Raw genomic sequence first — 56,893 nt, forward strand, 5'->3', positions numbered from 1 at the left:
AAAAACTGGCCAAAGTCGCTACAGACACGGCGGCGCTCCCACGCGTCGGTGTGCCACCGGCGCAAACACATTACAGCCCGCTCCTCGACCTCTGGAAGCTCGGCCAGATAGCCTACGGGGGCTCCACCTCTGTGGGGGTTGGCTTGGCTCATTTTGTCAAAATCAGCTTACCCGCACGCGTGATGCGCAGCGTGTAAATCTGTCCCTCATGTTCGATATGTGCCAGCGAGCCATCCTTCATCAACTCACTCGCTGAGTGCTTGGGGATGGCTTGCCTCACTTGCCCTGCTGTCGGATTTGGGTTTTCAAAGCTCATTGCGTCACTTCCGCCGCATCGTCATCTCGCAGCAACCACTCAAGAGAAAATCCGCAAGTGTCGGACGTGCCCGACTGTAAAAGGTTCAAGACCTCCAAATCGACACTCTCGTCTCGGTCTGCCGACGTGGTTTCATAGCTTTCAATGTTCATCATAGCGTGTCGCCTCACTCAATTTTGCGTCTGGCTTCCCCAAACGCGAATCTGTGGGGTGGCTGCAAATCCTTTTCTGAGTATTTTAGTAGGTTATGTCAACCTGATCTTTTTAGTCAGCTTTATGCTTTCAAACATCGAAACAGCTACCGCCCTTTAATTTTGATGGAATAGCCCCGCCGCGCACCAGAAGGAGGGCGCGGAAAAGGCTGCGCCTTGCGCACCACAGCCAAAGCAGCCTGATCCAAAGCAGCCGAGCCCGAAGAACGGGCGATACCGGCAGAAGCCAATCCGCCATTTGCCGCAATCGTGAACTGGACAACAGCAGCCCCCTTTGCCGAAGTTCGCGGACGCGGCACACGGGAAATACGCCGCATGACCTGTCCCGGGTAGTTCGATACAGCTGCGTTGCCCTGTGCCTTGCTTGTCGCCGCCTTGCTCGCCTGCTGGGTCTGCGCTTTCTTCTGGGTTCCGGTTTGTGTGCCGGCTTTTGCATTCTGCTTGGCGTTCCCACGGGGCTTGGCAACTTTCTTCGCTGGCGTTCCGGGCGCAGGCTCGACCTTTTTCTTTTTCTCAACAGCTCGCTTCGGCTCGGGCCGCTTTGTTGGCAGCTTCGGCCTGACAGAAGCATTCGGCACACTCGAGTTATCGGGCAAAGCGGCCACAACCATGTTTGCTTCGACAGGTCGGGAGAGGGTCTTCACGGGAGCGGGCGCATCCGCAGTTTCCAAGGGCTTTCCAGCCGTCTTTGCCGTTGCTTCCGATGGCGCCACAAGGCTCGCCTCAAGCGGCTTGACGGGTTCTGCGCTCGTTGGCTGCAAGGCAGGCTCGATCGTTTGCACAGGTTGCAGCGTTCCTGCCGTCAAATCCGCGAAACTTGATCCCATCGAGGACTCCGCCACATGCGCTCCCCCTTCAACCAAGCTCTCAGGCTCTGGTGAAATCAGCGTCATAGCCGCCAGATGCAACCCGAATGATGCCATCAGAACGGACGTAAAGACCAAAGGTGAACGCTCAATCATTGCAAAGCCCTTTCGGTTGAAATCATGATCTTGCCCGCTCCCGCCGCGCGCAACTCGGATGAAATGCGCAGCAAATCGGCAGCCGGCAAAGCGCGGTCCGGCATCAAGCGCACAACATCGTCTGGCTGCCTGTCGGGCTGCTCAAGAAAAGCCACAGCCGATGGCAACACATTACCGCGGTGGCGAAGTTGCCCCTCTCTGCCGATCACCAGCGCATCAGGCGGCTCGCGCCCTTCCAGCGCGGCGGTTTCAACAAGCGCAAGGTCACCATCGACAGGAGGCGCAAGCGTGCCCGCCACCATGAAGAATACCAACATCAGAAACACGATGTTTATAAGCGCAATTGTCGGCTCCTTGCGGCTGCGGGCTGGGCTTCGCTTCATGACGGAGCCAGAATGTGGAAGGAGAGTTTCGGATGGGCCCGCAAGACCACCAGCACATCTGTCAAACGCTGCGAAGACACTTCACCGGAAAGGCTGAGAAGCAACTTGCTGTCCCCCTCCTCCAGTTGAGAAAGTCGTTCGGACAAAACCTTAATATCCAACTCTGCTGTGTTCAGACGAAGCGCGTCAGGCGTCACCTGTAAAAACAGCGCTCGCTCTCCCGCCCCCGAACCCGCACCTTGTGCGCCTGAACTCGCCAGCTCGACTTCGGAAAACTTCGAGAATGTCGAAGACAGCATGAAAAAGAGCAGCAAGAGAAAGATGACATCAATCAACGATGTCATAGAAAGTGCACGGCGGCGGAATCCGGTCCTAAGCGCCATATGCGACACGCTGCTCGCCAGCGCTCTCAGGCGCTTGCGATGCCCCCGTCGGTGTCAGGATCACCGCAAGCCCACGTTCGGCCAACACCCGCTCCGCTAGCATCCGGCTCTCGAACCACGACAAGACAACAGAGGTCGGCATAGCAACCGCCAGCCCGACAGCTGTGGTCAACAGCGCAACCCAGATACCGCCCGCAAGCAATGAAGGATCCACCTGACTGCCTGCGGCTTGCAACGATCTAAACGCTTCAATCATGCCCAAAACTGTCCCGAACAAACCCAGGAGCGGGGCCAGTTGCGCAACAGAATCAAGAAGCCGGAAGCCGCGCTCAAGTTGCGCAAACCGCGTCTCCGCCTCGGCCTCGATGCGCGCACGCAAATCGGTTGCCGTGCGATGCTCCATCGCCATGCGAAAGGCGGGTGCAAGATAGCTCGTGCTGGCACTTAACTGCGCCGCGGCTTCTGTACGGTCATTCCGGTCCCAGGCTGAAATGGCACGCTGCAAGGCCTTGTGTCGCCCGACACCCGCACGCTGAAACTGCCAGAGCTTATAAAAAAAGACACTCGCCGTCAGGATCGAAACCGCGATCAGCAGAGCAACAACCGGCCCCCCAAGGTCAAGCACCTGCTCAACAGATTGCTTTAGGGATTGAATGAAGCTCATCCCGCCAACTCCGTTTCCGTGCGCGTGCTCAGCTTGAGAGACGCCCCGCAAAGCGGGCTGTCTGCTCCGGCAATTTTGCAACTGCTCGCACCATTGATCAAAATCTGACCCAGATTTTCACACGCCAAACCGTCCACCTGAAACTGGCGCACCCGAGGCCTTCCCGCAGGAAGAGCCCCGAAGTCAAAAAGCGTCAAGCGGTCCACCTGCCCGGATTTATCAAACAGCACCGTTTCGAAAACCGCCGCCTCAATATCCTGCTCATGATCGTTGCCCACCAGAAAGGACAGAAGACATCCGCTCTCTGTCTTCACTTCCGCGTTCAATTCAACAGCGAGTGTCGGCACAGTCTCTTCAGCCAAGGCTTGCGAACAAACCAATGACAGAGCAACGATAATGTATTTCGATATGCGCATCATAAAGCCTTTAGAATGTGCGGGAGAGTGTAAGTTTGAGGTTTCGGCCCGGTGCCAGACGGGTCGACAAATGCGGGGTGTATTCGCGGTCAAACACGTTCTCGATACCAAAGCGGATTTGCGTATCTTTCAACACACCGCTCTGCGGAACGTAGGTCGCACGCAGGTTATGAACTCCAAAGCCAGGCACAGTCGCGGCAGCAGTGTTCACCGCCTTGTTCCCGACAACTTCCCAGCTCAGGTCCAGCTCTTCGCCAAACTTCTGACCGACCGTGAAACGCAAACTGTCGGCAGGAGAGTTACGCCAATCTGTCGTGGCAATCCCCGTTGCGTATTCCTTCCCGCTCGCGATGTTTGCGTTCAGGTCCATGTAGAACCCGCTTTCCATCGCATAGGAAACTTCAATCTCAACCCCTTCGGTTTCAACTTTGTCCAGCGCGGGTGCGGGCGGTCGAACACCCGGGACCAAATAGCTCGTCACGTCATACAACCGTGTCTGATAGACTGTCCCCTTGATCGCAAAGACATCTCCGCTTCGGAACAAGTCGGAACGATCAAACGCCGCGCCAACCTCGAATGTGCGGGATTTCTCCGACTGGGTAATGGCTGATGCCGTGGCGAGATCGTCGATAATCGGAAGGCCTTCTGTATAGGCCGCGCTGCCGAAAACAGACAAACCGTTCTGGAAAGCATAACGCACCGACAGCCCGCCCATAAGCGCACTTTTTTCGTATGTTCCATCATTAGGCGCGGTCGAGCCTGTGATTTTCGAGCTCTCGTAGCGCAGACCCGGCGTAATGGTCCAGGCATCTCCGATCCGCATGTCATCAACAGCAAAGAACGCGACGCGCTTGTCCACACCGCCCGCAGCTGTGCTGGCATCCAGCCGCTCACGGCGGATCAGCTCAAGGCCAGTGCGCAACTCATGACTCACAACGCCCGTGCTGAACTGGCTGGTGTTTTTCAGCGCAAGTTTGGTTGTCTGATAACGGTGGTCCGCCCCTACCAGCCCGAGCAAAGCGGCCCCTGAAGGCGTGCCCTCGAGAGGAGAGCTTCCCGGGACATAGCTTTGGTCGATCTGCTGGTCGGCATGTGACAACACAACATCCAGATCAATCAGGTCATTGCCAGCCGGATTGAAATTATACCGCACAGCGGATGTGGTCGATTCTGTATCACGGTCGACGTTGCCGAATGAATCAGCCGTTGTCGTAAAGCTGTCAAACGGGACATCGCGGTCGCTTGAAGTGGTTTTGGCGTAGCTGAAGGTAACCGATTGATCGCGGCTTTGCCCGAAGGTGTACTTCGCCTTGAAGAGGCCCGAGGGCAAGGTGAAGGCACTGTTGCCAATGGCCGCACCGCTGCCGTCTTCCTGATTATCCTGATCCCGCCACGTATAATTCAGCAGGAATTCCATATCTTGTGTCGGTTGCCACGCCAGCGTGCTTGAAGATGTCAGCCCATCGCCGTTGCTGCCAAACTCCAGTGTCTGGCCAAGCACGAAGCCGATCTCACCGCCCGTCAAATCCGAAGCATCCTTTGTTTCAAGCTGGACAACGCCACCAACGATACCCGAACCGAACTCGTAGCTGCCCACAGTGCCGCGGATCACATTTACGGATTTGTAGAGGAACGGATCGGTAAAGAGCTGGTTGCCGATACGATAAAGCCTTTCCGCTCCAACGCTGGCCCCGTCGATCTGCACAGCGACTTTTCTATCATTGCCATAGGTGCTGTTCGCCCCATATCCGCGGATATTAATGCCGGATCCCTGTGGCGTGGACCCGTTCACAAGGCTGACCCCGGGAACAGAATCAATCAACTCTGCAACCGTGCCGGCCTGACGGTCGTTGATCTCTTCCTGATCAACAGTCGTGACAGGAACCGCTGTGTCCGTCTGCACCTGCCTTTTGCTCTCGCCCAAAACGAGAGTTCCAAGAAAGCCGCCTTCAGCCTCTTGAGAGCGCAGCGCGCCGGTTCCGAGTGTCAAAATGATAAGGCTCGTTGTTCCGAGCAATAGAGCACGTGTTCCAGCAGTGGTGGTGGGCATTGAGAATCCTCGCAAGCATGTCAGGGGGCCGGTTGCTTGCGAATGGCTGGCGGAGGCATGAATTAATTTGCACCGGTGTTTCCAGTGCTCTTGCGGCTTTTAGGAAAGCCTACTAAAAGTGTCAACAATAAAGGTTGAGTGATTTACTAACCTTTGCCAGCCGGTGTCAGTCGTACGCCTTGCCAGCCAACCCCCCAATTCAACAACAAGGCCAAGGTGCAACATGACCCAAACTGATTCCCTGACTCCCGACAGCATCCGCGCATTCCGCGAAGATCACGCGAATATGCGAGAAAGGGATCTGGCCGATAAGCTCGGTATCAGTGAGGCCGGGCTTGTTGCAGCCTATTGTGGCGAGAGCGCCACCCGCATTGATGCCCACCCCGACAAGATCATGGGGGCGGCCCAAACCCTTGGCGAAGTCATGGCACTGACGCGGAACCCCTCATGCGTGAACGAGAAAGTGGGCGTCTATGACAACTATCACCCGGGTCCTCACGCCGCGATGATTCTGACCGACGATATCGACCTGCGTATCTTCCCGAGCCATTGGCAGCACGCCTATATGGTCGAGAAAGAAACTGACGCAGGCACGCGCCGCAGCCTTCAGGTTTTTGATGCCGCAGGCGATGCCGTCCACAAGATATTCCTGCGCGAAGGCTCCGACCTTGCCGCTTGGGACCGTGCGAAAACAGACCTGAGACTTGACGATCAGGCACAGTCGCTGAGCGTCAGCGCGCGCAAGCCCGACGAACCCGCCAAGGCCGACACCTCCAAGCTCGACATCCTGCGAAAGGAATGGGCGCGCCTGACAGACACACACCAGTTCCTCCGCCTCACGTCAAAGCTCAAAATGAACCGCCTCGGGGCCTATCGCATCGCGGGTGAGCCCTTCGTGCGCGCGCTCGCGCCCACGGCCGTTGACCAGATGCTCCGGCAAGTCGCGGCAAGTGAACTGGAAATTATGGTGTTCACAGGCAATCGCGGCTGCATCCAGATTCACTCCGGCCCGATAGAGACACTCAAATCCATGGGCCCTTGGCAAAACGTGCTGGACCCGCGCTTCAACCTTCATCTGCGCCTCGATCACATCGCAGAAGTCTGGGCCGTCGAAAAGCCGACACAACGCGGACCAGCCGTCTCGATCGAAGCCTTCAATGCCGAGGGCGGGCTTATTCTACAAGTCTTTGGCTTGGGCAAAGAGGGCCGCGATAGCCGCCCTGCTTGGGGTAAACTGGTGGCAGGCCTTGAAGGCCTCAACACAGAGGTGAACGCATGATCCGCGCTGCCTCTCTTGCCGCTTTCCTCATTTCTGCCCTGCCCGCAACGGCACAGGAAAAGACAAAAGGCATTGTTGCCGTAGGTGGCTCCGTAACCGAGATCATCTACGCACTTGGCGCAGGTGACCGCGTGATCGCCCGCGACACAACCTCCAGTTTCCCCCCCGAGGTCGAGGCATTACCAGACATTGGCTACATGCGCGCCCTGTCACCCGAAGGTGTTCTATCCGTCAACCCCGAGATCATTATCGCAGAAAGCGGGGCAGGCCCGACAGAGACCATCACTGTGCTGGAAGGGGCGAACATCCCCTTCATCACAGTGCCCGACGAATACTCGGCATCGGGCGTCAGCGCCAAAATCATCGCCGTCGGAGAGGCCATAGGCGAAGAGGCAAACGCCAAGGCGCTTGCCGATGACCTAAAGCGCGAACTCGACGAGATAACACGCTCAACAAACGAAATGGCCGGCGACAACAAGAAACGGGTGCTCTTCATCCTCAGCACACAAGGCGGGCGCATCATGGCCTCAGGAACCGAAACCGCAGCGGCCGCGATGATAGAAATGGCAGGCGCTGAAAACGCGGTAAGCGCCTTTGACGGCTACAAACCCTTAACAGATGAGGCCGTTATCGCCGCCGCGCCCGATGCAATCCTGATGATGGACCGCGGAGGAGATCATGACAGCTCGATTGAGGAGTTGCTGCAAATGCCTGTCATTGCCTCGACACCTGCTGCCAAAAACCGCGCCGTGATCCGCATGAACGGCCTCTATCTGCTGGGTTTCGGCCCACGCACGGCCAAGGCCGTTGTCGATCTGAACCAAGCGCTCTACGGCGGCTGATCCTGTGGCAATGATTGCAGATACCACCGTGCCGCAAGATCGTCGCCGCACCGCACGGCGCGCGCACGTCTGGCTGACAGCCTTGCTGGTCCTCATCAGCATCGCAAGCCTTGCCATCGGCGCTTCCGGCACGTCCCTTTGGGGCGCCTTGCAAAAGCTCGTGTCAGGCCAACCGCTCAGCCAGACAGAACAGGTCGTCTTGTGGGATATTCGTATGCCACGGATGATCCTCGGTATCTGCGTCGGTGCATCTTTGGCCGTTTCGGGCGCGGTGATGCAGGGGCTTTTCCGCAACCCTCTGGCCGACCCCGGAATCGTGGGGGTAAGCGCTGGTGCAAGCCTCGGTGCAATCACCGCAATCGTTCTCAGCGGGCTTCTTCCTTTGGCCGCCATGGCATGGCTCGGCTTCTGGCTTGTGCCACTCGCGGCCTTTCTCGGCGGCTGGGGGTCAACCATTCTGCTTTACCGCGTCTCGACACGGCGGGGGCGCACCTCCGTCGCGACAATGCTTCTGGCGGGCATAGCGTTGGGGGCACTGGCAGGGGCGCTGTCTGGTATCCTTGTCTACATGGCCGATGATGCGCAACTGCGTGATCTCACCTTTTGGGGATTGGGCTCACTGGCCGGCGCCACATGGGCCAAAGTTCTCGTCGCAGGCCCCGTTATTGTCCTCTCAATTCTGGTCGCAGCCTCGCTCGGCCACGGCCTCAACGGGCTGGCATTTGGCGAGGCAACGGCATCCCATATGGGCATTCCCGTTCAACGCATCAAAAACGCGGCGATTCTGGCAGTCGCTGCCGCCACTGGCGCTGCTGTCGCAGTGTCTGGCGGCATCGGTTTTATAGGGATCGTCGTGCCGCACCTGTTACGCCTGTCAACGGGACCAGATCATCAACCCCTGTTGCTCAATGCAGCCCTGCTCGGCGCAAGCCTGCTGCTCATCGCCGATGTCATCAGCAGAGTCATCATTGCACCGGCCGAACTGCCCATCGGTATTGTCACAGCCGTTCTCGGCGCGCCGGTTTTCCTGTGGATTTTGCTGCGCCGCCGCGGATTGGTCGACCTATGACACTGACAACACGCAACATACACGCCCGTATCGGCAAAAAAGAAATACTGCATGGCATTGATTTCACCGCCCGCGCGGGAGAAATCACCGCCATTGTCGGCCCCAACGGATCGGGCAAATCAACCCTGCTCAAAGCCATCACTGATGAAGTGGATTTCACAGGCGAGGTTATTCTGAACGGCCGGAACACCGCCAAAATGAAACCGTGGGAGCTTGCCGCCATGCGTGGCGTTCTGCCCCAATCCACAACGCTGGCCTTCCCCTTCACCGTGATCGAGGTGGTTCGCATGGGGCTAATGGCAGGGGCTTCCGGCGAACGCGCCGATATTCCCTCCCGCGCTTTGGCCGCCGTGGGCCTCGACGGTTACAGCGGACGTTTCTATCAAGAGCTGTCCGGTGGCGAGCAGCAGCGCGCCCAGCTGGCGCGCGTTCTCTGTCAGGTCTGGCACCCCGTCGTTGATGGTGCCCCGCGCTGGCTGCTCCTGGACGAGCCTGTTGCCAGCCTCGACATCGGCCATCAGCTTCTGGTGATGCGGTTGATGAAAGACTACGCCTCGCGTGGTGGCGGCGTGGTCGCAGTCATGCACGACCTGAACCTGTCGGCAATGTTTGCCGATCAAATGGCCATAATCATGAGCGGCACGCTTCTGACATCCGGCCCACCCGATACAGTCATCCAGAATGACATCCTGTCAAAGGCATATGGCTGCTCCCTAACAGTCAACACAGCGCCTGAAGAGGGCCAAAGCTTCCTTCTCCCGCACCTTGCCATGCACAACTAGGCTCTCCCGCAGCGGGGAGAGGCGCAAAAGCATCAGCTGTTTTGCACAATGTCAGAGCGGGCATAACCCTGCGCATAGAGCAGCGCGGTAAGATCACCATGCGCAATATCAAGCTCGACAATTTCCCGCACGATAGGCTTGCCCATGTAGCTGGCGGGCAGGCCGCAAGCTTGCAGCATTTCGATATCGTTCGCTCCATCGCCGATGCAACATGCCATCTGCGGGTCAATACCCAACTCCGCGCAACAGCTCAGCAGAACCTCTTTCTTGGTTGCCCCGGTGCCAACGGGGTCGTGCAACTCGCCTGTCATAACACCCCCCTGCATGACAGGGTGGTTTGCATAAACCATGTCAAACCCGCATATCCGCGCGACCTCATCGGCAAATATGCCAAACCCGCCTGTCGCAAGCACGGTCGTCGCCCCCGTAGCGCGCATGGTTTGCACAAGGCTGCGCGCGCCAGGCGCGATGCGAATGCGGCGGCTCAAGGCTTCCAGTTCTGCCTGCGTGGTTCCTGCAAAAAGCCGCGTTCGGTGTCTTAAAGACTGCTCGAAATCCAGCTCGCCTGCCATCGTGCGTGCGGTAATCTCTGCGACAGCCTCGCCAATCCCGCGGTCGCGAGCCATAAGATCAAGCATTTCGTCCAGAATTATGGTCGCTTCCATATCGGCCACCAACAATTTGCACTTCACAGGTTCAGCGCGGCTTATCCGCAGGTCAAACCCGTAGCGCTCGGCAATAGCCCTTACCTGCGGGCCGCTCGTCGCCGCATCAAAGCCAACGGCTCGCACAGCCCAAGCTTGCTCCGCACTTAGCGTTTTCATCACCTCGGCCTTCACGCCCGCTTGCTCAAGCGCGCCCAGAAAGCCGCTCAACCCCTTGCCGCCAAGACCCTCCGCCCCGATGATGACAAAAAACGAAATCATGCTTAATATTCCTTGCTTACAAACAGCCCACACGCGGCAGCGCCCGCTCCATTGCGGACATCTCAGAAAGAGACAGTGAGCATGATTTGCACAGCTTGTCAGGCGCTTTTAAACTGTCGCCTCATATTCGCGCTCTGGCCGCGGGCATCGCTCAAAAGCGGGGCAAGCGCGCCTCAAAAGCCACACCACGCACCCGTTTCCATATTTACTTCCCCTGAGGGATTGCTACCTTCCAATGATCTCTGCGTTTGCATTGCCGCCTCGTAGTGTCTGAAGACGGAAGCGTGGCACCATCCCCGTTACCTGATTGGGGAAGGGTCTCAGGCGGCTATTTTTGAAACCTAAAGGAAAAAACGATGCGCAATTTTTTGAAATTTGGAACAATCACCGCTGCTGCCCTAACTGCCGCAGGTATGGCCTCGGCCGCAACACTGGAAGACGTGCGCGCCGCAGGTGAGCTGGCTTGCGGAGTAAGCGAAGGCGTCCCCGGGTTCTCCAACCCGAACTCCGATGGTGACTGGGTCGGCCTTGATGCCGATATCTGCCGCGCCGTTGCTGCCGCCGTCTTGGGCGATGCAAACGCCGTGCGCTTCGTGCCGCTCGCCTCCAAGCAAAAGGTTCTCGCCGTTTCCAGCGGTCAGGTTGATCTGACATCGCGCACAACCACATGGACCATGAAACGCGACTCCGCCGAAGGCGTCGATTTCACAGCCGTTGTCTATTACGATGGGCAGGGTTTCATGGTCAGTTCCGAAGCGGGCATCAAAAGCGCCAAGGAAATGGACGGCGCAACCGTCTGCGTGACAACAGGCACAACGACCGAGCTCAACCTTGCCGACTTTGGCCGCGCCAATGGCCTTTCCCTTGAACCCGTCGTGTTTGAAGGCAAGCGCGAAGCGGTTGACGCCTATGCATCCGGCCGTTGCGATGCCCTGACAACCGACCTCAGCCAGCTCGCCGCCTTCCGCAGCAGCTTCGCCGACCCGAGCGCCCATAAAATCCTCCCCGAGGTGATTTCCAAAGAGCCGCTGGCCCCGCTGGTGGCCCACGGTGACAACCAGTGGAAAGACATCGTCACATGGGTGATTTACGGCCTGATCTCGGCAGAAGAGCTTGGCGTAACCCAAGCCAATGTCGCCGAAATGGCAGCAAGCTCGCAAGACCCCAACATCCAGCGTATGGTGGGTGCATCAGGTGACACTGGCGGCTTTATCGGGCTGGAAAGCTCATGGATGGCCGATGCGATCACGGCTGTGGGCAACTACGGCGAAATCTACGAGCGCAACCTCACAGCAACACTCGGGCTTGAGCGAGGCCTGAACGAGCTTTGGACCAAAGGCGGCATTCTTTACGCAATGCCCATCCGTTAAAGCGCGGTCCATCGCTTCAAAACAAGGCGGCTGGCATCCCTGCCAGCCGCACCGATACGCTTCACACGGAACCAGCAATGCCCTCAGCCAAAAGAACAGCAAAAACGGGTCTCTCCTTGCAGACCCTTTGGTCTTTCCTGTCTCAGGGGGCCGTTCTCGCCCTTGTGATGGGCATTGTTTACATCCTGTTTTCCAACACTCAGGAAAACCTCGCCTTGCGCGGCATCGAAAGCGGATTTGACTTTCTGGGCAAAGAAGCAGGCCTGCCGATCGGCGACAGCCTGATAGATTATGACCCGACCCGCGGCTACGGCTACGCCTTTCTTGTCGGAATACTGAACACTCTGTTCGTGTCCTTCCTCGCCATCATCTTTTCTACAATCCTCGGTGTATTCGTCGGAATCGCGCGGGTCTCGCACAACTGGCTTCTGGCAAAAATCGCTGCAATTTACGTTGAAACCCTGCGCAACCTGCCGCTGCTCCTCACCCTCTTTTTTGTCTACTCGGTCGTTCTGGCCGCCCTGCCACATCCGCGCGAGGCTATCGAGCTCATGGAAGGCGTCTACCTCTCCAAACGCGGCTTCTACCTGCCCCGCCCTCTGGCCGAGGCGGGCTTTACCGCCTTCCTCATCGCCGCCGCCGTTGCCCTCATTCTGGGCTTTGCTTTCTGGCGCTGGGCCATCTCCTACAAGCTGCGCACAGGTCGCTCCATGCCGGGTTTCTGGGGCGGGCTGGCCATCTTCGCCGCCCTCACAGGTCTGGCCTTTCTTGTCACTGGCCGCCCGCTCGGCAGCGAACTTCCCGTCTACGCGGGCTTCAATTTCAAAGGCGGCCTCGCCATGAAACCCGAGTTCGCCTCGCTGCTCATCGGTCTGGTGCTCTATACCGCCGCCTACATCGGCGAAAATGTCCGCAGCGGCATCCAGTCTGTCGAAGCAGGCCAGATCGAGGCCGCCAATGCGCTCGGCGTATCAAGCGGCGTGGTCACGCGCATGGTGCTGCTCCCGCAAGCCCTGCGCGTGACCATCCCCGCCACAACAAATGACTACGCCAGCCTCGTCAAGAACAGCTCCCTCGCGGTGGCCATCGGTTACCCGGATATGGTTTCCATCGGCGGGACCATTATTGGCCAGAACGGCCAGGCCGTTGAAATCATCGCCATGTGGATGGCTGTTTATCTGACAATCAATCTCATCATTTCGGTGGGCATGAATTTCCTGAACGCCCGCGTTCAGCTTGCCGAAAGGTGACCCGATGACAGACGAAGCCAGAGTTTTCCAACCCGCAAAAGCGCGGCCCGCCCCTTCTAGCAAGCTGGGTGCCGTGGCATGGCTGCGCGAAAACCTGTTTGGCGGCTGGAAAGATACCGTCGTTACACTGATCCTCCTCGCGTTGCTTGCCGCCACCGTGCCCAACCTCGTCGACTGGCTCTTCCTGCGTGCGACGTATGTGGGCGATGCCGATGTATGCCGTGCAAACGGCGGCGCGTGCTGGCCCTTCATCATCGACAAGTTCAATGTCCTCATGCTCGGCGTCTACCCGCAAGAGCTTGGCTGGCGTCCCGGCCTCGCCGCAATCGCCCTGCTTGTCCTTGCGGGCCTCACCTATACCAACCGCCTGCGCGGTATCTATCTGATCGTCGCATGGGCCGTCCTGCCGTTCTTCGCCCTCGTCATGATCGGCGGCGCATTCGGTATGCAGGAGGTCGATCAATCGCTCTGGGGCGGCCTCATGCTCAGTATCATGCTGGCGCTCGTCGGTGTGATCGTCTCGATCCCGCTTGGCGTGCTGCTCGCGCTTGGCCGCTACTATGGCTCGCCCGTGGTCATATCCCTCTGCGTGGCCTTCATCGAGCTTCTGCGCGGCGTGCCGCTGATCACCATCCTCTTCATGGCTTCCGTGATGATGCCGCTGTTCTTGCCGCCCGATCTTGTCATCAACAACCTGCTGCGCATCCAGATCGCAATGATCATGTTCTCCTCCGCCTATATGGCCGAGGTGGTGCGCGGCGGTCTTCAGGCCATTCCTGCAGGCCAGACCGAAGCCTCCCTCGCACTCGGCGTTACCCGCACACGCACCATCGCCTTTGTCATCGTCCCGCAAGCGTTGCGCCATGTCTTGCCGCCCCTCGTCGGGCGCTGCATTGCGCTATTCAAAGACACCTCGCTGGTCATCATCGTGGGGCTTCTCGATTTCCTCGGGATGATCAAAAACGCCGCCCTCGATACAAACTGGCTCGGCTTTCAGGCCGAGGCCTATGTCTTCGCCGCCTTCGTCTACTGGATCATCTGCTACAGCCTCAGCCTCTACGGACGCGAGCTGGAGCGCCGCGGCCCTGCCGCGCAAAAACGATAACACCGACTTTCTGGAGCCCGTCATGTCCGCAAAAATCCAAAGCCAGCTTGCCGCCGAAAAAACCGTCATCGAGATGCGCGACGTCAACAAATGGTATGGCGATTTCCATGTATTGAAAGACATAAACCTGACAGTCGCCGAAGGCGAACGCATCGTCATTTGCGGCCCGTCAGGCTCGGGCAAGTCCACGCTGATCCGCTGCATCAACCATCTGGAAGAGCATCAGGAAGGCACAATCACTGTCAACGGAACCCTGCTCGACAAAAACAGCAAGAACATCACCCAGATCAGACGCGAGGTCGGCATGGTGTTCCAGCAGTTCAACCTGTTCCCGCATATGACAATCCTCGACAACCTCTGCTTCGCCCCGGTCTGGGCGCGCAACATGCCCCGCGCCGAGGCCGAAGAAATCGCCAACCGCTATCTTGAGCGCGTCGGCATCGCGGAACAAAAAGACAAATTCCCGGGTCAGCTTTCAGGCGGCCAGCAACAGCGCGTGGCCATCGCCCGGTCACTCTGCATGAGTCCCTCGATCATGCTGTTTGACGAGCCCACATCCGCGCTCGACCCCGAGATGATCAAAGAGGTGCTCGACGTGATGATCGAGCTCGCCGGCACAGGCATGACGATGATATGCGTCACGCATGAAATGTCCTTCGCCCGCTCGGTCGCGGACAGGGTCATCTTCATGGATGGCGGCGAGATCGTTGAAGAAAACACGCCCAACGAATTTTTCGACAACCCGCAAGTCGACAGAACCCAGCAGTTCCTCAGCCAGATCCTGCCACACTAAGCCGCAAAACTCACTCGGGGACGCAAATCTGCCCTGCGCGCACCGCTTTTGACGTGCGCCAGATCAGCCCGATCACGACGAGAACAAGCAGCGCCAGAAGGCCTGTGCCAATCCCGCGGTGTGCCACGGAACCCGCAGCATGGGCATAGCCGAAACTGGCAATCGCAAGCGCCGCAACGGGGAAGGACAAGGCCCACCACGACAGCGCAAAAGGCAAGCCGCGAAGCTTCGACGCTTGTGTCAAAACAAGCAGCGCAAAAATATAACCGGCGCTCAGCAGAAAATGCCCGAACGGCCCGACTTCTCCCTCCAGTCGCAACCACGATGTGAAAGCAACAGCAGGCGGCGCGACCAAAATCATCAAGGTCGGCACCATTTTGCCGGGCATCGGATCATGAAACATAAGACGGTTCATAACCAGCGTCAGCAGCACGACCCAGAAGATCAACCCGCCCGAAAAAAACAGCCAAGACACTTCCAGATAGCCAAGCTTTGCGCCCGCCAGAGGCACAATCACATTACCCACTGCAGGAATAAACCACGCAGGCGTCATCATCCCCGTCTGGAAAGGCCGATGGCCGATCCACGCAGAAATAACCGCTAGCGCTAGCAGCCCCTGCGCAGCCGTCCCGATCATCCAGAACACTTCCGCAAGCGCCGGCACAATCTCGAGAAGCGCAGTCGCCAGCAGCAGTAATGAAATCGAAACCGCAGGAAAGAAAGCGATCTTGACGGGGTGATGCCAGTCAGCGGACACCTCGGCAGGATGGCGCAGCGCTTTAGCCGCGTAGAGAACAGCGGTCGTGCCAAACAGCAAAGCTGAAACGACCAGCACAATCGAAGAAACCGTGTGGTCCAAGGCAAATGTCGTCTCCCCCGCGCGCAATGCAAGGGTAAGGCCCATCATGCCCATAGAGATGGCAAAGAACGTGATCGGAAAGTTGGCAAGCCGTGTGGGGCTGTGCGGCGTGGCGGCAGAAACCGACATGGTCAGACCTCTTGAATGTCAAAAATAGAATGCAGGCGCGCGGCAGGCTCGAAGCGTTGCCACGCACCATTTTAGAGCCTAGCTGCGCGGGTCTTGAGTGCCTTTGGCAATCGTGCGCTCATCTTCCTTCAGCTCAAGCCACATCGCGTTCATCACCGCGAAAATAGCAGCCAGCGGCAGGCCAAGTATCCATGCAAAATACCACATAGGTCGTCCTTTCCTTAATAAACCGAGTGAGAGTTTTCAGACACATCGTCTTCCGTGACCTTGCCCCAGAGCACTTTATACACCCAAGCGGTATACATCATGATCAGTGGCATGAAGATCACGGTCGCAACCAGCATAACAAACAAGGTGAGGTGCGACGACGAACTGTTCCAGACGGTCAGTGATGACCGCGGATCGCTCGACGAGGGCATGATAAACGGAAACATGGTCAGACCGACCGAAGAGATCACCCCGAGGATCGACATTTTGGAGAACAGAAGGGTCGACACTTCACGCCCCGCCCGCAGGCCGAGGAAGGTAAGCGCCCCACCGAGGAAGGCCATGACCGGAGCGATCATAATCCACGGACGGTCCGAATAGGCCGTGAGCCAGCTCGCCGTGCGCTCGACTTCAAAATGCAGCGGGTTCGATGGTCCGCCGGTGACATAGTCACCGACAATACGGAACCCTTCAATGCCGACAGCAAGCCAGACACCAGCCAAAGCATAAGCCCCCATAGCCACCAGCGCCGCAACCGATCCGATCGCGCGGGCGCGGGTCTGCACAGGGCCTTCCGCCTTCAGAGTGAGCCATGCCGCACCGTGCATCAGCAACATCGCCAGCGAAACAACACCCGCAAGAACAGAAAACGGATCAAGCAGGCCGATAAACTTCATGTACCAAGCGCCCTCGTAGATCGTGTGCAGGTCGTCAGTAAAGTAGAAGGGCACACCTTGTATGACGTTGCCAACAGCCACGCCGAAAAGAAGCGCAGGCACCGCCCCACTGATGCAGAGTGACCAGTCCCAAGCCGAGCGCCAGCGCTCGTCATCACGCTTGGAGCGATACTTGAACGCCACAGGCCGCACAATGAAAGCCGAAAGGATGACAAACATCGCCAGATAAAAGCCCGAAAAGCTCACCGCATAGAGCGGCGGCCAGGCAGCAAAAATCGCCCCGCCCCCGAGAATAAACCAGACTTGGTTACCCTCCCAGACAGGGCCGACAGTGTTGATGGCCACACGGCGCTGCGTATCTGTTTTGGCCACGAAGGGAAGCAAAGCGCCAACCCCCATGTCAAACCCGTCCGTCAGCGCAAATCCGATCAGCAAGACCCCAAGAAGGCCCCACCAGATCACGCGCAGCAGTTCATAACTCATAAGTTCATGCAGGATCATGTGTTTTACTCCGCAGGTGTTGCGATGGCGTCAGCATTTTGCCGGCCCGCCAATCGGTCTTGGTGACGTTTGTTCCACGCTTCGGTTTCTTCCACGTCCTGATACGGGCCCTTGCGGATGTATTTCAGCATCAGCCCCATCTCGATGATGAACAGAACGGTGTAAAAGATAACAAAGCCCGCGAGTGTCATCGCAACTTCTGTCATCGACAAAGCCGAAACAGACATCGCAGTCGGCAATACCCCGTCCACTGTCCACGGCTGGCGGCCATATTCGGCAACAAACCAGCCAAGCTCGGCAGCAATCCACGGTGCAGGGATCATCCACACAGCCAGGTGCAATGCAGGGCGCGGAAAGTTCATACCCTTGAAGGAGGCTCGGTAGAAGAAATAGCCCATCGTCGCGATGAATCCAAAGCCAAGGCCCACCATGATACGGAAGGCCCAGAACAGCGGCCAAACCTTTGGCACAGTGTAATCGGCGGCGGCTTTGATCTGCTCTTCCGTCGCATCCAGCGGGTTATCGACATATCTTTTGAGCAAGTAAGCAAACCCGAGATCGGCCGAATGCGCCTCAAATTGCGCAGCCATTGCAGGGTCGACATTTTCACGATGCTCACGCACTTCCAAAAGCGCCTCATAAGCGATCATACCAGAGCGAATACGCCGCTCGGCATCCGCCACAAGGTCGTTGATCCCGGGAATTTCCGTGGTCAAAGAGCGAGTGCCGATCAGACCCATCGCCCAAGGGATCTCGATCGCATAATGCGTCTCGCGCGCCTCTTGATCGGGAAAGCCGATCAGGTTGAACGGCGCAGGCGCCTCATGGGTTTCCCACATCGCTTCAATCGCCGCGAGCTTCATCTTCTGGCTGTGCGTCGCCGAGTAGCCTGACTCGTCGCCCAGCAGAACAACGGAAAAGGCAGAGGCCAAGCCGAAAGCAGCCGCAACAGTAATAGAACGGCGTGCCAGCTCGACATGTCGGCTGCGCAGCAAATACCAGGCCGAAACGCCCAGCACAAACACAGAGGCCGTCACATATCCCGCCGAGACGGTGTGCACAAATTTGGCCTGCGCCACTTCGTTGAACAGCACTTCAAAGAAGTCGGTCATCTCCATACGCATGGTCATCGGGTTGAATTCGGCCCCGACAGGGTTTTGCATCCATCCGTTGGCGATCAAAATCCAAAGCGCCGAGAAGTTGGAGCCAATGGCCACCAGCCATGCCACAACCAGGTGAGCAACCTTGCTCAGCTTGTCCCATCCAAAGAAGAACAAACCGACAAAGGTGGCCTCAAGGAAGAAAGCCATAAGCCCCTCAATCGCCAGAGGCGCGCCGAAAATATCGCCGACATAGTGGCTATAGTAGCTCCAGTTCATCCCGAACTGAAATTCCATGGTAATGCCCGTGGCCACGCCAAGGGCAAAGTTGATGCCAAACAGCATCCCCCAAAACTTCGTCATCTGCCGCCAGATCGGGCGGTTGGTCATAACATAGACCGTTTCCATGATGGCCACGAGGATCGACAGACCCAAAGTCAGCGGCACAAAAAGGAAGTGAAACATCACCGTCGTCGCAAATTGCAGGCGCGACAGCTCGATGATACCAAATTCCATATCAACAGCTCCAGTTTTCGAAGGGCCGAATCCCTTCGAGTTAAATTCCGATAGTGGAATGTAATAAGGCGTTTTCGAAAGTTGGAATTGATCCAAGTCAATAAGCGATATATTTAATATATCTTATTTCAAACCAACGGCCCTATCCGAAAACCCGATTTCAACAGCCTGATGCGCTGCAATCAGGATCGCGGCTTCAGGCAGAAAACCCCGTATGCCGTTCAAAGCCTTCAGTGCGGTTTCTTCGTCCAGCCCTTCGGTTGGCTCATCCAGAAGCAACACATCAGGCCGCCTCAAAAGCGCGCGCGCAAGCGTCAGCCTGCGGGCCTCACCGCCCGAAAGCCCTGCCCCGCGCGCGCCGATATGTGTCTCCAGACCCTCGCGCGCCCTGAGTGTTCCGGCAAGCTGAACCGCCTCCAACACCTGCCAAAGCACAGCGTCATCACTGTCAGGCGCGGCAAGCCGCAAAGCCTCACGCACCGTCCCCGACATCAGCGCACTGCGCTGCGGAAGAAGCGTCACAGATTGGCGCAAAGCTTGCGCGCCCCAGTCCTCGACACTCAGATCACCCAACGTAATGCGCCCCGCCGCTACGGAGTGCAACTGCGCCACCGCAAGCAGAAGCGTCGATTTTCCCGAGCCGCTAGGCCCCGTCAAAGCCAGGGTCTCACCCGCCGCCACGGCAAAGCTCATATCCGTCACAATCGCGGTTTCGCTGCGCGGACGGTGCAGCGTCACGCCCTCAAGCACCAAGGGCAGCGCCGATTGTGCAACCGCCTCGCCCGCACCCGGCGCAGGCGTGGCCAAGTCCCGCGATACACGCCGCGCCGCCTCGACCATCCGCCCGATCTCGCTCGCGGCACGCCGCAACGGTGCGATGGTTTCCGCCAAAGCCAGCGTGGCAAAAAAACCGAGCGCCGCAAAAGCAGGGGCAATCACTCCCGCCTGAACCATTGTAATCCCGATCCACAAACTCCCTCCCGCGACAACAGCACCCAGCATCTGGATCGCCGCCCCTGCAAGGCGCTCGGCGTGGTCCTGTTCGCGTCTCAAGTCGATACGCTTCATGTCCGCCGCCCGCGTGGCCTCGGCTTGCGCCGCCAAACGGCCATAAACCCGCAAATCGGCACGCGCGCGGATAAGATCAATCAACCGCGAGCGAAACGCCTGCGCCGCAACCTCTGCCCGCCTCGAAAGCGGCGCAGCACGGCGCATCGTTTGCCAGAATATCGCCGCCATCCCCGCCAGATAGCCCAGCAAAACCCAAACAGCGACAGGCAAGCCAACCAGCGCCCACAGCGCAACAAAGGCAATAAGCTGCGTCACCAATCCAGCCATGACAGGCAGCACAAGCCGCAATGACACCCCGTCTAGCGCATCAACATCCGCGGTGAGCCGGTTCAACGCCTGCGCACCGCGAATACGCACCATCCGCGCATAGGGCGCAGCCAGCAACCCGCCAAGCAAGCGCAGCCGCAAAACCTCAAGCGCGCGCAGCGTGGCATCATGGGTTAAAACCCGCTCGCCATAGCGCGCCGCCGCACGGCCAAGCGCCAGAAAGCGCACCATGGCAGAAGGGCGGAACACATCAAAAACAGCGCCCACACCCGCAAGGCCGGCAGCCGCCGCTGCGGTAATAAACCACCCCGACAAGCCAAGCAAAGCCGCGCCCATTACCAGCACGGCAACACTCAGCAATGCCCCGCGCAAAAGTGCCACGGGCTGTTCGCGCTGGATCGTCAGAAAAACCTGCCAAAGCGATATCATGATGCGTCTCCGATCCTGATAATCCGGTCCATACGCGCTGCAAGCCCGCTGTCATGTGTGGCAATAATCAGCGTCGCCCCGCGCTCAGCTTGGGCGATCAAGCCCTCCGTCACCGCCTGCGCCGTAGCCGCGTCCAGATCGGCAGTCGGTTCATCCGCAAGGATCACATCGGGCGCGCCGTAAATGGCCCGCGCCAAGGTAATCCGCCGCGCCTCTCCGCCCGAAAGCCCGCCGCCCGTTTCGCCCAAACGTGTGTTCAGCCCCTGCGGCAACGCCTCCACAACCTCGGCAACCGCCGCCTGCTGCAACGCATCTTCAAGCCCGCCCTCGCGGCCAAGGCTCACGTTCCGGCGCAAACTCGCGTTCAAGAAATGCGGCGCCTGCGGCATCCAGCCGATCCGCGCGCGCCAGGCATCTGCCGTCTTTTCGCCCAGCGCGCAGCCCGCAACCTGCACTGTGCCGGCACTCGGCATCATGAGCCCTGCCATAAGCCGCAGCGCCGTTGTCTTGCCTGCCCCGCTTGGCCCAACCAAAGCAACGGTCTCGCCCTCGTTGATACTTAAATCCTCAAGCACCCGCCCGTTGGGCAGCACGCATCCCTTGAGGCTAATGTCCGCACGCCCCGCCAAAGGCGCAGCAGGCCCGCCAAGCCCCGGCAGCTCCGGCGTATCCGCGGCCTCCCAAGCTGTCAGATCCTCCGCCACAGCGTCAGCGGCAGCCTTGTCATGCCATGCGGTCGAAAGGTCGCGCAAAGGCTGGTAAAATTCGGGGGCCAACAGCAGCATGAATATCCCTGCCTCTGGTGTCAAAGCCCCGCCCCATGCGCCGAATTCCAACACCCCCAGCAATGAAAATCCGACATACACCGCCACCATCGCAACCCCGATTGCGGCAAAAAGCTCCAGCACGGTCGAGGATAAAAACGCCACCCGCAGCACAGCCATAGTGCGCTGCCGCAAATCCCCCGCCTTCGTAGCGAATTCATCCATCACCGCATGATGCGCCCCCAGCAAGCGGATATCGACCAGCGCCGAAAGCCGCTCGACAAGCATGTCATTGAGCGTGCCGATCTCCGACATCTGCCGTTCGCTGGCCTCCTTGGCAGCATAGCCAACCAGCGCCATAAACACCGGAATAAGCGGCCCCGAGATCATCAAGACAATCGCAACTGCCCACGAGTTCCACAGAGCGAGCGCAAAAATCACGATGGGCAAAACCATAACCCGCGCCTGCGCAGGCGCATAACGGGTCACATATGGCCCCAGCAAATCAAGCTTTTCCCCCGCCAGCGCCGAGACACTTCCCGCCCCGCCAAACGGGCTGTCGGAAGCGCGCCGCACCTCGGTTTCAACAATCCGCACCCGCACCTGCGCAATCACCTCTTCCGCAGCAGCGTCGGCCTTGGCTTCAGACAACACGCCCAGCAGCGCCCGCAGCGCACCCAATGCGATGAAACCGCCCCCCGCCAGCGCCGCCGAAACATCCGCTCCAGTCAGAAGTCCGCCCAGCGCATAAGCCACAATCGCGGCCTGAACCGGCCAGATCAAACTCGCAAACACCGACAAGACACTGGCCTGCTTACGCAGCCCCAGCTCGGGCGCCGTCCACTTGTTCAAAGCGCGCACTGTCTTGCGCGGGGTCTGCTCGCTCGTTGTTGTCACATCAGTTCCTTAACATGAGTCTTTGATGCTTCTTATAAGGGTTTCGGCAAAGACAAAGCTGATCTGGATCAAACCCCGGGCCGTTTTCACGATACTGCCGTCAGAATCTTGTCCCTGACAAGAATACGCAAAAAGCTTGATTACCATCAAAGCAGCCAGACCCGCCAAAGCCTAAACTATATGTGAAGTGTCGGCATTGGCCAGCACGGGAGGTAGGAGACAATCTTGAAACACATCACATTCAAAACAGTGCTCACCGTCCTTGCCTTGGCCTGTGCCGCACCTCTGGCTGCCGAGGGTGACTTCAAGAAAATCCTGATGGTGGTCGAAAACGAAGGCTCCATCCGCGAGAAAGTCGTCGAGTTCAAAATCAAACCGGAGGTCAAAGACCGCCTCTCCACCATGCGCAGCCTTGTCTCCGATCATGGCCTGCGCCAAATGACCGATGCGCAGATCCTCTCCAACCGCGAGGCCATGGAAAGTGCTGCCGCCGCCGAGGGCTGGGGCATGTTCAACCTTGGCTTCGGCGCAGGCGGCGCTGTCGGCACAATCGCGGAAAACGCGCTGGAAATGGGCGGGTTGAGCAACGTCAATACCGCGATGACCAATCTGGGCCTGTTCATGACGGTCTGGCAGGTCAACATTGATCTCTGCTCTGGCGATAATCAATCCGCAGGCATCAACGCCTACAAAGGTGTTCTGGGCTACGCCATCGGCAAATGGGGCAGCTCCGCGCTGCAAGTCGGCAATGTGGCAGCCTTCGTGATCGACGTAGCGCTGCAAGAGTTCGGCAAAGCCGCATGGCTCGCCCGCACCGATGCATGGCGGCAGGCCTATACCAAATATTACACCGAACGCGAGGCCAGCGCCGAGGCGGGCGAATACGGCGTGCAGCCGCTCTGGAGCGAGTCAAAAGAGAAGAAGCTCGCACGCGTCAGAGGCCAGACAGAAGGCGGCCGCACAATCAACGAATGGAAATTCCTGCTCGACTATTACCGCCAGAACGCCAAAAGTCCCTCGGGCTTCGAGGCCTTGGTGATGACCGAAGTGCAAAATTACGTTGCGCGCTTCTGGAGCAGCAAAGATTTCAACGTCGAGAAAAACAACATCGACAGCAGTTCATGGGGCTTTGCCCGCGGTGCCAGCCTGACCGACGAAATCAGGCAAAAACTCGAAGACGAGCACCGCGCCAAACTGATGGCGATGCTCGTTAAAAAGGTCTTCCCCGAAATCGCGCGCCTGCAATGGTATCGCTCGCTTGAAGGCATTGTCAGCGACCTGAACAGCAAGACCCGCGCCGAACTCAACGATGTGATCCGCATCGACATCGGCGCATTCAATCTGGTTACGCCTGCTAAAATCGTTCTGAAAAAGCCCAATGGCGGCGAATGGACAGGCAGTTTGCAGCCCAACCAGCCGCGCACATTGCAGATCACCAAACTGGCGATGCTCAAGGCAGGCTGGCCCACAGAAATTTCTCTGGAGCTGCCCGACGGCACACAAACCCGCCCGCTCGCGCCGGTAAATGATTATGTCGCCATCTCCTTTGGCGAGCCCGTCACGCCGCTGGTCGTCGTCTACAACCGCAAGGAAACCGCACCGAGCTGCACGATAACAACCATCCCGCTGCAAGGCGAAAGCACTACCCGCACCGAGACACGCCCCGCCCCCACAACCGATTTGGATATCGCAACCTATCCTGTGGGCGACGCGACCAACTATTCGCTCAGCCTTGTTCTCGGTGATTTCAACGGGCAAAACTGGCTCGCCGCCTCGCCCGGCGCCATGGGCGCGGGCAACACAAGCATGTTCTTCACCGTGCCCCGCTATGAAGATATTTCCAGAATTTCGGCCTGCGAGGGCGGCTTCCTCGTGGGCGACGCGCTTTCGCAGGCCCGGTGCAGGGTCGAGCGCCGCATAGACAGCGAAGATGAAAACGGAACACGCACCGAGACCCGCTGCACCTCGCAAATGACGATCAAAGTCAAAGGGGGCTACATCACCATGGGCGATGAAATGACATATGTTTCGCTCGATGGCGAAACAGGCGCAATGCTGCGCAACATTCTGAGACAAGGCATGTCCAAAGTGCAAAGGAACTGATGATGAAACAGCTTACTCTTCCGATCATGGCCGCGCTCTGGGTGGCACAGGCAGTCAGCGGCAACAGCCAAAGCCTTCAGCCCCGTATTGACGAGCTGGCCGCCGGCATGGACGACTTTGCCCCCCAAGTGGAAGAGTTGCCGCTCGAAGAGATCACGGATGACTTCGGCGCGCCCGAAGATGCGCCCGAAGCGGTGCAAACGGCTCCGGAACAGACCACAGAGCAGCTCGCACCCGAACAGCCGGCCGCCACTGTCGCCGTTATCCCCGAAGGCTGGAAAACCCACAGCCTGCTCGGCATCACCTTCGCCGCCCCCACCGATTGGCAGCTTATGAGCGACCCCGATGATGAAGACGAGCTGAACCTCGGCAAATTCAACATGACAGAAAAGCGCGCCGTCGCCCTGATGGTCGAACGCCAGCATCCGGGCGGCGTCGACGGGTTTGAACAAGAAATGGAAGGCCTGCCAAAACAAGCCGCGCGCGATATGGCGCTTGATCTGTCCAGTGCCGAGCAGTCCATAACCTACCCCGAGCCTATCATCGCCCCCGATGGCCGCCGCCTTCTGCGCAAGGTATTCACCCTGCGCGCGGGCGATTTCTTCGTCTATTCGCACCTCTTTTACAAAGAAGACGCCGATGAGCGCGGCGGCAACGACACCCTGATGGTGATGGCGGTCAACACCCCCGAGGCCGAGGCCATGGCCGTCATCGAGCCACTCCTCGGGACAGTGGCCCTAGAAGCCGCCCCGCCACCCGAGCCGGATGTGGGCCTCGACGGATTGCTCAACTACATGATGCCTCCCGCCAAAGGCTGGAAGCGCTACCAAAGCAGCTCCGACTATATCACATTCCTGACAACCCCCACCATGAGCGCCTCCTTCATCGTCGAAACCGGCTACCGCGCCCGCAGCAGTTGGGACGCGGATGATGAGTTCGCCAACGCGCCCCAAACATCACGCGGTGAAATTTTCGGCTTGCCCGCCGACATCAAGCAAGGGCTGACAAACGCAAGCCATATGCAAGTCGGTGTCAAATTCGTGCAAGCTCTGCGCACGGTCTACAAGCTCGACATCTGCATGCCCAACGGCGACCCTGTCGTTGTGCAGCAATACGCGGCAGAAGAATGGTTGAAAACCGCAGGCTATGACAGCTTGCTGGCCCCGATGAGCCTTGCACTCCCCGCCGAGGCCATCCCCTGCCCCGCCGAGGGCGCAGCCGTATCGGCCCCAAAAGTCATGCCGGCCACAGACTGGACGCGCTACACCAACAGCCGCTTCGGCACTTCTGTCAAATACCCGATCTCGCATTTTACCAGCACGAGTGAGCAAGCCGAAAACAGCGACGGGCAGACCTTCGCCAATCATGATCGCTCCGCCGAAATTCTGGTTTGGGGCGGGCACAACGCGCTCGAGCAAACAGCGCAGCAGATGGTCGATGACATTCTCGCCAACCATGCCGGAGCCGACATTCTTGCGCACAACGTGACAGCGCAGGGCTTCACCCTCAAGCTGCAAGCCAACGGTCAGGTCTTGCAACAGCACAGCGCGATTGTCGGGGGCGATATCCTGCACAACGTGCGCGTGCTTTACCCCGCTAATCAGGAAGACAACTACGGCCCCGTAGCACAGGAAGTGGTCGACTCGCTCAGCATAGCCCCGACAGCCCAAGCACCAACGACACAAGCGCCGGCAGCAAAGCCGCAAGCGCAAGCCGCCAAACCAACAAGCCCAAGCGACATGGAGCAGGCGTTCTGGAACAGCGTGTCAGGCACCTCGCAGACCGAGGGCTTTGAAGCCTATCTTGAACAGTGGCCAAACGGAGCCTACGCCGCCGAGGCCCGTGCGCGCATCGCCGGCCTGACAGCCCCTGCACCAGCCCCCGCCAGTGACCCTCAGGTCGAGCTGGCTTTCTGGCAGTCGGTTCAGAACTCGTCTGATCCGGCGATGTTTCAGGCTTACCTTGATCAATGGCCAAACGGCACTTTCGCCGTGCTCGCACGGCTCAATCTGAAGCGGCTTCAGGCAGTGGCTGTCACACCCAATTCGCAGCCTGCGCCATCTCCTGCACCCGCCATACGGCAAGCGCCAAGCCCGCGCGGCTACTACACCCCCGCGCCCAAAACATCCGAGCGCGCCGCAATCATGGACGCTGCCCGCGTGCCGATGCTGCGCGAGTTGGGGCAGAGGGTCATCTTCCTCGTCAAAACCCTGCGCACCGATGGTGACTGGTGTTTCCTGATGGCCGAACCGCTTCAACCCAACGGCAACAAGCTGAACTGGCGCACAACCCCCTATGCCAACGACTGGGCCAATGACGCCATGAGCAACCTCGTGATGGTCCTGATGCGCAAGCAAGGCAACGGCTGGCAAGTCATCGATTATGTTGTCGGGCCAACAGATGTGCACTGGTATAACTGGATCGACGGCTACGGCCTGCCCGAAAGGCTGTTCACCCCGGGCTAAGCGCTTCAGGGCGCGGCAACAGTCCGCGCCCTCAGGCCTTTTGCGTCAAAAGCTGGTAATTGGGCCGCGTTACCGAGCGCACCGTGGTAATCGGCACATCACCAAGCCATGTGGTCCGCTCGATCACAAGCAATGCCGCGCCCGGCATAGCCTCCATCCGCTCCGCAATCCTGTCATCCGCGTTCACTGCATAAAGCCGCACATCACAGCGGCTATAGGGCTTGTTGCGCACCAGCCACTCGTTGGCAGAGTCGCGCGTCAGGTCCACCGCTTCAATCTCGGCACAGCTCTCAAGGTTCACCCAGCGGTCCTCGAAAACATAGGCGCGCTGGTCGGCCAGATGCAGCGCCTCGACATGCAGCATCTCCTCGGGTGCACTCAGCCCGAAACTCGCCGCCACCGACAAGGGCGTCATCTCTCGCGCCTGATGCACAAGCTGATAACCGTAGACCGCGCCCTTGGCTTCCACTTCCACCCGTGTAATCGGAATATCCAGCACCGCCCGCGTCACTGGGTCGGGGCGCACATGCGTTCCACCCTTGCGCTTGCGTTCCACAACACCCGCATCAGCCAGGTCCTGCATCGCCCGCTGCACTGTCGAGCGCGCGCAGCCCAGCTCCTCGGCAATGTCCTCATCGCGCGGCAGCTTGTCACCGGGCCGATATGTGCGGTCCAGGACCCGCCCCTGAAGTGTATCCCGAATATCCTGCCAGCTGCTACGGTGTGCACTCGTCAAATGTCTTGTCCCAATCGTTCTACAACCTGTTGAAAGCGCTGCATCGTTGCCTCGCGCTTCGCGTGTCGGCCTTCCCTTACAACATGTCGCCCCGCAGACCAAACATCTTGCACACAGCCCTGCCCGTGCCCGCCAAAGACCAGCGTATCCAGCGCCGTATCTCCCCTACGGTTGCACAGCCAAGCATTGTCCGCGCTCACGCCCACAAGGTCGGCCCACTGCCCCTCTTCAATCCGCCCCGAAGCGCGGCCGGCCGCCTGCGCCCCGCCCTGAGCAGCGACTTCAACAAGCACCCGCCCCGTCGAGCGCTCCGCCGTCGCCAAAGCCGCGCGTGAACGGTCGCGCAAACGCTGCGAGTATTCCAGCGTCCGAAGCTCATCAAAATAAGCGATATGCACGTTTGAATCCGAGCCAAAGCCAACACGCCCGCCATGGGCCAGATACGCGACCCCGTTGAATATCCCGTCCCCAAGGCTCGACTCTGTGATGGGGCAAAGCCCCGCAACAGCCTGCGTGCGGGCCAAAGCCTCGGTCTCGCTCGCCGTCATCTGCGTGCAGTGAATGAGACACCAGCGCGCATTCACCTCATGGTTGGCCAAAAGCCAGTCCACAGGCCGCGCGCCCCAAGCCGCTTCAACTTCCTCAACTTCCGCCACCTGCTCGGCGAGATGCATATGCACGGGCCCCTGCCCCGCAATGCCTAAAGCAGCGCTCATCCCCGCCGCATCAACAGCCCTCAAAGAATGCGGCGCAACGCCGATACCGTAGTCCGTGTGGCTGCCCCGCACAGCTTTGCTCGCCGCCTCATGCAGCTTCACATACCCGTCAGGCGTGTTGCCAAACCGCTGCTGCCCGCCCTGAAGCGGGCGGCTGTCACAACCGCCCCACTGATAGAGCACAGGCAAAAGCGTGAGGCCAATGCCCACGCCCTCCGCCGCCGCCACAATCCGCTCGGAAAGCTCGCCAAGGTTTGCGTAAGCCTTCCCGCCCACATCGTGATGCAGATAATGAAACTCGGCCACGCCAGCATATCCCGCCTCAAGCATTTCCAGAAACACCTGCGCCGCAATCGCCTCGATGTCATCAGGCGTGAGCCGGTCGAGATACCGATACATAAGCCGCCGCCACGTCCAGAAACTGTCAGAGGGGTCAGGCCCGCGCATCTCGGTCAGCCCCGACATGGCCCGCTGAAAAGCGTGGCTGTGCAGGTTCACCGCCGCAGGCAGAAGCAAGTCCACCGCGCTGTCCGCAGCACCGTTCTGAGGCCCAACAGAAGCGATTCTCCCATCCGCACCAATCCGCACCGCAACATCGTTCACCCAGCCCTCAGGCGTAAGCACTTGTTTTGCATGAATAACTGTCACAGTTTCTGGCTCCATCGAGATATCGTTGACATTTTATGTAGCTACATATTATTGATAAGATGGAAATTAAGCAAGGATGCGATATGTCAGCGCCCCATGTCTACACCGATGCAACTCTCGCCACGATGTGCCCCGATGCAGGCGACTATGGCCTGATCGAACACGGCGCTATCGTCACAAACGGCGCAGAAATCGCATGGGCCGGCCCGGCAGCCGATCTCCCCTCCGCCTATAAAAATGCAAAAACAACCTCGCTTGAGGGCCGTCTCGTCACCCCCGCACTGATAGATTGTCACACGCATATCGTCCACGGTGGCAACCGCGCGCTCGAGTTTGAGATGCGCCTCAATGGCGCAAGCTACGAAGAGGTCGCCCGTGCGGGCGGCGGCATCGTCTCCACAGTCACCGCCACGCGCGAAACCTCCGAGGACGACCTGCTCAAAGCCGCCCTCACCCGCGCCGATGCGCTTATCGCCGAAGGCGTCAGCACAATAGAAGTCAAGTCAGGCTATGGCCTCGACATCGAGACAGAGCTCAAAATGCTCCGCGTGGCCCGCACCATAGCCAAGCAACGCCCCGTGCACATCAGCACAAGCTTTCTCGGCGCACATGCCGCCCCCAAAGGCGCCGATCCTGACGCCTACATCGACACGGTCTGCATCCCCGCCCTCAAAGCCGCCCATGCCGAAGGCCTCGTCGATATGGTCGACGGCTTCTGCGAAGGCATCGCCTTTGACGTGCCCCAAATCACCCGCGTGTTTGACGTGGCGCGCGCCCTCGGCCTGCCCGTAAAGCTCCACGCAGAACAACTCAGTAACATCGGCGGCACACAGCTTGCAGCCCGATACTGTGCGCAGTCCGCCGATCATATCGAATACGCAAATGAGGCCGATGCAGCCGCGCTTGCCGCCTCGGATACAGTCGCCGTCCTTCTCCCCGGCGCGTTTTACACATTGCACGAAACTCAGAAGCCCCCCGTCGCCGCCCTGCGCAAACACGGCGTCCCCATGGCATTGGCAACCGATTGGAACCCCGGATCTTCCCCCCTCGGCTCACTCCTGCTCACCATGAATATGGGCTGCACCCTCTTCGGCCTCACACCAGCCGAGGCGCTCGCAGGCACAACCCGCCACGCCGCCAAAGCCCTCGGCCTTGCAGACAGCGGCACGCTAGAAGCAGGCAACCGCGCCGACTTCGCCGTATGGAACGTGCAAACCCCCGCAGAGCTCTCCTATGGCATCGGCATCAACCCGCTCCACAAACGTGTCTTCGCAGGCCAAACGACATGAGCTTTCTAGAAATCACCCGCGGCCAAAGCCCCCTCGTACTCGGCCTGCCCCACACGGGCACAGATCTGCCCGACGATGTGGCCGGCAAGCTCAACGCAACGGGCCGCGCGCTGGCCGATACCGACTGGCACATCCACACGCTCTACGCGGGTCTCGTGCCCGATGTCACAACCATACGCACCCGTATTCACCGTTACGCGATCGATGCCAACCGCGACCCATCGGGTGTCTCGCTTTACCCGGGCCAGAACACAACGGGCCTCTGCCCCACGACAGACTTTGACGGCACGCCCATTTACCTGTCAGGCCAGGAGCCGGACACCGCCGAAGTCGAGCGCCGCCGCACCGCCTATCACGCGCCCTACCATGCCGCACTTGAGGCAGAGATGGAGCGTGTCGCAGCCCTCCACGGCTTCGCAATCCTCTATGATTGTCATTCGATCCGCTCCCACATCCCCTTCCTCTTCGAAGGCACACTCCCCGATTTCAACATCGGCACAAACCTGGGCAAAACCTGCGCACCAAGCATCGAAAGCGCAGTGCACGAAATCTGCCAAAGCGCACAAAATTACACCTCCGTCCTCAACGGCCGCTTCAAAGGCGGCTGGACAACCCGCCACTATGGCCGCCCATCAAAAAACTGGCATGCCATCCAGATGGAACTCGCCCAATCAACCCACCTCACGCAGGAAAGCCCCCCCTTCGCCTATGACGAGGCCAAGGCCGAAGCCCTGCGCAAGCCCTTAAAACTCATCCTCACATCCTTGCAAAACTGGAGTCCCTCATGAGCAATCCGCGCAAAAACACCCGTGATATCTTCCCGCCCACAGGCACGAAGCTCAACGCTAAAAGCTGGATGACAGAAGCACCGCTCCGCATGCTGATGAACAACCTGCACCCCGACGTGGCCGAAAACCCGCACGAGCTTGTGGTTTACGGCGGCATCGGCCGCGCCGCCCGCACATGGGATGACTTTGACACCATCGTGGCCTCCCTGAAAGACCTTGAGGCAGACGAAACCCTTGTGGTCCAGTCGGGCAAGCCCATCGCCATCGTCAAAACCCACACAGACGCCCCCCGCGTTCTGATTGCCAACTCAAACCTCGTGCCCCATTGGGCCACATGGGATCACTTCAACGAACTCGATAAAAAAGGCCTCATGATGTATGGCCAGATGACCGCCGGTTCGTGGATCTACATCGGTACGCAAGGCATCGTCCAAGGCACCTACGAAACCTTCGCCGAAGCGGGCCGCCAGCACTACGGCGGCAGCCTCAAAGGCAAATGGATTCTCACAGGCGGCCTCGGCGGCATGGGCGGCGCACAGCCCCTCGCAGCCGTCTTCGCGGGCGCCTGCTGCCTCGCGGTCGAGTGCAACCCCGACAGCATCGACTTCCGCCTGCGCACAAAATACCTCGATGAGAAAGCCGAAACGCTTGATGAGGCGATGGAAATGATCGAGCGCTGGACCGCCGCAGGCGAGGCCAAATCCGTCGGCCTCCTCGGCAACGCCGCCGATATCTTCGCCGAAATCCACGCGCGCGGCATCCGCCCCGATATCGTCACCGACCAGACAAGCGCCCATGATCCGCTGCACGGCTACCTCCCCCAAGGCTGGACAATGGCCGAGTGGAAGCAAAAGCAGGAAACCGCGCCCAAAGAAGTCGAAAAAGCCGCGCGGGCGAGCATGAAAGTGCACGTCAAAGCCATGGTCGATTTCTGGAACGATGGCGTCCCCACGCTCGACTACGGCAACAACATCCGACAGGTCGCTCAGGAAGAAGGGCTGGAAAATGCCTTCGCCTTCCCGGGCTTCGTCCCTGCCTATATCCGCCCGCTCTTCTGCCGCGGCGTTGGCCCCTTCCGCTGGGTAGCGCTCTCGGGTGATCCTGAAGATATCTACAAAACCGACCAGAAGATGAAAGAGCTCTTCCCCGAAAACGAGCATCTGCACAACTGGCTCGACATGGCCCGCGAACGCATCGCCTTCCAGGGCCTTCCCGCGCGCATCTGCTGGATCGGCCTCAATGAACGCCACAAAGCTGGCCTCGCCTTCAACGAAATGGTCGCCAACGGCGAGCTTAAAGCCCCCATCGTCATTGGCCGTGATCATCTGGACTCTGGCTCCGTGGCGTCGCCCAACCGTGAAACCGAAGCCATGAAAGACGGCTCCGATGCGGTCTCCGACTGGCCCCTCCTCAACGCGCTGGTCAACACCGCCTCTGGCGCCACATGGGTCTCGCTACACCACGGCGGCGGCGTTGGCATGGGCTTCTCGCAGCACTCCGGCGTCGTCATCTGCGCCGACGGCACGCCAGAGGCCGCCAAGCGCCTTGAGCGCGTCCTGTGGAACGATCCCGCCTCTGGCGTCTGGCGTCACGCCGATGCAGGCTACGAAGAAGCGCTCGATTGCGCCCGCGTCAACAAGCTCCGCTTACCCGGGATACTCGGAAACTAACAACCAAACCAAAAAGGGAGACGACCAATGGACAGAAGAAAGTTTATCACAACAGGCGTTCTGGGGGCCGCTGCCGCCCCGCTGGCAACGCCCGCGATTGCACAGGACGTGCAGCAATGGAAGATGGTCACAGCTTGGCCCAAAAACCTGCCTGGCCCGGGTGTTGCGGCTCAAGTGCTGGCAGACCGGATCACCACGCTTTCGGGCGGGCGTATCGAAGTCAAACTCTTTGCCGCAGGCGAGCTTGTCCCCGGTCGCGGCGTATTTGATGCCGTCAGCGAAGGCACAGCCGAGCTCTATCACGCGGTTCCCGCCTACTGGGGCAGTAAGTCCAAAGGCATCCTCCTCTTCGGCTCACAGCCCTTCGGCCTGCGCGCAGACGAGCAATTCGGCTGGCTCTATCACGGCGGCGGACAAGCGCTCTATGACGAGATGTATGGCCGCTTCGGCATCAAACCTTTCCTCTGTGGCAACTCAGGCCCGCAGTGGGGCGGTTGGTTCCGCAACGAGATCAACTCGGTCGAAGACCTCAAAGGCCTCAAATTCCGCACCACAGGTCTGGCGTCTGAAATGTGCGCCAAGCTCGGCATGGCGGCAGAGGCCATGAGCGGCCCTGCAATGTTCCAGGCGCTGCAAACAGGCGCCCTGGATGCGGGCGAGTTCATCGGCCCTTGGACCGACAGCGCATTGGGCTACCAGCAAGTCGCCAAGAACTACTACTGGCCAGGTGTCGGCGAACCATCATCAGCCGAGGAATGCGGTGTAAACGCAGCGGCCTTTGATGCCCTGCCTGATGATCTCAAACAGGTTGTCAGCCTTGCTTGCGAAAGCCTCTACAACCCCGTCTGGACCGAATACACCACCAAACACGCGCTCTCGCTCAAAAAGCTGGTCGAAGAAGACGGTGTTCAGGTCAAGATGTTCCCGCAGGATGTGATCGACGCGATGGGCGTTGCCGCAGCCGAGGTGATCGACGAGCTGCGTCAGGATGATGACGAGCTGGTCAAGCGCATCACCGAAAGCTTCGTAAGCTACCGGGACAGCGTCGGCGGCTACATGACCTTTGCCGACAACGGGCAGATGAACGCTCGCGCGCATGTGATGGGCTACTAGGCAACAAGGCGCGCGGGATCCTCCCCGCGCGCCTCACCACATCGAGATTGGAGACATGCGAATGCTCAAGCTGGCTGACGGGATAGACGCACTCAACCGCACGGTGGCGCATGTGCTGCGTTGGTTCGCACTTGCCATGGTGCTCATTCAGTTCAGCATCGTGATCAGCCGCTACGTGTTTGGCTTCAATTCAATCTGGATGCAGGAAAGCGTACTCTACCTGCACGCCACGCTCTTCATGCTCGCCGCAGGCTATACGCTCCTTGTCGATAAGCATGTACGCGTCGATATATTCTATGCCAAAGCCCCCCCCGCCAGACGCAGACAGATAGATATCGCGGGGCATTTGTTCCTTTTGCTCCCGTCGATGGCAGCGCTGGCATGGTGGTCATGGCCTTCCGTGCGCAATTCCTGGAAAATTCTCGAAGGCCCGATTTCGGTGGGTGGCATTGAGGCTGTGTTCCTTCTCAAGTCTCTGATCCCGCTCTTTTGTTTACTGGTCGCCCTGCAATCACTGGCGATCCTCCTTCGGCTATTTGCCGGAAAGGACGCAGCATGACCGCCTATCTTGATCTTTTGATGTTTGCCGCTCTGATCGTCGCTATCATGTCCGGCTTTCCCGTGGCCTTCAGCATCGCGGGGGTTGCGGTTTTCTTTGCCTATCTCGGCTGGTGGTTGGGTGTGATGGATATCTCGCTGCTCGGCGCCTTCGGGCAGCGCGTCTTCGGGCTCATTTCAAATCAGGTTCTGATCGCCATTCCGCTTTTCGTGCTGATGGGCGCTCTACTCGAAAAAAGCCGCATCGCCGAAGATTTGCTCGAAACAATGGGTCGCACCTTCGGCCAGTTGCGCGGCGGGCTTGGCATCTCGGTTGTTCTCGTGGGCGCGCTTCTGGCCGCCTCCACAGGCATCGTCGGCGCAACGGTCGTCGCCATGGGGATGATCGCGCTGCCAACCATGCTGCGCGCAGGGTATAACCCCCGCATCTCGGCAGGTATCGTTTGCACAGCAGGCACGCTTGGCCAGATCATCCCGCCGTCGACGCTGCTCATCATCCTTGCAGACGTTATGTCCAACGCCTACCAGCAAGCGCAATACGAGCAGGGCAAATTCGCGGTCGAGGCGCTCTCGGTTGGCCAGTTCTTCGCCGCCGCGCTCATTCCGGGCCTCGTGCTCGTATCGCTTTACCTCCTCTATGTCCTCATTCACGGCGCTCTGCGTCCGCAGGATATGCCGCCCGCCGATCTCTCGCTGGCCAAACCTTCCCGCTCCGAGATTCTCGCCGTCATCATTCCGCCCGTGCTGCTCATCTTCGCTGTCCTCGGTTCGATCCTTGGCGGCCTAGCCACCCCGACCGAAGCCGCAGCCGTCGGCGCGGTCGGAGCTTTGCTCATGTCGGGCGCACGGCTGGGGCAGCACCGCAAAATCATTCTTACCGCCGCAATCGCCCTCATCGTTCTGGCCATTGCCGCCGGCGTTTTCCCCGTGCGCTTGCAGCGCAATGACCTCGGGCTTGGCTCCTATATCGCTGGTGCAAGCTACATAGCTCTGGCAGCACTCGGCCTTCTGGGCCTGCTCGCCGCCCTGCGCAACGTGCTGCGCGAGCGGGTTGTCCACGATGCTGTGACCTCAACCATGACCATGACAGCAATGATCTTCGCCACCATTCTCGCAGCGGGCATGTTCTCGCTCGTGTTCATCGGCCTTGGCGGCGAAGACCGTGTCGCACATTGGCTGGCCAACCTGCCGGGCGGCGCGACAGGCGCGCTACTTGTGACGATGCTCATCGTCTTCGTCATGGGCTTCTTTCTCGATTTCGTCGAAATCTCCGTGATCGTTCTGCCACTGGTCACGCCTACACTCATTCTGCTTGGTCACGACCCGATCTGGCTGGGCGTCATCCTCGCGATCAACCTGCAGACCTCGTTTTTAACGCCTCCGTTCGGGTTCTCGCTCTTCTATCTGCGTGGCGCCGCTCCCCCCGAAATCACGACAGGCCACATCTATCAAGGCGTGCTGCCTTTTATCGGCCTGCAAGCCATCGGCGTGTGCGTGGTCTGGTTCTGGCCATCCATCGCAACATGGCTGCCAAGCGTGATGTTCTAAACCGCGATCCGGCGCGCCTTGAATGCGCGCGCCGGATCAATGCTGCCTCTGGTCTCTGGCGTCCTCCTGTTGCAGGATAAGCTTAGCAACCCTCGGCCTCCCCGGCATCCTCGGCACCAGAAAGGCCTGCATATGTTTCTCAAAAACGCTTGGTATGTCGCCGCGTGGGATCATGAGGTCACACAAGACCTTACCCAAATCATCGTGCTGGGCGAGAAAATCTGCATTTTCCGCAACGAGAGCGGCGAAGTCATCGCCCTCGAAGACGCCTGCCCGCACCGCAAGCTCCCGCTCTCGCAAGGACGGCGCAAAGGCGACACGGTAGAGTGCGGCTACCACGGCCTCACATTTGATTGCGCAGGCAAATGCGTCTGGGCTCCGGGCACTGGCCGCATCCCCTCCAATGCCAATGTCCACGCCTACCCCGTGCACGAAAAATACGGCCTGGTCTGGATCTGGATGGGCAACGCCGCCATCGCCGACCCAACCGAAATTTTCGAAATCGAAAACTACGACAGCCCCGACTGGGGCATCAACCGCGGCGCCGCCATGGAGCTTCAGTGCAACTATCTCCTGATGTGCGACAACCTTCTTGATCCGACCCATGTCGCTTGGGTGCACCAAAGCTCCTTCGCCACTGACGCCACCAAAGACACGCCCCTGCGCGTGAAAAAAACCGAAGACGGCGTCATCGTCCACCGCTGGATGATGGACCACGAACCAGCCCCGTTCTACAAAAAGGTCGTGGAATTCGAGGGCAACTGCGACCGCCTCCAGCACTATGAAGTCCGCTACCCCTCCCATGCGCTCATCAAAGCCGTCTTCACCCCCGCAGGCACAGGCGGCGAAGATGGCCCGCTGCATGCGCAAACCTTCATCATGGACAGCTACAACTTCATGACCCCGACCACAGAACGCGAAACCCGCTACTACTGGTTTCAACTTCGCAACATCCGCCCCGACGATGAAGCGCTGTCCAAAATGATGAGCGAAGATGTGCAAAAAGCCTTCGAGGAAGACCGCGCCATTCTCAACGCTGTCCAGATCGGGATGGACACCAAACGCAGCCCCCATATCGACCTCCCCATAGACGGTGGCCAACTCCGCTTCCGCCGCCAGCTTGAGGCAATGATCGTGGAAGAAAGCATGGTAGATGAGCGGATGAAGTGAGGGGGCCACTTCCTCTATAGGTGTGAATCAGCCAAGCCTGTCAAAGGCATCCTCAATGAAAGCCTCATACTTTAGCCAGGTTCGGGAACTTCCTTCATAAACGCCCTGCCTCACCTGTTGCTGGGAAGCTGTCCTGACACCGCGCTTGTTCTTTTGGGGCGAAAGGCAGGTCTCTTCCCACTCAAGACCCAAATGTCTGATCAGGTTCCGGGTCTCGTCCTCCTGATCAACCGTAAGCTTGTCATAGTTCAGGCTATAAATGCGGTCCGCATATAAGCCCTGCCAGCGCTCCATGAGGTCTTTGTAAAGAAGATAGTAAGTGACAACATCTTCCAGATCATAACTATACCCAAGATCATCTGTGGCAAAGTAGTGCTTGAAATTAGACCAGCAAGTTGCGGCCGCATCCCTTTCAACGTGGATAATTCTGGCTTCGGGAAAAGCTGCACAGATGAGCGGAATATACCTGAAATTATGTGGCATCTTGTCAGTTACCATTTCTGCTCCGGCAGACTTTCTGCGCAAAGCCGAAAGATAGTTCTCGCGGAAACGTAAGATGTTCTCCGGCGATGCAGGCTCATCCCCCTGGGCCAGTTGCCCCCCGAAACGATGGACGTCTACACACTCACCCGCAGCCGTAACGCCAGAATGAGAAGAGATGATTTGCTCGACAAGTGTCGTCCCCGATCTCGGCATACCAACAATAAAAACAGGCGCAAACGTGCAGCTCGCTTCCTTGGTGCTGACGGTATGGTCCGCAAGCATCGGCTGCGTGGCCTTCAACCGGTCAAACAGACGCTTATCCTGATCTATCGAGTAGCCCAGCACCCTCTTGCGCAGCGCATTGCCTTCACGAAAATAGACAAAAGCTTTGCCACGGTCATCCAGATCGTCACAAGCCTTCGCCAAAGCAAAGCTGAGCTGGGATTTTTCATAATCGTCAAGTGAGCCATCTTGCTCCAGCCGTTGCAACTCCAGAAAATGCGCATCATCGGCCGAATACTCGTTTATCAGGCTGAAATTCCTATGGAACTCGACATCATCGGGCTTGAGCTGCAGAGCTTGCTTGTAGCTCTTTTTCGCCGCCTCCAGATCGCCTGTCTCTTGCAGCGCAACACCCATGTTATAACAAACATCCGCATAGTCGGGCCTGATTTCGAGAGCCCGCCTGTAACTGTTGATAGCCGCCTCGAACTCACCGTTTTCCTTCAGGACATTGCCCAAATTGCTATAGGCATCGGCATCGTGAGGCCGGATTTCGAGAGCTTGCTTGTAACTGACTATGGCAGCCTCTGTTTCGCCTTGTTCATGCAGGACATTCCCCATGTTGTTATAGGCGTCGTCATAGTCCGGTTTGATATCAATCGCCCGCTTGAAGCTGTCAATGGCAGCCTCCAAATCACCGGTTTCATGCAGGGCATTTCCCATATTATTATAGGCGGCAGCATAGTCGGGCTTTATTTCAAGAGCCTTCTTGTAACAGGCAATGGCGGCGCCCGGGTCGCCCTTATCCTTCTGGATAACCCCCATATTGTAGTATGCTTCGACAAAGTCGGGCCGTATCCCGAGAGCCTTCTTATAGCTCTCTATCGCCGCCTGAAGCCGCCCCAGACCGGCCAGTATCGCGCCACGTATACTGTATACCGCAACCGACTTGGGAAACCGTAACAACAAGGCTTCGGTTTCGGTCAAAGCCTTCTCCAGTTGCCCTTGGCCGTAAAGGTTGATCACCGGTTGCAACCAGATTTGCGGCGGGTCCTGAACCGCTGTTTGCCTTACAGCCGCTTTGCCCGACAAAGCCTTCAGCCCTGCTTTGGCTTTCTTGTTACTCGGAAACCTTTTGAGGATGCTTTCGTAAACCATCCTTGCCTCATCAAGCATGCCCTCTTTTGCCTTCTTCTGTCCCAGCCTGATCGCCTGATCAAGCTTGAGGGTTTCCAGATTGTCAGACATGGCTGTGAGCTTCGTCGGTTTTCAGTTTCATAAAACTGTCCATGATGTTTTTGTCAGCGTCAGGGTAACATGCCTCCTTCATCCGATAAAGCAACGCAGCTCACAACCCGGCGTTCATTAGGAATCTAAAAAAAACGGGCAGGGAAGCTCGGTGTCAGCTTCCCTGCCCGCACCGAACGCCCCGTTATCTAATTTTCCGTTAACAGAAATCCCGTTCAGGCGGTGCACGGGTTGTGCACGCATGGTGCACGCTTTTCACCCCCTCGATCTGGCGGACAAAAATGGCATTAACCATTGAAAACGCAGCCATAGGCCTTGGCTAAGAAAAGCCTGCTAAACTGCCCGAAACTTCAATAAAACAAAGCGCTAGATCTGCCCCAAGGCCCACTCGATCCCCTCGACATAGCCCTGCACACCATGCCCGACGATGACATGATCCGCCCGCAAACTAACGTAAGAATGATGCCGGAACGCCTCGCGTTTGTGCACATCCGAGATATGCACCTCAACAACCGGCCCATCATATGCCGAGAGCGCATCGAGCACAGCCACAGACGTATGTGTATAGGCCGCAGGATTGATCACAATCGCCTCCGCCACGTCGCGCGCCTCCTGAATCCAGTCCACCAGAACGCCCTCATGGTTGCTCTGGCGAAAGTCGATTTCCACCCCGTCAGGCACAGCCTTGCGGCACATCGCCTCCACATCGGCAAGCGTGTCAGAACCGTAAATTTCGGGCTGCCGCTTGCCGAGCAAATTCAGGTTCGGCCCGTTCAAGACAAAAATCGTCTGCGCCATGGAATGTCCTTTTCAGCTTGACCGAAACATTGGCCAGAACGGCGGCAAAGTGCAAGTCACACAAAGAAAAGAGCCCCCGCATATCTTGCGGAGGCCCTCAGAAGTTCAAGGCAAAAGCTTAGGCTTTCGTATCCTGCGGAATGCGCAGAACCTGGCCCGGATAAATTTTGTCGGGGTCGCTCAGCATCGGCTTGTTGGCCTCGAAAATCTCCATGTAACGTGCGCCGCTACCCAGTGCTTTTTCCGAAACCGCCCAGAGCGTATCGCCCTTTTCGACGGTGTGGAAAGCCGCGTCGCCCGCGTCGTCTTCCACTTCGGCAACACCTTCAACGTTGCCCACAGCAAGGATAACTTTCTCGCGCATTTCGTCTGAAACGGCTTTGCCCGTCACCTTAACTTTGTCGCCCTCAACAACGATGTCGAGACCTTCGGCATCAAGCCCGAGGTCGGCAACTTCCTTCTTGAGATCTTCGGCTGTAGGCTCTTCGCTCTTAAGGCGTTTGCCCGAGCGCTTGAAAAAACTGAACAGACCCATCTGGCCCTCCTAGGTTATATTGCCAGAAGAGTGTCCGCTATCCTCGTTGCTCCCACAAGGGGGAATTCACGCCGCTTCTGCCCCGTCGGTAAACTGGAGCCGTGCAAGCCGAGCATAGAGGCCGTTTTCAGCCACCAAAGCATCATGCGTGCCCTGGGCAACAACGCGGCCATCTTCCATAACAACAATCCGATCGGCTTTTTTCACAGTCGCCAAACGGTGTGCCACAATCAGAGTGGTGCGGTCGGCCGAAAGCCGCTCTACGGCCTCCTGCACAGCGCGTTCGCTCTCTGCATCCAGCGCCGATGTGGCCTCATCCAGTAGCAAAATCGGCGCATCCCGCAGGATCGCCCGTGCAATCGCCACGCGCTGTTTCTGCCCGCCCGAAAGCATCACACCGCGCTCGCCGAGCTTGGTGTCATAGCCCTCGCTCAAGGCCTCTATAAACTCATGCGCTGCCGCTGCCTTGGCCGCCGCCTCAACCTCATCGTCGCTCGCATCGGGGCGGCCAAAGCGGATATTATCCCGCGCAGAGCCCGCAAAAATCACAGGGTCTTGCGGCACAACGGCAATCTTGCTGCGGAAGTCCTCGCGCAGCATATCGCGCAGGTCCACACCGTCGAGCGTAATGCGCCCCTCCTGCGGGTCATAAAATCGCTGGATAAGCTGCATCACAGTGGTTTTTCCCGCGCCCGAAGGCCCGACAAACGCAACTGTTTCCCCGGGCTTAACCTCAAGGCTCACCGCGTCCAGAGCCGCACGGTCAGGGCGTGAAGGGTAGGTGAAACCCACCCCCTCAAAACGCACATCTCCATGCAAGGGCTTGGGGCAAGGCTGCGCCTTGTCAGGGTCATTGACTTGATCTGTCGCTTTGAGCAGCTCAACCAAACGCTCGGTCGCGCCGGCCGCGCGCTGCAGCTCGCCCCAGATCTCCGAAAGCGCCGCCACACCGCCCGCTACCATCACCGCATAGATCACAAACTGCACAAGCGCGCCCGAGCTCATCTCGCCCGCGCGCACATCGCGCGTGCCAATCCAGAGCACACCGACAACGCCTGCAAAAACCAGAAACATAACCGCAACCGTCATGATCGCCCGCACAGTGATCCGCTCTTTGGCAACGTCATAGCTCTTTTCGGTCACCTCAGAGAACTGTCTGCGCACCACGCGCTCCTGCGCAAATGATTGCACGGTTTGCACAGCCCCCAGCGTCTCTGAAGCCTGCCCCGAGCTGGCGGCAATCCAGTCCTGGTTTTCGCGGCTCAGCTTGCGCAGCTTACGCCCCAGCGTCATGATCGGAACAATCACCAAAGGCACGATTAACAGCACAAGCCCCGTGAGCTTTGCGCTGGTGAACAGCATCAAAATCATCCCGCCGAAAAAGATCAGCACATTTCGCAAAGCAACCGATACCGAAGAGCCGATGACGGATTGGATAAGCGTTGTGTCAGTCGTAATACGGCTCAGGATTTCACCTGTCATCACCTTCTCGTAAAAGCTCGGCGACAGCCCGATAACACGGTCAAAAACAGCCTTGCGAATGTCCGCCACAACCCGTTCACCCAAACGCGTGACAAGCGCATAACGCAGCCCCGTGCCAAGCGCGAGCAGCGCGGCAATGCCAATTGCAGCAACAAAATAAAGATCGAGAATTTCAACATTCTCGGTGCCGAAATTGTCAATCACTCGGCGCACCGCCAAAGGCAACGTCAGCGAAAGCGCCGCCGTCAGCGTAAGCGCCAGCCCCGCCGCAACAACAAGCCATTTGTAAGGTGCCATAAACGGCATAAGCGCCTTCAGTGCGGCCACATCCTTGGTTGCCGCGCGTTCTTCGCCGTCTTTTACTGGTGATCTAGCCATCTTATCCGCGCCTTTATTTTCAGGGGCTTTTTGAAGCCCCAAGGCAGGCCCGTCAAGCGGCCAAGTGTCACGATTTCAGGAAAGCCTGGAGCGGGCGGCGGGAATCGAACCCGCGTCATTAGCTTGGAAGGCTAAGGTCTTACCACTACACAACGCCCGCTTCGTGCGCTTGAATATCGGCTGCATGCGGGAGCGTCAAGCACCCACATCACCCTCCAACGGTTCAATCAACTCCGAACCCTTGGCGCGGTTGCTATTTACCGCTCGGTTCACACGGTGCGCGCGCAGCGTGGCCTCGGGTGCAGGCGTCATCAGAAGTGCGGCTCCCCTGCCCTCCTCTCCAAGCCATTTGCCCCAAGCTTCCGGCTCCAGAATAACAGGCATACGATGATGCACCTTACCCGCCATGGCGTTTGAGCCCGTTGTCACAACCGCACAGGTTGCAAGCGGCCCGTCCGCACTTTCCCAATCTTGCCAGATGCCCGCAAAGGCCAGCGGCGCACCGTCTTTGCGCGTATAATACCAAGGCAACTTCACGCCCTCCGCCGTGCTGGCCCATTCGTAATATCCACTCGCAGGAATGATACAGCGGCGCGCGCGGACAGCCTCTGCAAAAGCAGGCTTGCCAGCAATTGTCTCGGCCCGCGCATTGATCAGCAGAGGGCCGTTATTTGGCGTTTTATACCATTGCGGAACAAACCCCCAACGCATTGCCACCAAAGCGCGCCCCTCCCCGCGTGAGCGCACCACGTGCACAGTATCTGTCGGGCAAATGTTGTAGTTTGGCACTGACGGCAAATTGTTCGCAGGCAAAGCCGCAAAGAGCTTGGCCATGGAATCACTTGGCAAAGTCACCGCAATACGCCCACACATGGAAACAAGGCTAAAGCACTGCTATACTGTGTGAAAGCCTTGAAACAATCTTGTTGCTTTTGATGTATACGTTACATATCAAATGCCGGACACTAAGGAGATGTAACACGTTATGGATTTCTACGGATATTTCCGCAGTTCGAGTTCCTATCGCTGTCGTATTGCCTTTAATCTTAAGGGTGTTGCCCCGAGATTCAAGCAAGTGCACCTCAAAAACGGCGCACAGCATGAGCCGGATTTCAAGGCGCTCAACCCGCAGGGCCTCTTGCCTGCCCTTGTCACAGAGACAGGTGATGTTCTCATCCAGTCTCTCGCCATCCTTGAGTGGCTCGACGAGACATATCCAACACCACCGCTCCTGTCCCAAAACCCCGTCACCCGTGCGCAGGAGCGCGGCTTCGCACAAGTCATTGCCTGTGAAATCCACCCGCTGCAAAACCTGCGCGTTCTGAAATACCTCACAGGTGATCTCGGCGTTGACGAGGCCGCAAAAGACGCATGGCTCACTCGCTGGATACGCGAGGGCTTGGAGGCCTGCGAAGGCCTGCTCGCCCAGCGCCGCGAGCACACCGAATTCTGCTACGGCAACGCACCGGGCCTCGCAGATATTTGCCTTGTGCCGCAAGTGTTTTCGGCCGAACGCTTCGGCATTGCATACGCCGACCTGCCCCATATTTCCGCGGCCTATTCAGCCTGCCAAAAGCTGGCAGCCTTTGACAAAGCCGCCCCAAAGAACCAGCCTGATTTCGAAGCGTAGAGTTCGAATCTCTGGCCCATCCAGACGTGTAAAAAAGGGAGAAAAACATGTCACTAATGAAGAACGCACTCAAAGGCCTCGCCGTTGCGGCAGCCCTCACCGCCACGGGCGTTACGGCTCAAGCGCAAGAGGTTACACTCAAACTGCACCAGTTCCTGCCCGCACAGGCAAACGTTCCAAAGTTCGTTATCGACCCGTGGATCGAGCGCGTACAAGAGGCTTCAGGCGGCAAAATCAAAATTGATCACTACCCGAGCATGCAGCTTGGTGGCACACCCCCCGATCTTATCGGTCAGGTGCAAGACGGCGTCGCCGACATCACCTGGACAGTTCTCGGCTACACACCCAGCCGTTTCCCGCAAGCCGAGGTTTTCGAACTTCCCTTCATGATGAACAACGCCGAAGCAACATCGCGTGCCTTCTGGGAATTTGCAGAAGCCAATATGTTCGACACCGACCTGAAAGACTTCAAAGTCCTCGGTGTCTGGGTGCACGGACCGGGCCTCATTCACTCCAAAAGCCCGATCACAACCGTGTCCGACCTGAACGGTGTAAAACTGCGCGCCCCCACACGCATCATCAACAAGATGGTCTCCGACCTCGGTGCAACGCCCGTTGGCATGCCCGTTCCGGCCATCCCTGAAGCGCTCTCGAAAGGCGTGATCGACGCGGCGGTGATTCCTTGGGAAGTGACATCAGCGCTCAAAGTGCCGGAGCTTGTGCAAAACCACACCGAGTTCGGCAACGAGTCGCTCTACACAACAGCTTTCGTATTCGCGATGAACAAGCAGAAGTATGAAAGCCTCTCGGACGAAATGAAAGCCGCGCTCGACAGCCAGTCAGGTGCAGATTTCTCGGCTCTGGCGGGTAAAACCCAAGGCGAAGGCGATGCACCCGCGCGCAAGCTTGCGGTTGAAGCCGGCAACAACATCATCACCCTCACCGACGAACAAGTCGCCGAGTGGAAAGCCGCAGCCAGCAATGTGGAAGCCGGCTGGGTTGAAGACATGAACGGCAAAGGCTTTGACGGACAGGCGCTGCTTGACCAAGCCAAAGAGCTGATCAAGAAAAACGGCATGTAAGCTTTTTTAGATGAACCCGAAAGCCGCGGCAGCCCCGAGTCGCCGCGGTTTTTTTATTGGCGCTACAACGCCCGCATCCAGAATTGCAACGGCTTGAGGCTCTCTTCGGCCTCGCCAATATCACGCCAGCCAAATTGCGCAATCGCGCCCTCAAGCGGCTGATAGCCTCGCCCAAGCCAGAAGGCATCCAGCGAGCGGTAGCCCTCGGGCTTGGCAGGATGCTGATTCCCGCGATCAACCGCGCAGAAGGCCGACATCCCATATCCCAGCGCCCGCGCATGCGCTTCGCGGGCCTCAAAGAAGGCATGGCCCATCCCGCGCCCGCGATACTCGGGCAACAGCACAGATTCCGCACAGTAAAACACCGCGCTCAAATCCACGCCACTCCCCTCGAATGCCGCAGAAAAGTCATCCGCGTGCGCACTCAAAGGCATTCCCGTCGCTGCGCCAACCAGCCTTGGCCCGTCAAACGCACCCACGACAATCGCTTCGGAATTGCCCCGATACGGCTCCAGATACCGCCGCTCATAAGCAAAATCACCGCCATACAGATAGGGATAAGCGCGAAACACCTCGATGCGCAGCCGCGCCACATCATCAAGCGCGCGCTCCAGCGCTTCTCCCGTCACCACAGCAACCCGCATCAGCGGCTCACTTGCGCTACCCAGTCGGCCAGGTTGTAATAAGTTACAACGCGGGTGATCTTGCCGCCCTCAAGGCTAAAAAACGACCCTGCTGGCAAGCGGTAGGTCTGCCCTTTTGCGTCGGGCAAACCGCTGTCGGTCTCCAGATAGGTTCCGTTGACAATATACTCCGCCGCCGCGCGCGTGCCGCCTTCGCCCTCGAAAACCACCATGTCGGTCAGCTCTTCACTGTAGCAGCGGCTCATATGCGCGCAAAATTCGCCGAAAAGCGCCTTGCCACGCCGGACCTGCCCCTCATTTACATGATGCGCCACATCCTCGGCCAGACAGGCCAACATACCGTCGGTATCGCCCGCATTAAAAGCTGCGAAATAGGCTTCAACTGTCTTGTTCATCTGCTTTCCCTCGGATCACCCCAATGCGCCTTGATCTGCGCGATTATCTGGTCGCGCGCCTCGCGATATGCAACAAGCTTGGCCTCACGACCCTCGCCGATGGCGGTCGGGTCCATGATAGGCCAGTATTCAAGATCGGTGTGAAACCCGCGCGTCAGCTCTTCAGCCAGGTCGCGGCTCATCGGCGACAGCGCCACAACAACATCAAACGAGGAAAGCACCTCGCCCATCTTTTCCATCTCGTCAAAGCTGCGTGAGCGGTGACGCGACAGTTCCACGCCCAGCTCCTCACAAACCGCGACGGTAAACCCGTCAATCTCGAAATCGTTCTTCACACCGGCCGACTGCACATAGGTGCCCGTGCCGAAAAACCGCTTCATAAGTCCCTCTGCCATGGGCGAGCGCACTGCATTGTGATCGCAGCAAAACAAGACCGATTGCGGGAGTGGCTTCACCAAAATTTAGCCCCCGAAATGTAACACACACACCAGCGTAAACAGTCGCCGTGCCGTGTCATTGTCAATTTCGGCTTTGCCCTCCAGCCGCTCGGCCAGAATGCGCGCGCCTTCGTTGTGAATGCCCCTCCGCGCCATATCAATAGTCTCGATCTGGCTCGGCGGCATCGTCTTCACCGCATCGAAATAGCTCTCGCAAATCTGCCAGTAATCCTTCACCACCTGCCGGAACGGCGAAAGCGAAAGATGAAACTCCGCCGCCTTGTCCTCGGCCTCGGTGAGCACATCAAACACCAGTCGCTTGTCGCGGATCGACAGGCCCACATGATAAGGCCCCTCAGGCACAGCCCGCTCTTCACGCTTGGGCAGGGTAAAGACATTGTCCTCCAGCAAATCATAAATCGCCACCTTCCGCTCCTGCTCGATCTCCGGTGTAGGAGGGGGGAGGTTGCTGTCATCCAGCTCGATATGAGAAATACGCGACATCGCCTTTTGCCTTCTTAATTTCGGGCGTCCGTAATCGCCGCCCAATTTTTCAAACCCTAGCGCCCGCCCCGCCAAATGCAACGGCAAGAACGACTCATCCCCGCTAAAAACGCCTGCCCTGCATCTTGGCCGATGTGCCTTTTTCTTGCTAAAAATATCCTGGGGGGAGCGCGAGGGGGGCAAAGCCCCCCTCGCCCGAGCGCTTTGGCAAAGCCAAAGCGCCACGCAAATCAACTTGAGTTCTACATCTCGTTCAAATGGTTGAGCCGCGCGCGCACACTCAGCCCATGCGCCTCAAGGCTTTCCGAAATCGCCAGCGTTTCAGCAGCAGGGCCAATCGCGCGCAAAGCGGCAGGCGTCATCTTCGCCAGCGTTGTGCGCTTCACAAAATCCATCACCGAAAGACCCGAGGAAAACCGCGCCGAACGTGCCGTGGGCAACACATGGTTCGGCCCTCCAACATAATCGCCAATCGCCTCAGGCGTCCACGCCCCAAGGAAAATCGCCCCCGCATGGGTGATCTTATCGGCCAAAGCATCAGGATCTGCGACACACAGCTCCAGATGCTCGGGCGCTATACGGTTTGACAATGCGGCCGCAACCTCCAGATCAGGCACAAGAATAACCGCGCCATAGTCGCGCCAGCTCGCGCCAGCAATCTCGCGCCGCTCAAGCGTCAGCAAATGTCGCTCAATCGCGGCTTCCACAGCCTTCGCCATAGCCTTATCGGTGGTAATCAGTATCGACTGTGCGCTCTCGTCATGTTCCGCCTGTGAGAGCATATCAAGGGCAATCCAGTCAGGGTCGTTGTCGCCATCCGCAATCACCAAAATCTCGCTTGGCCCCGCGATCATATCAATCCCGACTTTTCCAAACACCCGCCGCTTGGCCGCCGCAACAAAGGCGTTGCCCGGCCCGGTGATCTTGTCCACAGGCGCAATCGTCTCGGTTCCATAAGCCAGCGCCGCCACAGCCTGCGCCCCACCGATACGGTAAATCTCGTCAACACCAGCCAAACGCGCGGCCAAAAGCACCAGCGGATTGGCAACCCCGTCTGGGGTCGGAACCGTAATTGCCAGCCGCTCGACCCCTGCCACCTTGGCAGGAATCGCATTCATCAAAACGGATGAGGGATAAGACGCCAGCCCACCGGGCACATACAGGCCAGCCGCACTTACAGCACTCCAGCGCCAACCCAGCGTTGCGCCGTTCTCGTCTGTCCAGCTCGCATCCTCAGGCATCTGCCGCGCGTGATAGGCGCGGATACGCTCCGCCGCCAGCTCCAGCGCCTCGCGCTCGTGCTGCGGAACGTCCGCCACCAGCGCCTCGATTTCATCGGGCGAAAACCGCAGGCTCCCGGGCGTCAGCGTCAAGCGGTCAAACCGCTCTGTCAGCTCGATAACAGCCGCATCCCCCCGCGCCCGCACATCCGCGATAATTTCGGCAACAGCCGCATCCACATCGGGGCTGTCTTCGCGCTTGGCTCCCAAAAGGGCCGTGAACTGCTCTTCAAAATCAGGTGAAGCTGCGTCGAGAAACTTTGGCATAAGGCATCCTTTCAAGGCTTGCGCCCGTCTTAGCGCCGTGGGGCACGGCCCTCAAGCCTGACTTGTGTTGCAGCCCTCAGCTCTCGTGGCTTGGCCGCTTCCTTGAGGGCGCTCTGTAAGGCCGCGTCACATCCTTGAGCGTGACTTCCAGCGCCTCACAGTCCAGCCTGATCGCCCCGTCGCCCGCAAGCGTCAGCACAAGCTTGCCTGCAGGCGCCGTTCCCGCCTCCCACTCGGCGGTCAGCAATGACAGCACCATATCCTTATCGCCCCGCTCTATCCCTTGCGTGGCAACACCCAGTACATTGTCAAACGCCAACACTGTCTGCACCCGCTCGGGCGCATGCCTGCCCTGGCCTTTGTCTTCCCAGCGGAAACGGTTGAGCAACAGCGCAAAGCGGCGGGCCTTACGGTCATATTTCATTTCGGTGATGGGAAAGACAGCATCCTGCACAAGCGCCGAAATCACCTTGAGGTCGTCCAAGTCCATCGCCCCGAGGTTCAGCGGGCGCTCGGCTCCGTCTTCAAAGCTTGCATCCGCGCTCATGATGCTTTCACCCGCTCGACTTTTGCACCAATGCCCGAGAGCTTGCGCACCACATGCTCATACCCGCGGTCAAGGTGATAAACACGGTTCACAACCGTCTCGCCCTCTGCGGCCATGCCTGCCAAGATAAGCGAAACAGAAGCGCGCAAATCAGTCGCCATCACAGGCGCTCCTTTCAACCGCTTCACACCCTTCACAGTCGCCGTGCCACCATGCACCTCAATATCCGCGCCCATACGCTCAAGCTCGGGCGCATGCATAAAGCGGTTCTCGAAAATCTTTTCTTCCAGCACAGATGTGCCCTCGGCCGTGCACAGCAAAGCCATCATCTGCGCCTGCAAGTCCGTCGGAAATCCGGGGAAAGGCTCGGTCGTCACATTCACCGCCTTGATAGCTCCGTTCTTACGCGCCACCTTGAGGCCCGATGGTGTCTCTTCCACATCGATCCCCGCCTCGTTGAGCTTTGCCACAAAGCTCTCCACAAGGCTCATCTTGCCGCCAAGACACTCAACTTCGCCGCCGCATATCGCAGGGGCCAGCATATAGGTCCCAAGCTCGATACGGTCGGTCACAACCTGATGCGTCGCCCCGCCCAAACGGTCTACACCCTGAATGGTAATGCTGCTCGTGCCGTCACCCTCAATCTGTGCGCCCATCTTGCGCAGGCAATCCGCGAGGTCGACAATCTCGGGTTCGCGCGCCGCGTTGTTGATCACGGTCGTGCCTTTGGCCAAGGTCGCCGCCATCATGATGTTTTCTGTTGCGCCTACGGAGGCAAACGGAAAGTCGATGACCGCGCCTTTCAGTCGCCCGCCACTCGCCTTGGCGTGCAGATAGCCTTCTTTCAGCTCGATCGTAGCCCCCATTTTCTCCAACCCATCGGTGTGGATATCCATCGGTCGCGCGCCGATAGCGCAGCCACCGGGAAGCGAAACAACGGCCCGCCCCTCGCGGGCAAGCAATGGTCCAAGCACAAGGTTCGATGCGCGCATCTTGCGCACAATATCATACTCGGCGACATGGTTGATCTGCCCGTGGCACGACATGGCAATGACTTGTCCTTCGGACAACGCCGAAATCTCGGCCCCTAGGCTCTCCAAAAGCTGGGTCATGGTGCGAATATCGCTAAGGCGCGGCGCATTGGTCAGCGTCAGCGGCTCTTCGCTCAAAAGCGTGGCCGGCATCAGCGCCAGACAGGCGTTTTTCGCCCCCGCAATCGGAATCTGCCCACTCACAGGGCCGTTGCCCGTTACGATAATCTGGTCCATCTGCTCTACCCTTTATCCTTACCTGTATCTTTGCCTGCGCCCGCGCCGCTGTTTTTCATAGCTGTACGCGCCTTTGCCTGCGCCTTACGGCGCGCCATATTGGCCTTAAGCGCCGCTTTCAAGCGGTCTTCCCGCGCGGTTTCGCCTCCGGCTTTCGGTTTTGTGTTTTTCGGCTCCATAAACGTCTCATATAGCGGTTGGGCAGAACCGTCCAGATTGGCCTTGCGTGAAAGCCGATTTGGGTCTAATCACCCGCCACATCGTTGCTGCAGTAGCTCAGTGGTAGAGCGCGTCATTGGTAATGACGAGGTCGGGAGTTCAATCCTCCCCTGCAGCACCAGATCAACCCACTGATATCATTCCCCCCTGACTATATAGGGCTTTGCCCGTCTCGCTGTTACAAAACGCGTAACAGAATGGAGCAAATCATGTTGGGCAAGATCAAGACTTTGCTGGGTCGTAACTGTCGTTAGCTTTCTCGCATAGCAATCCCCGAAAAGCTCCGCCCTTAACTCGGAAACATATCCGAGCTACGAATGAAGCCTGATGAAGCAGAACGCCTGTATCATGACGCCACCTCAAAAAGCGAGCTTGTCGAGCTGTGGAGCCTTCAGGAAATCGCTGATGACAAGCGTGCTTAAAAGCTGCCGGATCATGGCTTCGCCATGGAGAAATGGCCCCTGGGGATTCTGCGATGGTTTTACAAGTCAGTCCGAGCACAGCTCAAACCGTTGTGAAGTCTGTGCAGATGTCGGGTTTCGTCACCTCTGATGGCCCAAGACACCCGTGCTGATTGCATTGCCGCTCAACTGCCGAGAGCGATTGCTTGCAAACCTGTTCTCGACGGGCCCCCTGGACGTTTCTTCACCCCTGAAACTCCTCCAAATTTGTGTAGAGTCCGGACAACAAAAAGACGGCCCAATGAAGGCACGGTCCAAAGGTCTCACGCTATTCAGGCCACGTGGCCTGCATCGACGGGCGCAACTTGAATACATCATACCAAGCAGCAAGTGCTTCGCGGCCGCTGCGCCAGTCCTTCTCGGCGAAGCGGAAGTCAAGATACCCAAGCGCACAGGCAGCCGCAATCGAACCGATACTGACTGGCCCTTCTAGTTGCTCCATCCATCGCGCTTCAAGGTCATCAAGGCCACTGTCGACCTTTTCCATTTGGCTATCGTGCCACAAATCCCAGTAAAACTCTGCAGGCCGCAGCACCGCTTCATAGCGACAGAGCAAAGCCGCGCCCAGCATCGTATCAGCCAGCGCTTCCAGCGTCATGCTGGCAAAACAGGTGCGCCGATCGCTTGGCACGAGTGGCACAGAGGCTGAAAGCGTATCCACATAAGCACAAATCACACGGCTATCAAACAGCGGTGATCCGTCCTCCAATATCGCACTCGGCACCTGCCCGGAAGGGTTCTCTCGCACGATCTCAGGGTCGCGTTTCACAGGCCACGCCTTGGAAGTCAGAAGCTCGACCTGATCGGCAACGCCCTTTTCATGCGCGCAAACGAGAACCTTGCGCACAAAGGGCGAGGCGGGTGAATGAAAGAGTTTCAGGGTCATCATTTTGCTTTCTTCATTTTAAATTTCGACACTCCAGCCGCACCGATAAGATGCTGCACTGCCGCTTCAGGGTCTGTTCCGAGCCTATCGATCAGCAGATCGCCGGCAAAGCTCACATGTTCGTTCATGATCGCCGCAGCACGCTCTCCTTCACGATGCCTCAAGGCGCGGGTGATGCGGTGGTGATCATCATGCGAGCGTTGAATAATATAAAAATCGTCCCAAAGGATCACACGATCGGACACCATCGGCACATTGTGTGTCCGTCCAACAAACTCGCCCAGCAGCGGATTATTCGCGGCATGGATAATGGTTTCATGGAAATCCACATTCATTCGGCGCCAATCCGGAAGAGCCGCTGGTTTCAGCTCTCCAGAGGCAAGAATATCGTCGCCCCGTTTTAGTAGCGCATCCAGTTTATCGAGCATATCGTCCGAACACCCTAGTCGCGCAGCGATCCGGCAAGCCTGCGCCTCCAGAACAGAACGGATTTCGAAAACACTACGGATTGTATCCAATGAGAATTCACGGACGCGATATCCGCAGTTCGCCTCGTAATCCAGCAACCCATCGGTGGTAAGCGTAGCGAGTGCTGTGCGCAGGGGCGTGCGGGAGAGCCCCAGAAGCTCCGAGAGATGGTCCTGATGCACACGCTCACCCGGCTTGAGCTGCCCCGCCAAAATCATCTCTCGCAGCGCGGCCGTGGCTCCGTCTGCAGCCGTATGTTTGCTTACAATCATCATTTACCTCACCGACAGCTTTACCTTGATTATTCCGCAAAGCTTCAAACGCCGCAAGCGAATTCCTCTATTATTTATCCAAAACGGCAAAATTTTTTAGAAAATATTTGACATAGAGCCATTAATGTATCCAATCTCAACACCACAACCGAAACGAAAGGAATCGCCGTGACAAAGATCGCACTCGTAACTGGCGCCAGCGGTGGCATTGGCAAAGCGGTTTGCAGGCGGCTTGCCGAAGATGGATTCAACGTCATGGTTACGGATATCGCTGCGGATACAGCCAAGAAGCTTGCAGCCGACCTTCCAGGCTCTGGGCATCACGGCTATGCGCTCGATGTCACGGATGAGATCATGGTCTCCGACCTCATGGAGGAAATTGAAACAGCCCACGGCGCAGTTTCTGTGGTCGTCTCGGCAGCTGGCATCCTCATTTTGGATCAGAACGGCCAGCGCCGTCCGATTATAGACACCTCCCTTGAGGAATGGTCCACCACCCAGTCGGTCAACAGCACAGGCACATTCCTGTTGTTGCGCGCCTTCCTGCGCGCACGGTCGGAACGCAAAGTCAACGGCGCTCGTTTCATCGGCTTTTCCTCAGTGGCGGCCCAACTTGGCGGCTACAGATCAAGCTCAGCCTATATTGCCAGCAAATCAGCTGTTCTCGGCCTCATCCGTGCTGGAGCGCGCGAGGGCGCAACACTAGATGTCGCTGTTAACGCCGTCGCCCCGGGCCTGATCGACGCGCCAATGCTGCGTATCTCGCTGGACCCCTCAGATGACGCCGAAATCTCGAAGTCCATCCCCCAAGGCAGAATCGGAACCCCCGAAGATGTCGCAGGTGCCGTCGCTTTTCTGGCAGGGCCAGACAGCGCTTATATCACAGGCAGCGTCATTGATGTGAACGGCGGGTATCGGATGCAATGATACAGCGCATCTCACATACCGTCGCACACCTCCTTGTAATCATTGCGGCCCTCGCGCTGCTCTTGATGATGTTTCATGTCACCGCAGACGTAATAGGCAAATATGTCTTCAACGCCCCCATCCCTGGCACTGCAGAGGTTGTCGCGAGCTATTATATGGTCGCCGCCGTTTTCCTCCCGCTGGCGTGGGTCGAAATCAAAGAAAGTTCGATCACCGTCGAGTTGCTCTACAGCCTCTTCGGCCACCGCGCGAAAAACCTCGCGCTCTTGCTGGCAACAGCGGTCTCAGCATTATTTTACGGCGGCCTTGCGTGGCTTCTCTGGGCGCCTGCACTGCAATCCTACCGGATTGGCGAAATCGTTGAAGGCACATGGAGAGTTGTGATCTGGCCTACCAAATTTCTCTTGCCTCTGGGCCTCGCACTGGCCTGCCTCGTCATGGTCCTGAGGCTCTTTCAGATCATAACAGGCCGTTACACTCCCAACCTACACACCGCAGATCCGAGCTGAGGAGATCACACAATGGAACGTCTCGAAATCGGATTATTCGGCATCGTCGCCATGTTGGTTGCCATCTTGCTGCGCGTCCCTATAGCCGTTGCGATGGGTCTCACCTCCTTTGGCGGCATCTGGCTCATGATGGGCCCGATGCCAGCCATCGGAATCAGCAAAGCCATCCCCTATGAAATGATCGGAGATTGGAACCTCTCTGCTGTGCCGATGTTTCTACTCATGGGCTATCTTGCCTCTGGCGCGGGGCTCACTGCCGGACTGTTCAATGCGGCACGCGTGTTTCTCAACAGGGTTCCCGGCGGCCTCGCCACTGCCTCGGTTGCCTCGTCGGCCCTGTTTGCTTCTGCAAGCGGCTCCAGCGTGGCAACGGCCGCAGCTTTCTCACGCATCGCTATCCCCGAAATGCTGAAAGCGGGTTACGCCCCTTCTCTGGCAACAGGTTCGGTCGCAGCAGCGGGCACGCTTGGTTCGCTTATCCCGCCCAGCGTTCTACTTATCATTTACGGGCTCATGATCGATGTCTCGATTGCTACACTGTTTCTCGCCGCCGTAATCCCGGGCATGCTATCAGGTCTTGTCTTCGCCGCGATGATCACCGCACGTTGCGCACTCAAGCCCGAGTTGGCCCCACGCCTCAATGAGGTCACGCCATGGCGTGAAAAGCTTGCCCTGCTGCGCGAAACATGGCCTCTTCCTTTGCTCATCGCGGGTGTCTTGGGCGGCATCTTCTCGGGCATATTCACCGCAACAGAGGCGGGCGCTGTCGGTGCCTTTCTCGCTGGCATCATCGCGCTCAGCCGTGGCACACTTAGCTATTCAATGCTGCGCAGCGCACTCGTAGACACCGCAATCAGCACTGCAGCCATCTTTATCATCGTGGTTGCCGCAGCACTCTTTTCACGCTTCATCGCGCTTTCCACCCTGCCGGTCTGGGTAACAGGACAGTTCGCAGGCCTTGAGACGATATGGGTAATCATCTTTATTTGCTTGCTCTACCTCTTGCTCGGCTGCTTTCTGGAAAGCATTTCGATCATCTTGCTCACAGTGCCCGTGCTCGCACCGCTGCTCCATAGCCTCGACATCAACCTGATCTGGTTTGGCGTGCTGATGGTTAAACTGCTCGAAACAGGGCTGATCACACCCCCTGTCGGTATGAACGTCTACGTCATCAAATCAAGCTTAGGAAACACTGTCTCCCTTGGGACGATCTTCTCTGGGGTGTCGTGGTTCATACTCGCCGATCTGTTCACGATTACACTGCTTGTCGCGTTTCCAATCATTACCCTCTGGCTACCCAACATAGCCGGCTGACATCCACTCAAGAACCAAGGCCGCGGGATAGTCCCGCATCAAAAATCGGAGGAACTTATGAAACACCTTAGCCTTACCGCTCTCGCCCTGTCAGGCCTCGTCGCTTCGCCTGCCCTCGCGGACACATACATCGCATCCAACTGGCTCGCCCCGGTCCATATCCTCAACGAACAACCCTATCAGAACCTCGCGAAGGATCTGGCCGCCGACCCTGACGCCAACCTCACCTTCGAGGTTTATTCCAGCGGCTCGCTTGTGCCTGCCAAATCCACTATGCAGGGCATCCGCGACAACGTCGCCCAACTGGGCGTTGTATACCCCGGCTACACCCCGTCAGAATTGCCCGTGAACAACGTGCTCAACGACCTCGTTTTCACATCCGATGACGCACTTGCCTCAGCGCTAGCCTATACTGAAGTCGGCATCAATAACGCCGCTGTTCAGGGCGAGTGGGGTGCCAACGGGGGGATCTTCCTCGGCGGATATTCCACGCCCGTTTACAACTTTATCTGCATGGAGCCGATCCGCAGCCCCACTGATGCGAAAGGCAAGAAAATCCGCACCGCAGGCGGCGCTCAAACAAGCTGGGTTGAAAGCCTCGGTGGTGTGCCCGTTTCCGTGCCAATCGGCGATGTCTATTCAGGCCTCAGCCGCGGCTCAATCGATTGCACCATGTCTGACCCGACGAACCTCGACAAAGGCAACAAATTTTGGGAAGTCGCCAAAAGCGTGACCACCCTACCGATGGGCGTCGTCATGGGCGCAACCTATGTGGTCAACCCTGACTTCTGGAAAGGCCTGTCCGTTGAACAGCGTGCAGCGCTCCTTGATCATATGGCACTCGGGCTCGCTCGCACACAGCTTGTCTACGCCGCCGATGTGGAAGCCGCCTTTGCAGGCTCACGCGAGCGCGGTCTTGAGATCATCGAGCCGGGCGCAGAGTTGAGCGAAGCACTCGCAGCCTTCCAGTCTGACTTTGTCGCAACCCTGCCTCAAAAGTCCATCGACGACCGCGGCATCGAAGATCCGTCAAAACTGATCAACGCCTTTCTCGCAAGCCAGCAAGCATGGAAAGAGCGTCTTGGTGGAATTGACCGCACAGATGCAGAAGCCGTTGCAGAGCTGATCCGTAGCGACATTTTCGGGAAGCTCGATCTGGCCACCTTCGGCATGTAAGCCCACGCAGGGGCCTTCGGGCCCCTGCTCTCTCCAATCTGCCTTCCCAAAAGGACACCTCATCATGGCTCAGGCAAATACGTCAATCGTCACAGGAGCAGGCGCAGGTATCGGCCGCGCTATTGCACAACGCCTCGCGCAAGCGGGTGATAACGTTCTCGTGGTCGACCTGAACACAAGCCGCGCCGATGAGACCGTCGCTCTCATCAATGAAGCGGGGGGACGTGGTCAAGCCGCCGTTCTCGACATAACCGATGCCGCAGCGCTCGACGCGCTCATCGCTGAGACACGTAATCTGCGCTGCCTCGTGAACAACGCTGGCATCTTTGATGTAAAATCGTTCGATACCCTCACAGCCGAGGATTTCCGCCGCATGTATGAAGTCAATCTCGTTGCCCTTTTCGGTCTCTGTCAGCGCGCTGCACGAGTGATGGGGAG

Annotated in this window: 57 protein-coding genes and 2 tRNA genes (2 of these 59 cut by a window edge); 25 read left to right on the forward strand and 34 right to left on the reverse strand. The window is 58.3% G+C overall.

The window, feature by feature from the left end; genetic code table 11:
* The 9 genes from OE750_RS14170 to OE750_RS14210 all read right to left on the reverse strand — a co-directional run.
* Positions 1-152, reverse strand: partial view of a hypothetical protein gene (locus tag OE750_RS14170; protein WP_263764929.1) — the start only. It extends 328 nt beyond the left edge of the window; only the first 152 of its 480 coding nucleotides appear in the window; the start codon lies at positions 150-152; its stop codon lies off the left edge, out of view.
* Entirely contained in the window at positions 149-316 is a 168-nt protein-coding gene (gene hemP / locus OE750_RS14175; protein WP_263764930.1) for a hemin uptake protein HemP, read from the reverse strand. Before hemP ends, OE750_RS14170 begins: the two co-directional genes overlap by 4 nt.
* Entirely contained in the window at positions 313-471 is a 159-nt protein-coding gene (locus tag OE750_RS14180; protein WP_263764932.1) for a hypothetical protein, read from the reverse strand. Before OE750_RS14180 ends, hemP begins: the two co-directional genes overlap by 4 nt.
* Positions 472-614: 143 nt before the next feature.
* The gene (locus OE750_RS14185; RefSeq protein WP_263764933.1) at positions 615-1,490 is read right to left on the reverse strand and encodes a cell envelope integrity protein TolA; all 876 of its coding nucleotides are present in this window, start codon (positions 1,488-1,490) and stop codon (positions 615-617) included.
* Entirely contained in the window at positions 1,487-1,873 is a 387-nt protein-coding gene (locus OE750_RS14190) for an ExbD/TolR family protein (RefSeq protein WP_263764934.1), read from the reverse strand. Before OE750_RS14190 ends, OE750_RS14185 begins: the two co-directional genes overlap by 4 nt.
* Positions 1,870-2,217, reverse strand: a complete 348-nt coding sequence (locus tag OE750_RS14195) for a biopolymer transporter ExbD (RefSeq protein WP_263764935.1) — start codon at positions 2,215-2,217, stop codon at positions 1,870-1,872. Before OE750_RS14195 ends, OE750_RS14190 begins: the two co-directional genes overlap by 4 nt.
* A gap of 28 nt (positions 2,218-2,245) precedes the next feature.
* Positions 2,246-2,920, reverse strand: a complete 675-nt coding sequence (locus tag OE750_RS14200; RefSeq protein ID WP_263764936.1) for a MotA/TolQ/ExbB proton channel family protein — start codon at positions 2,918-2,920, stop codon at positions 2,246-2,248.
* Entirely contained in the window at positions 2,917-3,336 is a 420-nt protein-coding gene (locus OE750_RS14205; RefSeq protein WP_263764937.1) for a hypothetical protein, read from the reverse strand. The genes OE750_RS14200 and OE750_RS14205 overlap by 4 nt, the downstream gene beginning before the upstream one ends.
* Positions 3,337-3,346: 10 nt before the next feature.
* Positions 3,347-5,386: a TonB-dependent receptor domain-containing protein gene (locus OE750_RS14210; RefSeq protein WP_263764938.1), complete on the reverse strand. Its 2,040-nt coding sequence runs from the start codon at positions 5,384-5,386 to the stop codon at positions 3,347-3,349.
* Positions 5,387-5,609: 223 nt separating this feature from the next.
* Between OE750_RS14210 and OE750_RS14215 the strand changes: the two genes are divergently transcribed.
* The 4 genes from OE750_RS14215 to OE750_RS14230 are packed head-to-tail and all read left to right on the forward strand — an operon-like array spanning position 5,610 to position 9,358.
* Complete coding sequence (locus tag OE750_RS14215) at positions 5,610-6,665, forward strand: hemin-degrading factor (protein WP_263764939.1); 1,056 nt, start codon at positions 5,610-5,612, stop codon at positions 6,663-6,665.
* Positions 6,662-7,507, forward strand: a complete 846-nt coding sequence (locus tag OE750_RS14220) for a heme/hemin ABC transporter substrate-binding protein (protein ID WP_263764940.1) — start codon at positions 6,662-6,664, stop codon at positions 7,505-7,507. Before OE750_RS14215 ends, OE750_RS14220 begins: the two co-directional genes overlap by 4 nt.
* 10 nt (positions 7,508-7,517) lie before the next feature.
* Positions 7,518-8,576 (forward strand): FecCD family ABC transporter permease, encoded by a 1,059-nt coding sequence (locus OE750_RS14225; protein ID WP_263764941.1) that lies wholly within the window; start codon positions 7,518-7,520, stop codon positions 8,574-8,576.
* On the forward strand, positions 8,573-9,358 hold the full coding sequence (locus tag OE750_RS14230) for a heme ABC transporter ATP-binding protein (protein WP_263764942.1): 786 nt from the start codon (positions 8,573-8,575) through the stop codon (positions 9,356-9,358). The genes OE750_RS14225 and OE750_RS14230 overlap by 4 nt, the downstream gene beginning before the upstream one ends.
* Positions 9,359-9,390: 32 nt before the next feature.
* Here the strand turns inward: OE750_RS14230 and serB are convergent, their stop codons facing one another.
* On the reverse strand, positions 9,391-10,284 hold the full coding sequence (gene serB, locus OE750_RS14235) for a phosphoserine phosphatase SerB (RefSeq protein ID WP_263764944.1): 894 nt from the start codon (positions 10,282-10,284) through the stop codon (positions 9,391-9,393).
* Positions 10,285-10,640: 356 nt separating this feature from the next.
* Here serB and OE750_RS14240 point away from each other — a divergent pair, with 356 nt between their 5' ends.
* The 4 genes from OE750_RS14240 (at position 10,641) to OE750_RS14255 (ending at position 14,802) form a co-directional block, all read left to right on the forward strand.
* Complete coding sequence (locus OE750_RS14240) at positions 10,641-11,654, forward strand: amino acid ABC transporter substrate-binding protein (RefSeq protein ID WP_263764945.1); 1,014 nt, start codon at positions 10,641-10,643, stop codon at positions 11,652-11,654.
* Positions 11,655-11,770: 116 nt separating this feature from the next.
* Entirely contained in the window at positions 11,771-12,904 is a 1,134-nt protein-coding gene (locus OE750_RS14245; RefSeq protein ID WP_263764946.1) for an amino acid ABC transporter permease, read from the forward strand.
* A gap of 4 nt (positions 12,905-12,908) precedes the next feature.
* A complete protein-coding gene (locus tag OE750_RS14250) occupies positions 12,909-14,009 on the forward strand; it encodes an amino acid ABC transporter permease (RefSeq protein WP_263764947.1) in 1,101 nt (366 codons plus the stop codon).
* A gap of 22 nt (positions 14,010-14,031) precedes the next feature.
* On the forward strand, positions 14,032-14,802 hold the full coding sequence (locus OE750_RS14255; RefSeq protein ID WP_263764948.1) for an amino acid ABC transporter ATP-binding protein: 771 nt from the start codon (positions 14,032-14,034) through the stop codon (positions 14,800-14,802).
* Positions 14,803-14,812: 10 nt separating this feature from the next.
* Here OE750_RS14255 and OE750_RS14260 read toward each other — a convergent pair whose 3' ends face one another.
* The 6 genes from OE750_RS14260 to cydD all read right to left on the reverse strand — a co-directional run bounded on the left by OE750_RS14260 (position 14,813) and on the right by cydD (position 22,219).
* Entirely contained in the window at positions 14,813-15,790 is a 978-nt protein-coding gene (locus OE750_RS14260; protein ID WP_263764949.1) for an SLAC1 anion channel family protein, read from the reverse strand.
* A gap of 78 nt (positions 15,791-15,868) precedes the next feature.
* On the reverse strand, positions 15,869-15,997 hold the full coding sequence (gene cydX / locus OE750_RS14265) for a cytochrome bd-I oxidase subunit CydX (RefSeq protein WP_263764950.1): 129 nt from the start codon (positions 15,995-15,997) through the stop codon (positions 15,869-15,871).
* Positions 15,998-16,011: 14 nt separating this feature from the next.
* The gene (cydB, locus tag OE750_RS14270) at positions 16,012-17,175 is read right to left on the reverse strand and encodes a cytochrome d ubiquinol oxidase subunit II (RefSeq protein ID WP_263764951.1); all 1,164 of its coding nucleotides are present in this window, start codon (positions 17,173-17,175) and stop codon (positions 16,012-16,014) included.
* 5 nt (positions 17,176-17,180) lie between these two features.
* A complete protein-coding gene (locus tag OE750_RS14275; RefSeq protein ID WP_263764952.1) occupies positions 17,181-18,791 on the reverse strand; it encodes a cytochrome ubiquinol oxidase subunit I in 1,611 nt (536 codons plus the stop codon).
* A 123-nt stretch (positions 18,792-18,914) separates the two neighbouring features.
* Complete coding sequence (locus tag OE750_RS14280; protein WP_263764953.1) at positions 18,915-20,558, reverse strand: amino acid ABC transporter ATP-binding/permease protein; 1,644 nt, start codon at positions 20,556-20,558, stop codon at positions 18,915-18,917.
* Positions 20,555-22,219, reverse strand: coding sequence for a thiol reductant ABC exporter subunit CydD (gene cydD, locus OE750_RS14285; protein ID WP_263764955.1), 1,665 nt, complete (start codon positions 22,217-22,219; stop codon positions 20,555-20,557). The genes OE750_RS14280 and cydD overlap by 4 nt, the downstream gene beginning before the upstream one ends.
* Before the next feature lie 225 nt (positions 22,220-22,444).
* Between cydD and OE750_RS14290 the strand changes: the two genes are divergently transcribed.
* A complete protein-coding gene (locus tag OE750_RS14290) occupies positions 22,445-24,322 on the forward strand; it encodes a hypothetical protein (protein ID WP_263764956.1) in 1,878 nt (625 codons plus the stop codon).
* Between the two features lie 2 nt (positions 24,323-24,324).
* Positions 24,325-26,787: a hypothetical protein gene (locus tag OE750_RS14295; protein ID WP_263764957.1), complete on the forward strand. Its 2,463-nt coding sequence runs from the start codon at positions 24,325-24,327 to the stop codon at positions 26,785-26,787.
* Positions 26,788-26,818: 31 nt separating this feature from the next.
* On the opposite strand, the gene OE750_RS14300 is transcribed toward OE750_RS14295, so the two are convergent.
* Positions 26,819-27,523 carry a GntR family transcriptional regulator gene (locus tag OE750_RS14300; protein ID WP_263764958.1) on the reverse strand — a complete coding sequence of 235 codons (705 nt, stop codon included), beginning with the start codon at positions 27,521-27,523 and terminating at the stop codon, positions 26,819-26,821.
* Complete coding sequence (locus tag OE750_RS14305; RefSeq protein WP_263764959.1) at positions 27,520-28,887, reverse strand: formimidoylglutamate deiminase; 1,368 nt, start codon at positions 28,885-28,887, stop codon at positions 27,520-27,522. The genes OE750_RS14300 and OE750_RS14305 overlap by 4 nt, the downstream gene beginning before the upstream one ends.
* 125 nt (positions 28,888-29,012) lie before the next feature.
* Between OE750_RS14305 and hutI the strand changes: the two genes are divergently transcribed.
* The 7 genes from hutI (at position 29,013) to OE750_RS14340 (ending at position 37,023) form a co-directional block, all read left to right on the forward strand.
* On the forward strand, positions 29,013-30,176 hold the full coding sequence (hutI, locus tag OE750_RS14310; protein WP_412176232.1) for an imidazolonepropionase: 1,164 nt from the start codon (positions 29,013-29,015) through the stop codon (positions 30,174-30,176).
* Positions 30,173-30,964, forward strand: a complete 792-nt coding sequence (hutG, locus tag OE750_RS14315; RefSeq protein WP_263764962.1) for an N-formylglutamate deformylase — start codon at positions 30,173-30,175, stop codon at positions 30,962-30,964. Before hutI ends, hutG begins: the two co-directional genes overlap by 4 nt.
* The gene (gene hutU / locus OE750_RS14320; RefSeq protein WP_263764963.1) at positions 30,961-32,634 is read left to right on the forward strand and encodes a urocanate hydratase; all 1,674 of its coding nucleotides are present in this window, start codon (positions 30,961-30,963) and stop codon (positions 32,632-32,634) included. The genes hutG and hutU overlap by 4 nt, the downstream gene beginning before the upstream one ends.
* Positions 32,635-32,661: 27 nt before the next feature.
* A complete protein-coding gene (locus tag OE750_RS14325) occupies positions 32,662-33,747 on the forward strand; it encodes a TRAP transporter substrate-binding protein (RefSeq protein WP_263764964.1) in 1,086 nt (361 codons plus the stop codon).
* A 61-nt stretch (positions 33,748-33,808) separates the two neighbouring features.
* Positions 33,809-34,306, forward strand: coding sequence for a TRAP transporter small permease subunit (locus OE750_RS14330; protein ID WP_263764965.1), 498 nt, complete (start codon positions 33,809-33,811; stop codon positions 34,304-34,306).
* Entirely contained in the window at positions 34,303-35,853 is a 1,551-nt protein-coding gene (locus tag OE750_RS14335) for a TRAP transporter large permease (protein ID WP_263764967.1), read from the forward strand. Before OE750_RS14330 ends, OE750_RS14335 begins: the two co-directional genes overlap by 4 nt.
* Positions 35,854-35,985: 132 nt before the next feature.
* A complete protein-coding gene (locus OE750_RS14340) occupies positions 35,986-37,023 on the forward strand; it encodes an aromatic ring-hydroxylating dioxygenase subunit alpha (RefSeq protein WP_263764968.1) in 1,038 nt (345 codons plus the stop codon).
* A 27-nt stretch (positions 37,024-37,050) separates the two neighbouring features.
* Here the strand turns inward: OE750_RS14340 and OE750_RS14345 are convergent, their stop codons facing one another.
* The 6 genes from OE750_RS14345 to OE750_RS14370 form a co-directional block, all read right to left on the reverse strand.
* Positions 37,051-38,976, reverse strand: a complete 1,926-nt coding sequence (locus OE750_RS14345) for a tetratricopeptide repeat-containing sulfotransferase family protein (protein WP_263764969.1) — start codon at positions 38,974-38,976, stop codon at positions 37,051-37,053.
* 366 nt (positions 38,977-39,342) lie between these two features.
* Positions 39,343-39,774: a type II 3-dehydroquinate dehydratase gene (gene aroQ, locus OE750_RS14350; RefSeq protein WP_263764970.1), complete on the reverse strand. Its 432-nt coding sequence runs from the start codon at positions 39,772-39,774 to the stop codon at positions 39,343-39,345.
* A 118-nt stretch (positions 39,775-39,892) separates the two neighbouring features.
* Positions 39,893-40,309, reverse strand: coding sequence for a peptidoglycan-binding protein LysM (gene lysM, locus OE750_RS14355; protein WP_263764971.1), 417 nt, complete (start codon positions 40,307-40,309; stop codon positions 39,893-39,895).
* A 66-nt stretch (positions 40,310-40,375) separates the two neighbouring features.
* Positions 40,376-42,169 carry an ABC transporter transmembrane domain-containing protein gene (locus OE750_RS14360; protein ID WP_263764973.1) on the reverse strand — a complete coding sequence of 598 codons (1,794 nt, stop codon included), beginning with the start codon at positions 42,167-42,169 and terminating at the stop codon, positions 40,376-40,378.
* Positions 42,170-42,255: 86 nt separating this feature from the next.
* Positions 42,256-42,329 (reverse strand) — tRNA-Gly (locus OE750_RS14365).
* A 35-nt stretch (positions 42,330-42,364) separates the two neighbouring features.
* Positions 42,365-43,042, reverse strand: a complete 678-nt coding sequence (locus OE750_RS14370; protein WP_263764974.1) for an SOS response-associated peptidase — start codon at positions 43,040-43,042, stop codon at positions 42,365-42,367.
* Positions 43,043-43,154: 112 nt separating this feature from the next.
* On the opposite strand from OE750_RS14370, the gene maiA reads away from it, so the two are divergent.
* Positions 43,155-43,799: a maleylacetoacetate isomerase gene (gene maiA, locus OE750_RS14375; protein WP_263764975.1), complete on the forward strand. Its 645-nt coding sequence runs from the start codon at positions 43,155-43,157 to the stop codon at positions 43,797-43,799.
* A 47-nt stretch (positions 43,800-43,846) separates the two neighbouring features.
* Entirely contained in the window at positions 43,847-44,881 is a 1,035-nt protein-coding gene (locus OE750_RS14380) for a TRAP transporter substrate-binding protein (protein WP_263764977.1), read from the forward strand.
* Positions 44,882-44,943: 62 nt separating this feature from the next.
* On the opposite strand, the gene OE750_RS14385 is transcribed toward OE750_RS14380, so the two are convergent.
* From OE750_RS14385 to OE750_RS14420, 8 genes are all read right to left on the reverse strand, one after another.
* Positions 44,944-45,525 (reverse strand): GNAT family N-acetyltransferase, encoded by a 582-nt coding sequence (locus OE750_RS14385; RefSeq protein WP_263764978.1) that lies wholly within the window; start codon positions 45,523-45,525, stop codon positions 44,944-44,946.
* Positions 45,525-45,920 carry a ketosteroid isomerase-related protein gene (locus OE750_RS14390; protein WP_263764980.1) on the reverse strand — a complete coding sequence of 132 codons (396 nt, stop codon included), beginning with the start codon at positions 45,918-45,920 and terminating at the stop codon, positions 45,525-45,527. Before OE750_RS14390 ends, OE750_RS14385 begins: the two co-directional genes overlap by 1 nt.
* Positions 45,917-46,375, reverse strand: coding sequence for a low molecular weight phosphatase family protein (locus tag OE750_RS14395; protein ID WP_263765038.1), 459 nt, complete (start codon positions 46,373-46,375; stop codon positions 45,917-45,919). The genes OE750_RS14390 and OE750_RS14395 overlap by 4 nt, the downstream gene beginning before the upstream one ends.
* Positions 46,376-46,381: 6 nt before the next feature.
* Positions 46,382-46,861, reverse strand: a complete 480-nt coding sequence (locus OE750_RS14400; protein ID WP_263764981.1) for a UPF0262 family protein — start codon at positions 46,859-46,861, stop codon at positions 46,382-46,384.
* Positions 46,862-47,103: 242 nt separating this feature from the next.
* Entirely contained in the window at positions 47,104-48,408 is a 1,305-nt protein-coding gene (gene hisD, locus OE750_RS14405; RefSeq protein WP_263764982.1) for a histidinol dehydrogenase, read from the reverse strand.
* A gap of 76 nt (positions 48,409-48,484) precedes the next feature.
* Complete coding sequence (locus OE750_RS14410) at positions 48,485-48,955, reverse strand: DUF2948 family protein (RefSeq protein WP_263764983.1); 471 nt, start codon at positions 48,953-48,955, stop codon at positions 48,485-48,487.
* Entirely contained in the window at positions 48,952-50,223 is a 1,272-nt protein-coding gene (gene murA, locus OE750_RS14415) for a UDP-N-acetylglucosamine 1-carboxyvinyltransferase (RefSeq protein WP_263764985.1), read from the reverse strand. The genes OE750_RS14410 and murA overlap by 4 nt, the downstream gene beginning before the upstream one ends.
* Before the next feature lie 5 nt (positions 50,224-50,228).
* Positions 50,229-50,402, reverse strand: a complete 174-nt coding sequence (locus tag OE750_RS14420; RefSeq protein ID WP_263764986.1) for a hypothetical protein — start codon at positions 50,400-50,402, stop codon at positions 50,229-50,231.
* 86 nt (positions 50,403-50,488) lie between these two features.
* Between OE750_RS14420 and OE750_RS14425 the strand changes: the two genes are divergently transcribed.
* Positions 50,489-50,563: transfer RNA gene (locus tag OE750_RS14425), tRNA-Thr, on the forward strand.
* A 608-nt stretch (positions 50,564-51,171) separates the two neighbouring features.
* Here OE750_RS14425 and OE750_RS14430 read toward each other — a convergent pair.
* Positions 51,172-51,792 (reverse strand): glutathione S-transferase, encoded by a 621-nt coding sequence (locus OE750_RS14430; protein WP_263764987.1) that lies wholly within the window; start codon positions 51,790-51,792, stop codon positions 51,172-51,174.
* Positions 51,789-52,532: a GntR family transcriptional regulator gene (locus OE750_RS14435; RefSeq protein ID WP_263764988.1), complete on the reverse strand. Its 744-nt coding sequence runs from the start codon at positions 52,530-52,532 to the stop codon at positions 51,789-51,791. The genes OE750_RS14430 and OE750_RS14435 overlap by 4 nt, the downstream gene beginning before the upstream one ends.
* Positions 52,533-52,697: 165 nt before the next feature.
* Between OE750_RS14435 and OE750_RS14440 the strand changes: the two genes are divergently transcribed.
* The 5 genes from OE750_RS14440 to OE750_RS14460 all read left to right on the forward strand — a co-directional run.
* The gene (locus OE750_RS14440) at positions 52,698-53,456 is read left to right on the forward strand and encodes an SDR family NAD(P)-dependent oxidoreductase (protein WP_263764989.1); all 759 of its coding nucleotides are present in this window, start codon (positions 52,698-52,700) and stop codon (positions 53,454-53,456) included.
* On the forward strand, positions 53,453-53,965 hold the full coding sequence (locus OE750_RS14445; protein ID WP_263764990.1) for a TRAP transporter small permease subunit: 513 nt from the start codon (positions 53,453-53,455) through the stop codon (positions 53,963-53,965). The genes OE750_RS14440 and OE750_RS14445 overlap by 4 nt, the downstream gene beginning before the upstream one ends.
* A 12-nt stretch (positions 53,966-53,977) precedes the next feature.
* Positions 53,978-55,279 carry a TRAP transporter large permease gene (locus OE750_RS14450; RefSeq protein WP_263764991.1) on the forward strand — a complete coding sequence of 434 codons (1,302 nt, stop codon included), beginning with the start codon at positions 53,978-53,980 and terminating at the stop codon, positions 55,277-55,279.
* Between the two features lie 57 nt (positions 55,280-55,336).
* Complete coding sequence (locus OE750_RS14455) at positions 55,337-56,455, forward strand: C4-dicarboxylate TRAP transporter substrate-binding protein (protein ID WP_263764992.1); 1,119 nt, start codon at positions 55,337-55,339, stop codon at positions 56,453-56,455.
* Positions 56,456-56,519: 64 nt separating this feature from the next.
* Positions 56,520-56,893: the 5' portion of an SDR family NAD(P)-dependent oxidoreductase gene (locus OE750_RS14460; protein ID WP_263764993.1), read on the forward strand. 361 nt of this gene lie beyond the right edge of the window; 374 of the gene's 735 nt are visible here — the first part of the coding sequence; its start codon is at positions 56,520-56,522; its stop codon lies beyond the right edge, outside the window.

The sequence above is a fragment of the Lentibacter sp. XHP0401 genome (genome assembly GCF_025751535.1).
Taxonomy (GTDB): domain Bacteria; phylum Pseudomonadota; class Alphaproteobacteria; order Rhodobacterales; family Rhodobacteraceae; genus Lentibacter.

Coding starts and splice junctions, on each gene's coding strand:
- hemP (WP_263764930.1), bottom strand. CDS start 316: ATGAGCTTTGAAAACCCAAATCCGACAGCAGGGCAAGTGAGGCAAGCC.
- OE750_RS14180 (WP_263764932.1), bottom strand. CDS start 471: ATGATGAACATTGAAAGCTATGAAACCACGTCGGCAGACCGAGACGAG.
- OE750_RS14185 (WP_263764933.1), bottom strand. CDS start 1,490: ATGATTGAGCGTTCACCTTTGGTCTTTACGTCCGTTCTGATGGCATCA.
- OE750_RS14190 (WP_263764934.1), bottom strand. CDS start 1,873: ATGAAGCGAAGCCCAGCCCGCAGCCGCAAGGAGCCGACAATTGCGCTT.
- OE750_RS14195 (WP_263764935.1), bottom strand. CDS start 2,217: ATGACATCGTTGATTGATGTCATCTTTCTCTTGCTGCTCTTTTTCATG.
- OE750_RS14200 (WP_263764936.1), bottom strand. CDS start 2,920: ATGAGCTTCATTCAATCCCTAAAGCAATCTGTTGAGCAGGTGCTTGAC.
- OE750_RS14205 (WP_263764937.1), bottom strand. CDS start 3,336: ATGCGCATATCGAAATACATTATCGTTGCTCTGTCATTGGTTTGTTCG.
- OE750_RS14210 (WP_263764938.1), bottom strand. CDS start 5,386: ATGCCCACCACCACTGCTGGAACACGTGCTCTATTGCTCGGAACAACG.
- OE750_RS14215 (WP_263764939.1), top strand. CDS start 5,610: ATGACCCAAACTGATTCCCTGACTCCCGACAGCATCCGCGCATTCCGC.
- OE750_RS14220 (WP_263764940.1), top strand. CDS start 6,662: ATGATCCGCGCTGCCTCTCTTGCCGCTTTCCTCATTTCTGCCCTGCCC.
- OE750_RS14225 (WP_263764941.1), top strand. CDS start 7,518: ATGATTGCAGATACCACCGTGCCGCAAGATCGTCGCCGCACCGCACGG.
- OE750_RS14230 (WP_263764942.1), top strand. CDS start 8,573: ATGACACTGACAACACGCAACATACACGCCCGTATCGGCAAAAAAGAA.
- serB (WP_263764944.1), bottom strand. CDS start 10,284: ATGATTTCGTTTTTTGTCATCATCGGGGCGGAGGGTCTTGGCGGCAAG.
- OE750_RS14240 (WP_263764945.1), top strand. CDS start 10,641: ATGCGCAATTTTTTGAAATTTGGAACAATCACCGCTGCTGCCCTAACT.
- OE750_RS14250 (WP_263764947.1), top strand. CDS start 12,909: ATGACAGACGAAGCCAGAGTTTTCCAACCCGCAAAAGCGCGGCCCGCC.
- OE750_RS14255 (WP_263764948.1), top strand. CDS start 14,032: ATGTCCGCAAAAATCCAAAGCCAGCTTGCCGCCGAAAAAACCGTCATC.
- OE750_RS14260 (WP_263764949.1), bottom strand. CDS start 15,790: ATGTCGGTTTCTGCCGCCACGCCGCACAGCCCCACACGGCTTGCCAAC.
- cydX (WP_263764950.1), bottom strand. CDS start 15,997: ATGTGGTATTTTGCATGGATACTTGGCCTGCCGCTGGCTGCTATTTTC.
- cydB (WP_263764951.1), bottom strand. CDS start 17,175: ATGATCCTGCATGAACTTATGAGTTATGAACTGCTGCGCGTGATCTGG.
- OE750_RS14275 (WP_263764952.1), bottom strand. CDS start 18,791: ATGGAATTTGGTATCATCGAGCTGTCGCGCCTGCAATTTGCGACGACG.
- OE750_RS14280 (WP_263764953.1), bottom strand. CDS start 20,558: ATGATATCGCTTTGGCAGGTTTTTCTGACGATCCAGCGCGAACAGCCC.
- OE750_RS14295 (WP_263764957.1), top strand. CDS start 24,325: ATGAAACAGCTTACTCTTCCGATCATGGCCGCGCTCTGGGTGGCACAG.
- hutI (WP_412176232.1), top strand. CDS start 29,013: ATGTGCCCCGATGCAGGCGACTATGGCCTGATCGAACACGGCGCTATC.
- hutG (WP_263764962.1), top strand. CDS start 30,173: ATGAGCTTTCTAGAAATCACCCGCGGCCAAAGCCCCCTCGTACTCGGC.
- hutU (WP_263764963.1), top strand. CDS start 30,961: ATGAGCAATCCGCGCAAAAACACCCGTGATATCTTCCCGCCCACAGGC.
- OE750_RS14325 (WP_263764964.1), top strand. CDS start 32,662: ATGGACAGAAGAAAGTTTATCACAACAGGCGTTCTGGGGGCCGCTGCC.
- OE750_RS14330 (WP_263764965.1), top strand. CDS start 33,809: ATGCTCAAGCTGGCTGACGGGATAGACGCACTCAACCGCACGGTGGCG.
- OE750_RS14335 (WP_263764967.1), top strand. CDS start 34,303: ATGACCGCCTATCTTGATCTTTTGATGTTTGCCGCTCTGATCGTCGCT.
- OE750_RS14340 (WP_263764968.1), top strand. CDS start 35,986: ATGTTTCTCAAAAACGCTTGGTATGTCGCCGCGTGGGATCATGAGGTC.
- OE750_RS14345 (WP_263764969.1), bottom strand. CDS start 38,976: ATGTCTGACAATCTGGAAACCCTCAAGCTTGATCAGGCGATCAGGCTG.
- aroQ (WP_263764970.1), bottom strand. CDS start 39,774: ATGGCGCAGACGATTTTTGTCTTGAACGGGCCGAACCTGAATTTGCTC.
- lysM (WP_263764971.1), bottom strand. CDS start 40,309: ATGGGTCTGTTCAGTTTTTTCAAGCGCTCGGGCAAACGCCTTAAGAGC.
- OE750_RS14360 (WP_263764973.1), bottom strand. CDS start 42,169: ATGGCTAGATCACCAGTAAAAGACGGCGAAGAACGCGCGGCAACCAAG.
- OE750_RS14370 (WP_263764974.1), bottom strand. CDS start 43,042: ATGTGTGGGCGTATTGCGGTGACTTTGCCAAGTGATTCCATGGCCAAG.
- maiA (WP_263764975.1), top strand. CDS start 43,155: ATGGATTTCTACGGATATTTCCGCAGTTCGAGTTCCTATCGCTGTCGT.
- OE750_RS14380 (WP_263764977.1), top strand. CDS start 43,847: ATGTCACTAATGAAGAACGCACTCAAAGGCCTCGCCGTTGCGGCAGCC.
- OE750_RS14385 (WP_263764978.1), bottom strand. CDS start 45,525: ATGCGGGTTGCTGTGGTGACGGGAGAAGCGCTGGAGCGCGCGCTTGAT.
- OE750_RS14390 (WP_263764980.1), bottom strand. CDS start 45,920: ATGAACAAGACAGTTGAAGCCTATTTCGCAGCTTTTAATGCGGGCGAT.
- OE750_RS14400 (WP_263764981.1), bottom strand. CDS start 46,861: ATGTCGCGTATTTCTCATATCGAGCTGGATGACAGCAACCTCCCCCCT.
- hisD (WP_263764982.1), bottom strand. CDS start 48,408: ATGCCAAAGTTTCTCGACGCAGCTTCACCTGATTTTGAAGAGCAGTTC.
- OE750_RS14410 (WP_263764983.1), bottom strand. CDS start 48,955: ATGAGCGCGGATGCAAGCTTTGAAGACGGAGCCGAGCGCCCGCTGAAC.
- murA (WP_263764985.1), bottom strand. CDS start 50,223: ATGGACCAGATTATCGTAACGGGCAACGGCCCTGTGAGTGGGCAGATT.
- OE750_RS14420 (WP_263764986.1), bottom strand. CDS start 50,402: ATGGAGCCGAAAAACACAAAACCGAAAGCCGGAGGCGAAACCGCGCGG.
- OE750_RS14430 (WP_263764987.1), bottom strand. CDS start 51,792: ATGATGACCCTGAAACTCTTTCATTCACCCGCCTCGCCCTTTGTGCGC.
- OE750_RS14435 (WP_263764988.1), bottom strand. CDS start 52,532: ATGATGATTGTAAGCAAACATACGGCTGCAGACGGAGCCACGGCCGCG.
- OE750_RS14445 (WP_263764990.1), top strand. CDS start 53,453: ATGATACAGCGCATCTCACATACCGTCGCACACCTCCTTGTAATCATT.
- OE750_RS14450 (WP_263764991.1), top strand. CDS start 53,978: ATGGAACGTCTCGAAATCGGATTATTCGGCATCGTCGCCATGTTGGTT.
- OE750_RS14455 (WP_263764992.1), top strand. CDS start 55,337: ATGAAACACCTTAGCCTTACCGCTCTCGCCCTGTCAGGCCTCGTCGCT.